This is a genomic window from Vreelandella sp. ssv, assembly GCF_059448525.1.
This window is the reverse complement of the sequence record NZ_CM182545.1, coordinates 2,995,060-3,052,730: the sequence shown is the minus strand read 5'-3', so window position 1 is coordinate 3,052,730 and position 57,671 is coordinate 2,995,060. Positions and strand designations below refer to the sequence as shown.

At 54.7% G+C, this 57,671-nt stretch carries 42 protein-coding genes (2 of these 42 only partly in view); 24 read left to right on the top strand and 18 right to left on the bottom strand.

Annotated features, from left to right (window positions below):
* The 6 genes from AC5TBW_RS13890 to AC5TBW_RS13865 form a co-directional block, all read left to right on the top strand.
* Positions 1–1,530: the 3' portion of a TonB-dependent receptor gene (locus AC5TBW_RS13890; RefSeq protein ID WP_495509128.1), read on the top strand. It extends 618 nt beyond the left edge of the window; 1,530 of the gene's 2,148 nt are visible here — the last part of the coding sequence; its start codon lies off the left edge, out of view; its stop codon occupies positions 1,528–1,530.
* 190 nt (positions 1,531–1,720) lie between these two features.
* Positions 1,721–3,526 (top strand): IucA/IucC family protein, encoded by a 1,806-nt coding sequence (locus AC5TBW_RS13885; protein ID WP_495509127.1) that lies wholly within the window; start codon positions 1,721–1,723, stop codon positions 3,524–3,526.
* On the top strand, positions 3,519–4,781 hold the full coding sequence (locus AC5TBW_RS13880) for a type III PLP-dependent enzyme (RefSeq protein ID WP_495509126.1): 1,263 nt from the start codon (positions 3,519–3,521) through the stop codon (positions 4,779–4,781). The genes AC5TBW_RS13885 and AC5TBW_RS13880 overlap by 8 nt, the downstream gene beginning before the upstream one ends.
* Before the next feature lie 46 nt (positions 4,782–4,827).
* On the top strand, positions 4,828–6,717 hold the full coding sequence (locus AC5TBW_RS13875) for an IucA/IucC family protein (protein WP_495509125.1): 1,890 nt from the start codon (positions 4,828–4,830) through the stop codon (positions 6,715–6,717).
* Entirely contained in the window at positions 6,711–7,484 is a 774-nt protein-coding gene (locus tag AC5TBW_RS13870) for an HpcH/HpaI aldolase family protein (RefSeq protein ID WP_495509124.1), read from the top strand. The genes AC5TBW_RS13875 and AC5TBW_RS13870 overlap by 7 nt, the downstream gene beginning before the upstream one ends.
* Before the next feature lie 36 nt (positions 7,485–7,520).
* Positions 7,521–9,437 (top strand): IucA/IucC family protein, encoded by a 1,917-nt coding sequence (locus AC5TBW_RS13865; protein ID WP_495509123.1) that lies wholly within the window; start codon positions 7,521–7,523, stop codon positions 9,435–9,437.
* Between the two features lie 54 nt (positions 9,438–9,491).
* Here the strand turns inward: AC5TBW_RS13865 and AC5TBW_RS13860 are convergent, their stop codons facing one another.
* The 8 genes from AC5TBW_RS13860 to AC5TBW_RS13825 form a co-directional block, all read right to left on the bottom strand.
* The gene (locus AC5TBW_RS13860; protein WP_495509122.1) at positions 9,492–10,115 is read right to left on the bottom strand and encodes an RraA family protein; all 624 of its coding nucleotides are present in this window, start codon (positions 10,113–10,115) and stop codon (positions 9,492–9,494) included.
* A 63-nt stretch (positions 10,116–10,178) separates the two neighbouring features.
* Positions 10,179–11,213: a FecCD family ABC transporter permease gene (locus tag AC5TBW_RS13855; RefSeq protein WP_495509121.1), complete on the bottom strand. Its 1,035-nt coding sequence runs from the start codon at positions 11,211–11,213 to the stop codon at positions 10,179–10,181.
* On the bottom strand, positions 11,210–12,214 hold the full coding sequence (locus tag AC5TBW_RS13850; protein ID WP_495509120.1) for a FecCD family ABC transporter permease: 1,005 nt from the start codon (positions 12,212–12,214) through the stop codon (positions 11,210–11,212). Before AC5TBW_RS13850 ends, AC5TBW_RS13855 begins: the two co-directional genes overlap by 4 nt.
* A complete protein-coding gene (locus AC5TBW_RS13845) occupies positions 12,208–13,206 on the bottom strand; it encodes an ABC transporter substrate-binding protein (protein WP_495509119.1) in 999 nt (332 codons plus the stop codon). The genes AC5TBW_RS13850 and AC5TBW_RS13845 overlap by 7 nt, the downstream gene beginning before the upstream one ends.
* Positions 13,203–14,684 (bottom strand): DHA2 family efflux MFS transporter permease subunit, encoded by a 1,482-nt coding sequence (locus AC5TBW_RS13840; RefSeq protein ID WP_495509118.1) that lies wholly within the window; start codon positions 14,682–14,684, stop codon positions 13,203–13,205. The genes AC5TBW_RS13845 and AC5TBW_RS13840 overlap by 4 nt, the downstream gene beginning before the upstream one ends.
* Positions 14,685–14,888: 204 nt before the next feature.
* Positions 14,889–15,224: an AzlD domain-containing protein gene (locus tag AC5TBW_RS13835; protein WP_495509117.1), complete on the bottom strand. Its 336-nt coding sequence runs from the start codon at positions 15,222–15,224 to the stop codon at positions 14,889–14,891.
* On the bottom strand, positions 15,221–15,943 hold the full coding sequence (locus AC5TBW_RS13830) for an AzlC family ABC transporter permease (RefSeq protein ID WP_495509116.1): 723 nt from the start codon (positions 15,941–15,943) through the stop codon (positions 15,221–15,223). The genes AC5TBW_RS13835 and AC5TBW_RS13830 overlap by 4 nt, the downstream gene beginning before the upstream one ends.
* Entirely contained in the window at positions 15,940–16,470 is a 531-nt protein-coding gene (locus tag AC5TBW_RS13825) for a helix-turn-helix domain-containing protein (RefSeq protein WP_495509115.1), read from the bottom strand. The genes AC5TBW_RS13830 and AC5TBW_RS13825 overlap by 4 nt, the downstream gene beginning before the upstream one ends.
* 157 nt (positions 16,471–16,627) lie before the next feature.
* On the opposite strand from AC5TBW_RS13825, the gene AC5TBW_RS13820 reads away from it, so the two are divergent.
* Complete coding sequence (locus tag AC5TBW_RS13820; protein ID WP_495509114.1) at positions 16,628–17,932, top strand: MFS transporter; 1,305 nt, start codon at positions 16,628–16,630, stop codon at positions 17,930–17,932.
* 57 nt (positions 17,933–17,989) lie between these two features.
* On the opposite strand, the gene sstT is transcribed toward AC5TBW_RS13820, so the two are convergent.
* Positions 17,990–19,213: a serine/threonine transporter SstT gene (gene sstT, locus AC5TBW_RS13815; protein WP_495509113.1), complete on the bottom strand. Its 1,224-nt coding sequence runs from the start codon at positions 19,211–19,213 to the stop codon at positions 17,990–17,992.
* A gap of 214 nt (positions 19,214–19,427) precedes the next feature.
* On the opposite strand from sstT, the gene AC5TBW_RS13810 reads away from it, so the two are divergent.
* Positions 19,428–19,757 carry a hypothetical protein gene (locus tag AC5TBW_RS13810; RefSeq protein ID WP_495509112.1) on the top strand — a complete coding sequence of 110 codons (330 nt, stop codon included), beginning with the start codon at positions 19,428–19,430 and terminating at the stop codon, positions 19,755–19,757.
* A gap of 74 nt (positions 19,758–19,831) precedes the next feature.
* Here the strand turns inward: AC5TBW_RS13810 and AC5TBW_RS13805 are convergent, their stop codons facing one another.
* The 4 genes from AC5TBW_RS13805 to AC5TBW_RS13790 form a co-directional block, all read right to left on the bottom strand.
* Complete coding sequence (locus AC5TBW_RS13805; RefSeq protein WP_495509111.1) at positions 19,832–20,173, bottom strand: hypothetical protein; 342 nt, start codon at positions 20,171–20,173, stop codon at positions 19,832–19,834.
* 118 nt (positions 20,174–20,291) lie between these two features.
* A complete protein-coding gene (locus AC5TBW_RS13800; protein ID WP_495509110.1) occupies positions 20,292–28,952 on the bottom strand; it encodes a glycoside hydrolase family 94 protein in 8,661 nt (2,886 codons plus the stop codon).
* Between the two features lie 140 nt (positions 28,953–29,092).
* Positions 29,093–29,818, bottom strand: a complete 726-nt coding sequence (locus tag AC5TBW_RS13795; protein ID WP_495509109.1) for a Crp/Fnr family transcriptional regulator — start codon at positions 29,816–29,818, stop codon at positions 29,093–29,095.
* A gap of 52 nt (positions 29,819–29,870) precedes the next feature.
* Positions 29,871–30,494, bottom strand: a complete 624-nt coding sequence (locus tag AC5TBW_RS13790) for a CDP-alcohol phosphatidyltransferase family protein (RefSeq protein WP_495511972.1) — start codon at positions 30,492–30,494, stop codon at positions 29,871–29,873.
* 275 nt (positions 30,495–30,769) lie between these two features.
* On the opposite strand from AC5TBW_RS13790, the gene AC5TBW_RS13785 reads away from it, so the two are divergent.
* The 5 genes from AC5TBW_RS13785 (at position 30,770) to AC5TBW_RS13765 (ending at position 38,101) form a co-directional block, all read left to right on the top strand.
* Positions 30,770–32,419, top strand: coding sequence for a DASS family sodium-coupled anion symporter (locus AC5TBW_RS13785; protein WP_495509108.1), 1,650 nt, complete (start codon positions 30,770–30,772; stop codon positions 32,417–32,419).
* A gap of 108 nt (positions 32,420–32,527) precedes the next feature.
* Positions 32,528–33,673, top strand: coding sequence for an exonuclease SbcCD subunit D (locus tag AC5TBW_RS13780; protein ID WP_495509107.1), 1,146 nt, complete (start codon positions 32,528–32,530; stop codon positions 33,671–33,673).
* Positions 33,670–36,735 (top strand): AAA family ATPase, encoded by a 3,066-nt coding sequence (locus tag AC5TBW_RS13775; protein WP_495509106.1) that lies wholly within the window; start codon positions 33,670–33,672, stop codon positions 36,733–36,735. The genes AC5TBW_RS13780 and AC5TBW_RS13775 overlap by 4 nt, the downstream gene beginning before the upstream one ends.
* A gap of 137 nt (positions 36,736–36,872) precedes the next feature.
* Positions 36,873–37,613, top strand: coding sequence for a tellurite resistance TerB family protein (locus tag AC5TBW_RS13770; protein ID WP_495509105.1), 741 nt, complete (start codon positions 36,873–36,875; stop codon positions 37,611–37,613).
* Positions 37,613–38,101 carry a phosphatidylglycerophosphatase A family protein gene (locus tag AC5TBW_RS13765; RefSeq protein ID WP_495509104.1) on the top strand — a complete coding sequence of 163 codons (489 nt, stop codon included), beginning with the start codon at positions 37,613–37,615 and terminating at the stop codon, positions 38,099–38,101. Before AC5TBW_RS13770 ends, AC5TBW_RS13765 begins: the two co-directional genes overlap by 1 nt.
* 100 nt (positions 38,102–38,201) lie before the next feature.
* Here the strand turns inward: AC5TBW_RS13765 and AC5TBW_RS13760 are convergent, their stop codons facing one another.
* The 3 genes from AC5TBW_RS13760 to AC5TBW_RS13750 all read right to left on the bottom strand — a co-directional run bounded on the left by AC5TBW_RS13760 (position 38,202) and on the right by AC5TBW_RS13750 (position 41,393).
* On the bottom strand, positions 38,202–39,584 hold the full coding sequence (locus AC5TBW_RS13760; RefSeq protein ID WP_495509103.1) for an NAD-dependent succinate-semialdehyde dehydrogenase: 1,383 nt from the start codon (positions 39,582–39,584) through the stop codon (positions 38,202–38,204).
* A 173-nt stretch (positions 39,585–39,757) separates the two neighbouring features.
* Positions 39,758–40,384, bottom strand: coding sequence for a peptide-methionine (S)-S-oxide reductase MsrA (msrA, locus tag AC5TBW_RS13755; RefSeq protein ID WP_495509102.1), 627 nt, complete (start codon positions 40,382–40,384; stop codon positions 39,758–39,760).
* Positions 40,385–40,478: 94 nt separating this feature from the next.
* Positions 40,479–41,393, bottom strand: coding sequence for a LysR family transcriptional regulator (locus AC5TBW_RS13750; RefSeq protein ID WP_495509101.1), 915 nt, complete (start codon positions 41,391–41,393; stop codon positions 40,479–40,481).
* Between the two features lie 152 nt (positions 41,394–41,545).
* Between AC5TBW_RS13750 and AC5TBW_RS13745 the strand changes: the two genes are divergently transcribed.
* The 10 genes from AC5TBW_RS13745 (at position 41,546) to AC5TBW_RS13700 (ending at position 54,506) form a co-directional block, all read left to right on the top strand.
* Entirely contained in the window at positions 41,546–43,057 is a 1,512-nt protein-coding gene (locus AC5TBW_RS13745; protein ID WP_495509100.1) for a CoA-acylating methylmalonate-semialdehyde dehydrogenase, read from the top strand.
* A gap of 20 nt (positions 43,058–43,077) precedes the next feature.
* The gene (locus tag AC5TBW_RS13740; protein WP_495509099.1) at positions 43,078–44,793 is read left to right on the top strand and encodes a GMC family oxidoreductase; all 1,716 of its coding nucleotides are present in this window, start codon (positions 43,078–43,080) and stop codon (positions 44,791–44,793) included.
* Between the two features lie 186 nt (positions 44,794–44,979).
* Positions 44,980–45,183, top strand: a complete 204-nt coding sequence (locus tag AC5TBW_RS13735) for a cold-shock protein (RefSeq protein WP_008958127.1) — start codon at positions 44,980–44,982, stop codon at positions 45,181–45,183.
* Between the two features lie 233 nt (positions 45,184–45,416).
* Positions 45,417–47,186 (top strand): SLC13 family permease, encoded by a 1,770-nt coding sequence (locus AC5TBW_RS13730; protein WP_495509098.1) that lies wholly within the window; start codon positions 45,417–45,419, stop codon positions 47,184–47,186.
* A gap of 110 nt (positions 47,187–47,296) precedes the next feature.
* Positions 47,297–47,962, top strand: a complete 666-nt coding sequence (locus AC5TBW_RS13725) for an alpha/beta hydrolase (protein ID WP_495509097.1) — start codon at positions 47,297–47,299, stop codon at positions 47,960–47,962.
* Between the two features lie 40 nt (positions 47,963–48,002).
* On the top strand, positions 48,003–48,701 hold the full coding sequence (locus AC5TBW_RS13720; RefSeq protein ID WP_495509096.1) for a hydrogenase subunit MbhD domain-containing protein: 699 nt from the start codon (positions 48,003–48,005) through the stop codon (positions 48,699–48,701).
* Entirely contained in the window at positions 48,698–50,188 is a 1,491-nt protein-coding gene (locus tag AC5TBW_RS13715; RefSeq protein ID WP_495509095.1) for a complex I subunit 5 family protein, read from the top strand. Before AC5TBW_RS13720 ends, AC5TBW_RS13715 begins: the two co-directional genes overlap by 4 nt.
* Positions 50,185–51,690: a complex I subunit 5 family protein gene (locus AC5TBW_RS13710; protein ID WP_495509094.1), complete on the top strand. Its 1,506-nt coding sequence runs from the start codon at positions 50,185–50,187 to the stop codon at positions 51,688–51,690. Before AC5TBW_RS13715 ends, AC5TBW_RS13710 begins: the two co-directional genes overlap by 4 nt.
* Complete coding sequence (locus AC5TBW_RS13705; protein WP_495509093.1) at positions 51,687–53,459, top strand: complex I subunit 5 family protein; 1,773 nt, start codon at positions 51,687–51,689, stop codon at positions 53,457–53,459. Before AC5TBW_RS13710 ends, AC5TBW_RS13705 begins: the two co-directional genes overlap by 4 nt.
* A 63-nt stretch (positions 53,460–53,522) precedes the next feature.
* The gene (locus AC5TBW_RS13700; protein ID WP_495509092.1) at positions 53,523–54,506 is read left to right on the top strand and encodes a YihY/virulence factor BrkB family protein; all 984 of its coding nucleotides are present in this window, start codon (positions 53,523–53,525) and stop codon (positions 54,504–54,506) included.
* Positions 54,507–54,582: 76 nt separating this feature from the next.
* Here AC5TBW_RS13700 and AC5TBW_RS13695 read toward each other — a convergent pair whose 3' ends face one another.
* Both AC5TBW_RS13695 and AC5TBW_RS13690 read right to left on the bottom strand, forming a co-directional pair.
* Positions 54,583–55,992, bottom strand: coding sequence for a PhoH family protein (locus AC5TBW_RS13695; RefSeq protein WP_495509091.1), 1,410 nt, complete (start codon positions 55,990–55,992; stop codon positions 54,583–54,585).
* Positions 55,993–56,185: 193 nt separating this feature from the next.
* Positions 56,186–57,055, bottom strand: a complete 870-nt coding sequence (locus AC5TBW_RS13690) for a LysR family transcriptional regulator (protein WP_495509090.1) — start codon at positions 57,053–57,055, stop codon at positions 56,186–56,188.
* Between the two features lie 115 nt (positions 57,056–57,170).
* Here AC5TBW_RS13690 and AC5TBW_RS13685 point away from each other — a divergent pair, with 115 nt between their 5' ends.
* On the top strand, positions 57,171–57,671 hold the 5' portion of the coding sequence (locus AC5TBW_RS13685; RefSeq protein ID WP_495509089.1) for a cation diffusion facilitator family transporter. 366 nt of this gene lie beyond the right edge of the window; the window shows 501 of its 867 coding nt (coding positions 1–501); it begins with the start codon at positions 57,171–57,173; the stop codon falls past the right edge of the window.

Here is a 57,671-nt window from a genome sequence, read left to right as displayed (position 1 = left end):
AGCGGCAATATTGATTATCTATTCTCAATGAGTTTTGAGGATCAAGGCCTTTTCCTGGATGGCAATAGTGACCCTGTGGGCGTTGATAACACCCAAGGTGACCTGATGGATTCACGCTCTTATGATTTTTTGGGCAAGGTGGCTTATTGGCTTGATGATGATCAACGACTTCAATTAACGGTCAATCATTACGATATTGAAAATCATAATAACTATGTCAGCGTAACGGGTGATCGTGCTAATGGTGTGGTGACGACGTCTGAGCGTGGTACACCCGAAGGTGACGCGCCCTATAACCGCGTTTGGACCACTGGGCTAAGCTACGATCATTATGACCTTGCCGGAATGCGTTTAAGTGCTCAGGCGTTTTATCAGGATTATGAGGCGCTGTTTGGCGCTACCAACTCGGCAACGTTCCAAGATCCCACCATTGCGCCAGTGGGAACTTTTTATGACCAAACCATGGCGGCGACCAGTAAGTTTGGCACCAAAGTGTCTCTTACCAAAGATGATCTGTTGGATGATCGGCTTAAACTGACCGCCGGCTTCGATACGCTGTTTGATGAAACAGAGCAGTACTTGTATCAGTCAAATCGGACCTATGTACCTTCCACTGAATATACCGATCTTTCACCTTTCCTCCAGGCAGATTTGCGCCCGATTGATTCGTTGCTGCTTTCCGCAGGCGTGCGTTATGAGTATGCCAAGCTGGATATCGGTGATTATCAGACCGTGGCAGCAAATAATGGCGTTAACGTAGAGGGTGGCGATCCCAGTTTCAATGAAACGCTTTATAACCTGGGGGCTGTGTGGAGTCCCGTCGATCATTGGAGCCTGTTTGCCAATTACTCTGAGGGGTTCTCGATTCCCGATGTGGGCCGTGCATTGAGGGGCATCAGTACCCCTGGGCAGTCGGTCAATAGCATCGAGAATCTAAGCCCTATCGTGACCGATAATGTCGAGACAGGTGTGCGTTTTGAAAACGGGCGCCTAGCCGCTGAGCTTAGCTATTATGAATCGTCTTCTGACTTTGGTAGCCGCTTAACAGAAGTGGATGATGTCTTCTATATGCAGCGCCAGGAGACCGAAATAAAAGGCTTTGAGGCCGCGGTAGATTATCAGTTTACCGATCAACACGCTGGTCGCTTAGCCTACTCACGCATGGAAGGACGCTACGATAGCGACGATAACGGCAGCCTGGATTCTAAACTGTCTGGATTGGATGTATCGCCGGATCGCCTGATAGCCAGTTGGTCGGCTAATTGGACCGATGAGCTCTCAACCTTTGTTCAAGCCAACTACGCCTTCGATGAAACCTTTGATGAAGCGAATCGCGAGTTTGATGGCTATTTATTGATGGACGCGGCAGTGGGCTATCAACTACCTGTCGGTCAGGTCAATGTTGGGGTGGCCAACTTATTAGATGAACAGTACGTCACCTACTACTCGCAAAGTGCCCTGGTGAATGACGAGCGCTACTTCGCCGGGCGGGGCAGAACTCTCACCTTTGGTTATCGATTGGACTTCTAATTCCTGAGGTGAGGACTAAGCACACGTTAAAAGAGAGCTTTCGCCAAATGGGCGTTAGCTCTCATCCCTCAATCCTACCAATAATCTCAACACCCATAATAACTTCGCAAAGTGACTAGCCAGGGACGCGCGAATTCAACTGCCGAAAGGCATTTGGGTTTTTAAAGGACGACTTTATTGCGGAGGCCATATGAGCTACGCACGCTACTCACGTTTACCTTGCGAGATCAGCAAGCATGCATCCATGCATGCGTTGCTGAACTGCATTATCAAGGAAGTGGCAATACCGAATGGCACGCTATCCTATCAATGGCCAGCCTATCAGAAAGGGCTGCCAGAACATCTGCACGGCACACCTCTACTATTAGAGTGGTCATCATCGCTTTCTCTGTTTGTGATGGTTGACCGACGTTCGGCGATAGGAAGTCACTTCTACCTATCGATACTTTACGTTTATGAAACGGATACAGACCGCTGGCAGGCGCCTGAAATAGCCACTTTGATCGCCTCTTTGCTGAAGAACTGCCAGTGGCATGATGGCGCGCTGAACCAAGAATTGTGCGATCAGGTTGTTCAGAGCCACAGCGTTATGACGGCGATCGTCGCCCATGCCGTTGAGCAGCCCAATCTTCAACCACTCACAGACTATCGTTTTAGCGAGCAGGGGCTCTGGTTTGGTCACCCCAATCATCCTACCCCGAAGGCTAGACAGTGGCCGCCACACCTACTGCAGGACAAACCACCTTACGCACCAGAATTTTGCATGACCACCGCCTTGCACCAGTTTTCATTTCCTGCCGATGGGTTAAGCCTCCATGCAAATAGGCTGAATGTAGAGGAGGTGCTGCCCCACGTCGCGGATCAGAGTATGGCGGAAAATTCTGATCGAGTAGTGCTTAGTATGCACCCCGTTCAGGCTGCTCTTTTCCGGCGAGATGCCAGAGTAGCGGAGATGATTCGGGCGGGGGTAATTGCCGACCTGGGAGAGAGTGGTTGGCCTGCAGCTCCGACTGCCTCCATGCGCACCTGGTATATCGAGGGGCATCCCTGGTTCATCAAGGGCTCACTCAACGTACGCATCACCAACTGTGTACGCAAAAATGCATGGTACGAGCAGGAGAGTACGCTGGTCATTGATCGAATCATGTACCAGCTCACTCAGCTAAGAGACCCCGCGCTTGATGTTTTGTGTGTGGCGCAGGAACCCGCCACGGTGCACTGGGCGCCACTGGCAGGAAGCGAAGAGCAGAGACGCTGGTTCCGTGAGCAAACCGGCGTGATCCTGCGGGAAAACTTCTGCCTGCGTTACTCGCCAGAGCGCTGTCTGCTAAGTGCAACGCTCTTTGCACGCGATGCCAACCTAACGCCGATGGTGCTCTGTTTTATAGATGGGGTCACATCTGCCGCTCCACTACCTACGGAACGCCGGGTGCGGCAGTGGTTCCAGGCTTATCTGCGCACACTGGTGGCACCTGTGATGGGACTCTTCTTCAAATACGGTATCGTCATGGAGCCTCACTTGCAGAATTGTGTATTGATCCATGACGAGGGCATGCCGCGACAGATGCTGCTGCGGGATTTCGAAGGGGTCAAGCTAACCAGTGATAAGGGGATTGACTGGCTAGACGAGGAGTCGCTGCACCCCCGTGTTAAAGAGTCGATGATTTATCAACGCGACCAGGGATGGAACCGCATCGCTTACTGTCTCTTCGTCAACCATATCGCTGAGGCCATCCTGGCATTGAGTTGGCAGCGCCCCACGCTGGCCGAGGTGCTTTGGCAAGATACGCGTGAAGAGTTACAAAGGGTTCGGAAAGGGCTGAATTCCACACCAACGCCTGAATTGGATGCGCTGCTGGAGGGTGGTGATCTGCCCTGTAAAACGAACTTCAAGCTTCGCCTGATGGCTTATGCGGATAGCCAAGCCCAATATGTTGCGTTGCCTAACCCTTGGCTTGTTTCCGAGGCGACAGGTGGGGAGATGGCCTATGGCTAAGCATGCTCTTATTCCCGATCATGTTCGGGCAGCCATTGAAGGACATCAACAGCAGTGCAGCGAGCCGATGGCGGCGTTCTTTTACGACCTGCTCTCCCTGACCGCTCATGCCAGCACTATGAAGGCGGCTTTACCCCCTAACGTAGAGCTGTACTACGCCATTAAAGCGAACAGTGAAGGCCCGATCATTGATGCGCTGACACCCATTGTTGATGGGTTGGAGTTGTCGTCAGGTGGAGAAATTAATCGCGCCTGTGCCAGTTCGACGCCGCGCCCATGGGTGCTCTCGGGGCCGGGCAAGCTTGATTCTGATATGCGTGACGCCATGCGTAGAGGGGTCGAAGCCTTTCATATCGAAAGCCTCAATGAAGTCGCTCGCTTGCAATCTATTGCTGCATCGTTGCAACGAGTTCAGCCAGTGCTGGTGCGCATCAATCCGTCTCTACCTGCGGACTTTTCCAGCCGTTTAAGGATGGCTGGCACTGCCACCCCCTTTGGCGTTGATGAAGCTCAGTTGGCGGAAACGGTCCGTGCGGTGGATGACGCCCCCAATCTGGCGCTAATTGGCTTTCATATTCATGCGATGTCGCATCAGAAAAGCGAACAACGACATCAACGACTATTGGCTTTCTACCTTGAGCGCTGGCCTCGCTGGCGAGCCTTGGCAAGATACCCCGAACAGCTTACCCAACTCAACGTGGGGGGCGGTATAGGCGTGAATTATCTCCAACCTTCGGAGCAATTTGACTGGCCTGGGCTATGTAAGGGACTGGGGAAACAGCTGGAAAAGATGCATCAGCCGCCTCTGGTGCGCTTTGAAATCGGGCGTTTTCTCTCCGCCTTCTGTGGCTACTACGTGATTGAAGTGCTCGATACCAAGATCAGTCATGGAGAGGGTTTTCTCATCTGCCGTGGCGGTACGCATCAATTCCGCTTACCTGCCGCCCAGGGGCACGATCACCCGGTCATTCATATGCCCAGCGATCCACCGCGGGCGGGCGAAGCCGTGTCTCAGCCCTGGACGGTGGTAGGTCAGTTATGTACGCCCAAAGATGTGTTAAGCCGCCATCAGGCGTTAGACAGAGTAGCCGTGGGGGATCTACTCGTCCTGCCATTGGCGGGCGCCTATGGCTACAACATCTCCCATGCGGACTTTCTGTGCCACCCGCGCCCTGATCAGGTTTTTATCAGCGCTCCGCCTACTCTCCGAGACACCACCATCAGCGAGCGGAAGCCCGCAAATTTGCCGCGTTGATCGTGGCGCTTTACTGCTCATTTCTACATTTTTTAAAAGGTAAATCATGTCAATACACGTCAGTTCGCTGCCGCCTACGGCGGTAATAAATGGCGCATCAGATGCCATGACACCTACTGTTACGCCTTTCGCGTCCCCACGCAGTTGGCAACACTATGACCGCATCAAACAGCGGGTTATTGGGCAGTTACTGCAGACCCTTCTCTACGAAAACGTGCTTCCCTACGAGGTTATTGAGGCGTCTGACAACGTCACCTCCAGCGTTACTCTCTCCGTCGCGCTAGGGAGTCATTGTTATCGAGTGCGTGGCTGGCTGTGTCACAGCTTTCAGCTTATCCGCCTTGAGCACTCCACGCTGGTGGTCAATAACGAGGGCGGGCCAGAGCCCGTGGACCTACAACGCTTTATCGAAGATCTAGAGGTGGCGCTCGGCGGGGTTGCGATACAGCCCAGTTTCATCAATGAGTTGAAGCAGACGTTAATCAAGGATGTACAGTCGTCTGGCTGGCCAATGCCCTGCCACGGGGAACCGCAGGCTCTGGATGTCGATGCTCTAGAGCAATATTTTACTGATGCGCACAGTTATCACCCCTGTTACAAATCTCGACTCGGCTTCTCGCTTGAAGATAACCAGCGCTATGGGCCGGAGTTCGCTCAGCCACTGCAAGTGTTGTGGCTTGCGCTACCCAAGTACTTAGCGCATCAGAGTGCTATTTCTGGCGTGACCCTCACGGATCGAGTGGCAGAAGAGGCAGGGCCGCGTGTGCTGGCGCACCTAGAGGAGTATCTAGCCCGGCGTCGACTGGACCGAGACGACGTTGTACTGATGCCGGTTCACCCTTGGCAGTGGGAAAATGCGCTTATTCCAGCGCTATATCCAGAGCTAGCAAATGGTGAGGTCACTATGCTGGGCGAGGGTGAGGCGACGTATACCGCCCAGCAATCGATTCGTACTCTCGCTCCAGGGGATACAGGCAAACCCTATCTCAAGCTGGCGATGAGTATCACAAACACCTCCAGCATACGTATTCTGGCTCGCCATACCGTAACCAATGGCCCGATCATCACCCAGTGGCTTCAGCAGCTCATTGCGACAGATGAGAGCGCTCGAGCGGCAGGTTTCGTGATTCTAGGTGAGGTTGCGGGCGTGGCGCTAGATGAGCGCGCATTTCCTGCGGCTCGCTACAACGATGTATATGGCAAGGTTGGCGCCATCTGGCGCCAGAATATTGTCAGCTTCCTTCAGCCAGGCGAGAAAGCGGTGCCTTTTAATGGTTTGAGCCAGTTGGAGAGAAACTGCGATGGTGAACCCACCACGCCTTTTATTGCTCCCTGGGTGGAGCACTATGGACTGGAAGTCTGGACGCGGCAGCTTATTCAGGTAGCTACCTTGCCCATTATCCACATGCTATTTGCCGAAGGCGTGGGGATGGAATCACACGGCCAGAACATTGTGGTTATTCATCGGGATGGCTGGCCAGTCAGGGTTGCGTTGAAGGACTTTCATGATGGCGTGCGCTTCAGCCCAGACCATCTGGCGCGACCTGAATTCGCTCCGTCCCTGGAGCCTGTGCCCGCCCGCCACGCAGCGCTCAATCGTAACTCCTTTATCGTGACTGACGATCTAGCAGCGGTACGTGACTACTCCTGTGATGCTTTCTTCTTCATTGCGTTAGCTGAAATGGCGATTTTCCTGCGCCGCTACTTTGGGCTGGAAGAGAGTCTCTTCTGGTCGATGACCGCAGAGGTAATCAAGGAGTACCAGCGCTCGCATCCTCAACATACCCAGCGTTACGACTACTTCAATGTCTTTGTTCCCCACTGGGAAGTGGAAGCCTTAACCCGGCGCCGACTGTTTGGCGATGAGGTTCCCCAGGTCAAGCAGGTGCCCAATCCCTTGGCGCAATATGCACCCGATCGGGAGGCAGTATGTTAAGGACCAATCGCCTTAAACTGGCGCTTGCAGAGGGGAAGGAGGTGTATGGCGTGATGGCTTCGATGCCCACGGCGGCCTCTATTGAGCTGATCGGAGAAGCCGGCTTTGATTTTGTAGTAATTGATACTGAGCACGTGCTGATCAACCCAGAAACTGTCGAGCATATGATTCGCACTGCCGAAAGCTACCAACTGACACCTCTGGTTTGCGTTGCCGATGCCCATCCTAAAACCTTACTGCGGCTGCTTGACGGCGGCGCTCAGGGCATCGTTCTCCCCAATGTGGAAGACCCTGAAATCTTGGTTCGAGCCGTGGCTGCTTGTAAGTACGCGCCGGAGGGTGAACGAAGCGTTAATGCTGGGCGCCCGGGCGCCTTTGGTAAGGACCCTCTTTCCGAATACGTCTTGAAGGCTAATCGGGAAATCATGGTGGTGGCCATGATTGAGAGTCGCCGCGGTGTCGCACAGATTGATGCGATTTGTGCGGTATCAGGTCTCGATATGGTGCTTGAGGGGGCCGCGGACCTCTCGCAATCCTTGGGGGTGACCTGGCAGACCGAGCACACAGCAGTGGTCGAGGCTCTAGAGGCAGTTCAGAACTGTGCACGGGCACACGCCACCCCTTACTGCGCCTTCTTACGACATTCAGAAGCCAAGGCCAGGTGGCAGGCGCAGGGAGTTAACACCTTCATGTTGGGGGATGAAAGAGGTATTGCTTTTCGTGCCCTTCAAGACAGCCTCATTAGTGCCAAAGCCAGCGCGGAATAACTTAGGGCGCTTTATATATTGTTGGAGTTCACGACTATGAAATCCCCGAATGCACAGTGCCATTCTCAGCAGCAAATTATGCAAGCTCTGGTGGATGGGCTGCTGGTTGAAGAGCTGCTGGAAGATCTCGGCGCCGCTTGGCTGATAGCTGCGCAGTCAAATGAGTGGTTTACCCGCCTGCCTGTGTTCGATACTTACCGTAACGACCCATCATTGCGGCTTTGGCACTGGTATCAGAGCCCGCAACACAGTATTGCTATGTTGTTGCAGCCCGGTATTACCCAACCCTGGGAGAAAGTGCCACGAACACCGGTTGTCGCGCTTAATCACGCGAGCCGGGAGCATGAACCACTGAACCCTGTTGCCTTTGTACGCCACCTCTTTGGAGCAGTCTCAGCCGACGATCTACAAGGGCTAAGCCAGGGGCAGAAGGTTTTCCTTGAGGCGCTCTCTGACAGCCTATGGCAGGCTGAAAGCTCCGAGGGTCATCAGGTCAAAACGCAAGGTCTAAACCAACAGAGTACGGCCGAGCACTTCACGATCATGGAGCAGTGGGCATCGCTACTCGACCGGCCCTACCATCCAACTGCAAAAGCTAAGCAGGGGCTCAGCGAGAGCGAGTACCATCGCTACATGGCCGAATTCAATGCGCCCATTTCACTTCACTGGGTAGCGATGCCAAGACACCACGTAATGACGGGCGCTGGGGTTGGCAAGGAGAGCCCTACGCCGCTGCAGTGGATTGCTAGTGAGGTGGATCGTCAGCGCCTTGAGGAGGAGATGGTGTTGCGGGGGGTGGCAAAAACACATGTCGCTATTCCCGTCCACCCTTGGCAGCAAGCGCACGCGCTTACTCACTGGTTAGAAGAGGCCTTCGTGTCAGGAGAGTGCGTTTCGCTGGCATCTGGCACCGACCCTTGGCTTGCCACCTCCTCACTTCGATCGCTGGCTCCCTCATCGGCAAGCCCCCATTTTCTGAAACTGCCAATGGCCATTCACTCTCTGGGCGCCTCCCGCTATCTGCCGGCGGTCAAGATGTTGAATGGCGATCTTAGCGCCCGCTTGCTACAAAGAGCCAAAGAGCAGGATGCTAGGCTGGCCGAGCGTCTCTACCTTTGCGATGAGGGAAAGTGGTGGGCATACATGCCTCAGGGAGCGACACTCTTCGATGAAGCGCCTCGTCATCTATCAGCCATGGTACGCAGTTACCCCACTGTTTTACTTGATGATCCTAGCGTGCGCTTGGTGCCCATGGCCACGCTGGGAACGCCGCTGCCAGGAGGCGAGCACCATGTATTTGACGATTGGTTAGCACAGCGTAATCTGACGGCCAGCCCAGCCTCACTACATACACTTTTTGGCGAACTATGCGACTGCTTCTTTGAGATCAATCTGCGCATGTTCCGCCTGGGGATGCTGGCAGAAGTGCATGGGCAGAATGCCGTCCTGGTGTTTAAGGATGGTCAGTGCCACGGGCTCCTGTTGCGCGACCATGACTCTCTTCGCATCAACGTCGAGCGCCTGGAGCAGCATGGCATGCAGAATCCCCACTACTGCATCAAGCCCGGCCACTCCAATACCCTCTATCACGAAAGCCTAGACGCCTTGTTGTTCTGGCTGCAAACTCTGGCAATACAGGTCAATCTTCGGGCGATTATTGATAGCTTATCCATTTATTATGGGCTGTCGACCCACAAACTTTGGCAAGAGATGGCGGCACGCATCAGCGCTCTGATCAACTCGATACCCTTCGAAGCGCATGATCGCGCAATGCTCAAAGAGCATCTCTTTGAGCGGCAGGAGTGGCCCTACAAACGGCTCATCGCACCGATTATCGAACGAGCTGGCGGGCCGGGGAGTATGCCGTTTGGCACCAGCTCCACGTGTAACCCCTTTATTCGAGTAGCTAAATCGATCAATGAAGCGGCAGGTGAGATACTGACGGAAAACTGATGGTGGTTATCCGCCTGGCAGGGCGCCAGGCGGTTTCTATGTGTGCTTGACGAATTAGTAGAACCACTCGGGAAACGCTACTTTGAGTGCCTTGCGCTTCTCCTCCTCCTCACGCTGTTTACTTTCAGCAGCATCCGCCAGTGCATCGGCACGATGTTGGGGAACGATAAATAGCCCATCATCATCGCCAATGACCAGATCCCCCGGGTTGATCGTGACGTTATCGATGGCAACGGGGGTATTGATCTCACCTTCCAGCTCGAGCGTCCTTGTCGTCAGTGGGCTGGTTGTGCGTGCGTAAGTAGGCAATTTCAACTGAGAGAGCGTTGCCCAGTCGGTAATAGCGCCATTAGTAACAACCCCAGCGAGCTGTTTGCGCAGCGCTGCATAGGCTCTGAACTCGCCCCAACAGGCGCGGTGATGATCGCCGGAAACGTCGATTACCAGTACATCGCCTGGACAGGCCATCTGCAGGGCCTGGCGGATAATGCTGCCATCTATATGCGGAATCCTGACCGTCAATGCTGTTCCTATTAGCCGCATAGGGCGCTGAATCGGCATGAGGGAGGAGATAGCGCCAAAATCAGTAAAGTGCCCAAGAGTGGAGGTAGAGAGGTGTTCAAAGCGTTTCCGTTGCTGCTCTGTAAACGTGACATGACGGGGTGCAATATGAAACATGTCTATCCCTGATTTTCCGTTGAGCGGGTGGTTATAAAAGAGTTAGGTTATAAAAGAGCTAACTCAGTGGCTGCGATATCGCGCTCTATGCAGTAGATAGACAAAGAAGGGGGCGCCTATTCCTGAAACGAAGATACCCGCAGGCAGGTCTTTAGGTAAAAAAGCCACCCGTCCAAGCAGGTCGGCGTAAAGGACAATCAGAGCCCCTACCAGTGCTGAGGCAGGTATCAGTCTGACAAAGTTACGCCCCACCAGCCTGGCAGCAATGTGAGGTGCAATTAAGCCTACAAAGCTTAAGCCTCCTGCAAACGCCACGGCGACGCCCGCCAGCGCTACGCTGCATGCTAAAAGGACAACTCGGCTGCGCAGTATGGGCACCCCCAACCCTTCGGCGACGCTATCACCCAGAGCCATGACATCAGCATGGCGGGCATAGCTTAAGCTGATCGGGAGAGCCACTATTAGCCAGGGTAAAATGCCTCTAATGTCATCCCACTGTGCCGCATAAAGACTCCCCGTTAGCCATACGTAGGCGGTCATGGCGGCAGAGTCATCGCTGATAACAATGAGCAGGGTGGTGCCAGCGCCCATGGCGGCTGCTAAGCCAATCCCTACCAGTACCATGCGCGAGGGTCTAATGCCTCCTCGCCAGGCCAGGCTAAATACCAGCAGTGCCGAGACCAGTGCTCCCAGCATGGCGGCAAAGGGCAGCCATTCAATGCTAACGCTTGCACTAAGTAGCGCTAAAAACAGCACCGCCGCTAACGCTGCGCCGCTGGTGATGCCAATAACATCGGGTGACGAGAGCGGGTTGCGTACAATGCTTTGCAGAATAGCGCCAGCAACCGCCAGTGCTGAACCTACCAGTATGGCCAAGGCTATGCGGGGTAGTCGTAGTTGCCAAATAATAAAGGCAATATCACTACTCTGCGGCGTCACTAATGCGTGCAGCACCTCCAAGGGAGGGGTTGGGAAGCTACCTAGCGAGAGCGAAAGTCCAGCGCTGGCAAAAATAAGCAGCCCGAGTAGCAGCAGGCTTGGCCATACGCTGGCGCTATCATGATCAGCTGCACGGTTTAAAATGGCGAGTTGTCTCATGGGCCCATCGCTTTTCGTCGCGCTAAATAGATAAAGAAGGGCGTACCGATCAACGCTGTCATCACGCCGACGGGCACCTCTTGAGGTGGCATTAAAAAACGCGAGGCCAGATCTGCTAATAGCAGTAAGCTAGCTCCCAGTAAGGCACAGGCAGGTAGCAGCCAGCGGTGGTCGATACCAAATATGCTACGCGCCATGTGGGGTACGATCAGGCCCACAAAGCCAATCATGCCTGCTAGCGCTACAGAGCTGCCGGCCAAAACAATCACGACAAGTCCCAGCAGTAGCTTTATGGTGATCGCCTGCATACCAAGCCCTGTAACCATGTCATCACCCAGCATTAGCGCATTAGCATGGCGCACAAGCAGTGCACAGAGTAAAAGCGCGCCGCCAAAAAGAGGCAGCAAGGTCATCACCAAGGAAAGGTCGCGCCCTGATACCGAGCCTGCCAGCCAGTAAAGTACGCTCTCAAAACTTTGCTGATCAATAATCAGTAAGCCTTGGCTAAACGACACAAACATCGCCGTGACAGCGACGCCAGCCAACACTACGCGTAATGGGGATATCTCACCGTGGCGACCACGGCTAAGCATTACCACTAGCGTGGCAGCGATAAACGCTCCCAGAAGCGCAGCCCACACATAGTGTGCTGGCGAATGCAGCGGCAGGAGGGAGACAGCGACAACGACAAAAAACATCGCCCCCGCGTTAATCCCTAGAATCCCTGGCGAGGCCAGAGGGTTGCGCGTAATGGTCTGCATCAGCGCACCGGCAATGGCTAGGCTAGCGCCGACTAAGGCAGCCATTACCGCGCGGGGCAGGCGCTCCGTTAGCAGTATAATGTGGGCAACTTTCGTTGGGTCGTAATGGAGAAGTGAAGCGAGCAAGGAGGAGAGCGCGATCTCGGTAGTGCCAAACATCACGCTGGCGAAAAAGGTGAGCAGCGCTGCCAGTGCTCCTATGACGAGCCCAATCCCTTTGGCTTTACTACTGATCAGCATACTGTTGGCCCCTCCTGACCAGTCGATGGCAAATGGCACGCATAGTGTTGCTGTTCCAGCGGTGGAGTAAGCTCATAGTGGGCATAAAGATCATCCAGCATACCGTTGGCGGCTAATATGCCACCACCCATCATCCAGGTAACCGGGTCGACCTCGAAAACACGCTGCTCTTGAACGGCATTAAGCTGTTGCCACAGTGGGTGAGAGGACCAGTGTTGGTAATTATCGGCGATGGCCGAATCATCTGGCTCAAGTAGTACAAACATCACATCGGCCTCTAACACTGGGATGTTCTCAGTGCTGGTTAATTTCATGCCCCATCCCTGGGTTTGCAGCGTATCAGGCTGTTCAAAGCCGAGTTCATCAAGAATCGAACCAGCAAAGCCGCTGGTATAAATACGTACGTGATCGCTCTTAAAGCGAACCACGGCCGCTCTTTGTGGCCAGTGAGTGCCTCCCAGAGAGGCAAGCTGTTGGTGTAAATCGGCCACTCGCGCCTCCCATTGGCGTAGCAGGGCGTTGGCTTCAGCCTCTCGCCCGGTAGCGTCGCCGATCATCTTTAGGGTGGCTTTAAAGTCATAAACGGTATTCGTCGTCACCATTGGCGCAATAGCTGTCAGGAGAGGGGCTATTCGCGCATGGCGAAAAGTTGATGCAATCACCAGCTCAGGATCAAGCCACGCAATTTTTTCCAAGTTTGGCTGGGTTTCCAACCCTACATGCTCCACACCCGAAAGCGCATCACGCAAGTAACGGTACATGGGCTTTTCCAGCCATGAGTCGACCACGCCTATTGGCGTTAGACCAAGAGCAACAGCACTGTCGGTAGCGCCTTGGTAGAGAGTGACAATGCGTTGCGGGGTTGCATTGGCCGCCGTGTCATCAAGCCTTTTAAGGGTGGGACTGTTACTTTCTGCGATAGGGCTAATCACCGTTATGGGCAGTAACAGTAGCGCTAGCCGACAGCATTGGAACAGGGCGTGAGCCTTCATCTCACTCTCCTGACATGTACATGATTAGAAGATTGCTTTGAAAAGTGTGATGCCGAGATGTCGTTACATAACGGGACTGCTTGAGGGCGCATCACCGCTCGGCCAAGTTGCCATGCCAGAGGTAGGCAAAGAGCGGCGATGAGTGCCAGCGCCAAAAAGGCGTAATGCAGGGCTGAAGCACTCGCTTCGGTGTAGGAGGCTCCCAGCTTTAGCGCGTCTTTTACTGCCATATCGTAGTAGACTGAAAGTGCAACGATACCCACTGAAGAGGCTAGGCGACGTGCCATATTATTCATGGCGGAAGCCTGGGCAACGCTGTGCTCGGGAAGATCCTTTATACCCACGGTGGTCGCCGGTAAATAAGCACAGCCAAGACCAACCCCGCGTAAGCCCATCCAAGCACCAATTATCCAGACCGGCGTTGCCGAAGTTAAAGTGGCGAGTCCAATCAGACTACTGATGGTGGTTATCAACCCTAAGCTAATACACCACTGAGGCGGAAAGCGGTCAATCAGCCTGCCCGCAATGGGGGAGCAGATGGCAGCAGCGAGGGCAGTAGCAAGAAATACCAGACCCGTCGTTAACGGGCTGAAACCTAATGCACTCTGCATCCATAGAGGCACGAGAAGCGTGCAGCCAAACAAGATAATTGACTGAAGGCTGGCCAGCATAACGCTGATGCGGTAACCCGTATGGGAAAATAGTGATAGTTCAAGTAAAGGAGAGTGTTTGCGTAGTTCAACGCACACAAACAGTAACAACAACATGAGGCCGAAAATAAGCGGGACAAGGGCTTGGTAGCGCAGTAGGTCAGTCACTGTTTCCATACGACTTAGAGAAATCAGCACCGCGCCCATTGCTACTGTGATCAGGATAAAACCGATCAGATCAAACTGGTGTTGATGGTTGGGTGGCTCTGCCGATAGATAGCGGTAGCCACTAAGTAGCCCAAGTAGAGCAAACGGCATATTCATCAGAAACAGCGCTCGCCAGTGGCTAACTTCAAGCAGTAAGCCACCGATACTTGGGCCGATAGCGGGTGCTATCATGACGGCAAAGCCCCATATTCCACTCACGCGGCCCCTTTGGTCGCTAGGATAGGCAGAGAAAATCATTGATAAAGAAAGCGGAATCATTAAGCCTGCCGCCATGCCCTGTAGTCCGCGCGCGAAGATAATGCCTGAAAGGCTCTGGGCCATGGCACCGAGTCCTGAGCCTGCTAGAAACCATCCAAGCCCCACTAAATAGATACGCTTGCGTCCAAACCGGCTAGCGAGGTAACCGGTTAATGGCATGGTCATCCCCATGCTAATCATAAACAGAGTCACCACCCAGCTCACCTGAGCGGCGCTGGCATTAAACGTTACCATCAGCTCTGCGACAGCAAGGTTTAAAGCACTGTTGTTTAGGCTGACGGTAAAGGTACCCAGCAGCACACTGATCAGCACCTTTCCGCCATGCGCAGTATCATTCGGCATGGATACTCACTTAGCGTGCAGAGTAGAGGCTTGCCTAATCGATAGCCATTGTGAGAGTTAGGAGAGAGAATGATTGCATGGTGCAATAAATAATGCAAATCGTTATCAATTGAGGCGTTTGTCACTCCTCACATCTCACAAGTAACGACGCCCAGGACTCCCCTTAAAGCGCGTATCCGACTAATACTCCCCACCTTAGTGCCTCTACAGCAGCGCCATACCCATCTGCACGGCACCATAAACGGCCACCCCAGCCGCCACCGGCCAGCCCAACGAGCGTACTTTCCACCATACCAATAGTGTCACAGAGAGCCCGATGGCTGTTGCGAACCAGGAGATCGCGCTTGGGTTGACCGGCATAATGGATACGCCTAGTACCGCAGCAATCATCAGCGGGCCGAGAATGCCAAGCCACTGGGGCATGTTATTAATCCCGGTCGTGCTGTTTAAACGGCGTTGCATCCATAGGAAAGGCACTAGGCGCATGAGCAGAGTCCCCAATGCAGAAACCACGACGGCTAGCCAGAGTGCACTGCTCATGGGTGACACCTCCCCGTTTGAAACTTCACCATATAAAAACAGATCGCGCCGCAGGCGGCTGCCAGAGGAATTGCCACGTTGCTCCATCCGTAAAAGGTAAACAATAACGCAGCGATAATGGTGCAGCTCAGCGCCAGCGCCCAGCGCTTGTCGGTAAAGCGTGGCGCGACCATGGTCAGAAACAGTGCAGGCAGGGCGAAGGGCATCACTTCACCGAGTAGCGGCCAGCGGGCGGTTAACGTTTCGCCCGCCGTAGCGCCGACCATGGTGCCGACTATCCATACCCCCCAAGCCAGCAGCGATGCGCCGACAAACCAGCCAAACCGCTCAGGGGCGGTGAGTTGTGGGAGGCGTGTAAGTGCTAAGGCAAATACTTGGTCGGTTAAGCCATGCATTAACCAGGGCCAGTGGCGACTACGCGGTAATAAGGCTGCTAGATTCGGTCCGTAAACTACATGACGTACGTTTATGAGTAGCGTCATCGCGACCACGAGCCAAAGTGGAGAGCCCGCTGCCACCATGCCAACAAATAGAAACTGCGAGGCGCCGGCATATATCAGCGCTGATATAGCGGCGGCTTCCCACATGTTAAATCCTGCCTGGGTGGCGACTAATCCAAACGACAGCGAAACCGGAATATAGCCGCCCAGCAGGGGAATGGCTTCCCGCACGCCTTTGAACGCGTTGCGGACTGGGGAATGGTTGGCAAGTTGATTCATGGCGTTTCCCCTTTTATGCCGTAGGTGATGGTCATCATCAACGTGGCTTCTGTTTCTTGGGTACGATAAAGATGCGGCTGGTCGGCGGCGAAGGTGATCGTATCCCCTGGCCGAAGCTGGGTAGTGGCCCCTTCTGGCCCCGCTTCAAGCCAGCCGCTAATCAACGTCAGCGATTCGCGAGTGCCAACGGTATGGGCTTCGGCATGGCGAAGGGTGTGGGGCGCGCAGCGCATCCAATAGGCATCAACTTGGGGGATATCTTTGCCTTGATCAATTAAGCGCACCTGCACGCCATCTTCGCCTAGCGGTACGGTAATGGGCGCCACCAATGTGCCGAAAGGGACGTTGAGCTGCACCGCTAACCGCCAGATGGTATCCAGCGTTGGATTGCCGTTCCCTTGTTCCAATCGGCACAAATTAGATTTGGCAATGCCCGCGTCATTGGCTAACTGCGAAAGTGACCAACCCCGCGCTAATCGCAGTGACTGTAAATGTTGACCTAAGGTGCTGAGGGAGAGCTGATCCATTGCGTGGTGTCCGGCTGTTCTCTATATAGAACGTTCTATATAAAGAACGTTAGCCTGTCAACGGTTATGGCAGCAGCTTTCAGTGGCACTCTTTATGCATCTACTTTCTGCATGATTTTTTTGATGAACTTTAAGTTGTCTGCTGCGAGGAAACGCAATGCGTTCATTGGCAATGCTCAAACCGGTTAAATCGATACTACAGAGCGTGGCGTTGCTGCTGCTGGGCAACGGCTTATTGAATACGCTGTTAACGCTGCGGGGTACTGATGAGGGCTTCTCCAGTGCGGTGCTTGGAATCATCATGTCCGGCTACTTTGTCGGCTTTATCTGTGGCACCTGGGTGAGCGGACGCTTAATTCGGCGCATGGGGCATATCCGTACCTTTGGCTTCTGTGCCTCTATTTGTGCATCGGTAGCGCTTTTACACCTTATTTTTGTTAACCCTTGGGTATGGCTACCGTTGAGGGTGATCTATGGGCTTTCGTTTATCACCTTAATCACCGTGATTGAGAGCTGGCTGAATAGCCAAGCCGCTAGTCATGAGCGGGGGCGTATTTTCGCGGTTTATATGGTGGTTAACTTGGGGGCTTTAGCCACTGCTCAGCAGTTACTGCGGCTCTCGTCGCCCCAAGGTTTTTTGCTCTTCGTTGTCATCGCCATTTTGATCAGTTGGGCATTGCTACCCATCACTCTGACCCGTCGTGTGCAGCCTAAAATCCCTGAACGCCCTAAAAGCAGCTTAAGGGCGCTGTTGGGGTTTGCGCCGCTGGCCGTCGCTTCTGCGGCATTATCGGGGCTCGCCATGGGGGCTTTTTGGTCGATGACCCCGGTCTATGCGACGCAGCTAGGGTTTGATATTGGCGGCGTTGGGCTGGTGATGAGCGTGGCAATTATTGGCGGTGCATTGCTTCAAATCCCTATTGGGCGTTTCTCTGATAAGCATGACCGCCCACGGGTGATGACCTGGGTGGTGCTCTTGGCGGCGCTGATCGCAGCGGGTATGCCTTTTGCGCCCAGCCATGAAGTGCTGCTGGGACTCTATTTTATCTGGGGTGGCTTGGCATTTTCCCTCTATCCGCTGGCGGTGGCCCAGTTGATCGATCAACTGCACCCGGATGAAATTGTGTCCGGCTCGGCGGATATGCTGGTAATGCACGGTGCTGGCTGTGCAGTGGCACCGATTGCGGCGGGGTCACTAATGACGGCAGTAGGGAGCCACGGCTTGCCGATCTATATCGCCTGTGTGTTTACCCTACTGGGGTTGTATGCCATTTATCGTCGCCGCCACGTGACAGCGCTGATTACTCACACAGCGCATTTTGAGCCGATGGTACAAAGCAGTGCAGGGGCGTTAGAAATGATCTTCGATGACACTCAGCGTGATCTATTCGATGACCCGAGTTTTTATGAAGAGGACGAGCGCGAACGTTTGGCTGGGCTGTTTAAACCGGCAAATAGTTAATGTGGGGGAGTGTATGGGAGTGACTATGATAAAAAAGTCACTCCCGATAGTGAACGTTTAAGAGCGTTTTGCCTCTTGTGACTGGCAGGCGGCCGCGGTGAAGAGTACATCGGTAGAGGAGTTGAGCGCAGTTTCAGTTGAGTCCTGCACTACGCTAATCACAAAGCCAATCGCGACGGCTTGCATGGCCACTTCTGTGGGAATGCCAAACAGGCTGGCGGCCATGGGAATCAGCATCAGTGATCCGCCCGCTACGCCTGAAACGCCACAGGCTGCCAGCGCTGAAACCACGCACAGCAGCAGCGCCGTGGCGAAATCAACATTAATGCCCAGCGTATGAGTCGTGGCCAGGGTGATCACCGTAATCGTAATGGCCGCGCCGCACATATTGATCGTCGCGCCTAACGGAATCGAAATAGAGTAAGTGTCAGGATCTAGCTTCAGGCGACGGCAAAGCTCTAGATTGACTGGAATATTCGCTGCCGAACTGCGGGTGAAAAAGGCGGTTATCGCGCTGCCACGCAGGCATGTGAATACCAGTGGATAAGGGTTTTGCCGGGTGGTGAAATACACCAGTAGCGGGTTGCTCACTAGCGCAACAAACAGCATGCAGCCGACAATCACACCGAGCAATTGTGCGTAGTTGAGCAACGCCTCAACGCCAGATTCTGCCAGCGTGCCTGCCACCAAACCAAGGATGCCCAACGGTGCTAAACGAATGACCAGGGTAACGATGCGGGTAATTGCCGCGGATAAATCGCTCAGTGCCTGGCGGGTGGTGTCGCTGGCTTGGCGCAGCGTTAAACCCAGGCCGATGGCCCAGGCCAAAATAGCGATAAAGTTAGCCTCCATCAATGCACTAACCGGGTTGTCCACGGCGTTCAACAGCAGATCGCGCAGGACACTAAATATATCCCCAGGAGGGGTGCCATCCACTTGACCTGCATTCAATGAGAGTTCGGTGGGGAAAAGAAAGCTGGCCGCCACCGCAATGAAGGCGGCGATCAGCGTGCCAACCACATACAGCACCAGCACAGGGCGCATGTGGGTAGGCTGGCCTTTTTGATGAGCAGAGATGGCTGCTGCCACCAGCACAAACACCAAAATAGGTGCCACTGCCTGTAAAGCGGCAATAAATAGCTGGCCCAGTAAGGACACATCGCTGGCAACGCCCGGTGCAAACAGGGCGAGCAATACCCCGGCAACGATACCGATTAAAATCTGCGGGATAAGGCCCAGCCGTAAGAGCGGCTGGAAAACTGCGTGGGCGGTGGCGAACATTGCGCAACTCTCAGGTAGTGAAAAGGAGGGCATTACGGCGATGGGCCACTAACGCACCTGAAAGGGGCGGTATTCTATCAGTTGCTTGTATGCTGCGGGCGGCTGTGTCAAAGCCTCGCAGGCGATATACTGAAAATGTCGCCGAGTATTCAAACTCAGCGGTGCTTTACTCACCACTTGTTGTTTACTTCAAAAAGTCCAAGGAACTTTTTCAATGCGTATTAGAACGTTGTTGGTTGCGCTTGTGGCGCTAATAGCTTCATCACTGGCGGTAGCAGCAGACTACTATGTAGATATCACTAACCGTACTGGCTATACCATCTACTATATGTACGTGAGTCCGGGGAACTCAAAAAGTTGGGAAGAGGACGTGTTGGGAAGTGATGTGCTGATGAACGGCGATACTCAACGAGTGACGTTAACCGGATATACCAACCCCTATTTCGATATCCGCCTCGTCGATGAGGATGATGACAGCTACACCTTCTGGAACGTAGATGTCTCAACTGAAGACATAATCGTCACGCTGGATCATCTCGATTAGCGCCTATCGGCATCCATCAAAACGCCCCTGTCGAGAAACCGACTAGGGGCATTGGTAAAAGCTAAATCAGCGGGTCAAGCAGCAACAACCTCAGGTTGTGCTGGTGCTGCTTTTGGTGTTTTGCGGATTGGTTCGTCATTCTCTGCGAGCAGTTCACTCCCGGTCATCTCTGACCTCATGACTGCCTTCATTTCTCTGTGACCAAGCTGCGTTAAAGCTAGGACGTCAGGGGAGGTGCCCCATTTGAGCAACATCTCATCCAGCAGTTGTTCGGCTTTTTCAGCTTGGCCCCAGCGGTTAAGCAGTTGGGCAATGGCGTAGTCGCACTCGGGAGTGTCGAACAAATCATCCTTGATATCTTGAATGGCGATTTGAAGGCCAGCCTGGGAAAGGTCAGTTAGGATTTCTCTGTGCATATCACGGCTCCGTGTGAAAGCAATTCCATAGGGTGGTGTGAGGTGATCACCTACCCATGAGTTGTACGCGTCTTGTACGCAAATGAGCATAATATAGCTTTCAGTGAGAAGCAAACACTCAAAAATAATTGGCCAATCCCTCGTTAGGCTCATTCACGTGATGCTGAATATTTATCTTTAACTGATGGTTTTTACCGTCCAATGGGAGTCGGACTTCCCCTTGCTGGAGTGCGAGTATACTGCCATCCAGCTGCGCGCTGAGGGCTTCATCTGTTGCAACAACGTTAACCAAATAGTGGGTAGCGGCAACGGTAAGCGTCGCACTGAAACCTGGCCACTCGCTAGGCAAGCAGGGAGCGATCACCAGCCAGCTCCCTTCCCGGCGGATCCCCAAGATGCCTTCAATACCCGCGCGGTACATCCAACCTGCGGAGCCCGTGTACCATGTCCAACCGCCGCGTCCGGTATGTGGCGCAACAGAGTAAACATCAGCGGCGACCACATAAGGCTCAACATGATAGCGAGCCACTTCTTCAGCCGTGCGGGCATGATTGATGGGATTCAGTAGCGAAAAAAGCGCGTGTGCCTTACCGCCTTCGCCTAATTTGGCAAATGCTAGTATCGCCCACATGGCCGCATGGCTATATTGCCCGCCGTTTTCGCGCATACCCGGTGGATATCCACCGATATAGCCGGGGTCGCGCTGGGGTTGGTCAAAGGGAGGCCAGAACAGGAGCGCAAGTTGCTCATCGTGAAGGATGAGTTCGCGCTCTAGCGAACGCATGGCGAGCGCAGCCCGGTGGGGTTCTGCCGCGCCTGAAAGCACTGCCCATGACTGAGCAATCGAATCTATTCGGCACGCCTCGCTCTCTTTACTGCCCAGCCAATGACCGTCATCGTAGGTTGCCCGCCGATACCATTGGCCATCCCAGCCACTGCTTTCCAGCGCTATACGAAGAGCGGTTGCGTGAGCCCGCCACCGCTCGGTGCGTGTTATTTCCTGTTCCTCCGAAGGGAGCGTAGACCCACTAGGCAACGGTTGTTCACGCTGCTCGGCAAAGGGCAAAAATTGCTCCAGTGTATGTACCAGCAGCCAACCGAGCCAGACACTCTCTCCTTTGCCTGCCTCGCCAACCCGATTCATACCGTCGTTCCAATCGCCGCCACCGATCAATGGCAAACCGTGCTCGCCGGTCAGGGTCAAGCTTTGGTCCAAGCCTCGGGCGCAGTGCTCAAAGAGTGATGCTGTTTCCCCTGCAATCAAGGGCTGAAAAAAGCAGTCGTGCTCATCAGCCGCTAATAACGCGCCTTCAAGAAAGCTGACGGGCTCGTCCAACACCGCCACGTCATGGGAGGTGGCTATATAACGAGCGCAGGCATAGGCGAGCCACACCCGATCATCAGATATGTGCGTACGCACCCCTTGGCCGGAGTGGGGCAGCCACCAGTGCTGGACATCCCCTTCGACAAACTGGCGAGAAGCCGCACGTAGCAAATGTTGACGGGTGGTTTCTGGGCTGGTGAACGTCAACGCCATGCCGTCTTGCAACTGGTCGCGGAAACCATAGGCGCCACTGGCCTGGTAGAACCCGGAGCGCGCCGTGATCCGGCAGGCAATGGTTTGGTAAAGCAACCAGCCGTTAAGCATGATATCCATGGCGCGGTCGGGCGTTGTCACCTGCACGGCATTGAGCTGCGTTTGCCAGTGTGCGTTTATCGTGGCCAGTTCAGCATCAATATCGGCTTCTCTATAGCGGGCAATGAGCGTCTGGGCTTCGGCCATTGAGCTTGCTTGACCCAGTAGGACGATCATCTCAACGCTTTCATCTGCTGCAAGCGTTATGCCGCGCTGTAGTGCTGCACAGGGATCCAATCCCGCACCGTGAGTACCGGAAAGGGGCGTATTGCTGCGTAACCCCAAGGGCGCAGCCAAGCTACCCCCGTGGCCGATGAATTCGCACCGATCGGCTGTCCAATGGGTGGGTTGAGCGCCGATATCCAGAAATGCCACCCGGCCAGGGAAGGCGATGTTCCATGGGTTTTCTACCATTAGCGCGCCGCTTTTAGCGTCTGGGTGCGAGATAAGGAACGGCGCCGAGCCGCTGCGAGAGGTGCCCAATACCCACTCGGCATAGCTCGTAACGGAAAGCTTGCGGGGTCGCCCTGAGTGATTGTGAAGACGTAGCCGCGATATTCTAAGCGGAGCATCTAACGGAACAAAGTGCAGTAGCTCAAGGCCGATACCATCTGACTGATGCTCGAACTGGCTGTAGCCGAAGCCGTGCCGGGCTATATAGCGACCATGATCACGTAGGGGGTGTGCGGTAGCGGTGACGAGTGCTAACGACTCTTCATCACGAACATAAATCACATCGCCACTAGGATCTGCCACCGGGTCGTTAGACCACGGTGTAAGCTGGTTTTCGCGGCTATTATCTGCCCATACATAGCCTGCGCCCTCCGCCGACACTTGAAAGCCGAAGCCCGTGTTGGCTATCACATTGATCCACGGTGCAGGCGTAGTGTTGCCTGCTTCAAGCACCGTCACATACTCGCGGCCTTGCTCAGCAAAGCCTCCTAGCCCATTGAAAAACTCAAGTGCTGGAAGGGGGGGCTGAGCGGTCTCACTGGCTATAGTGGGCATGTGCTTGGGCAGGTGGCGTTTGATGAAAGAGCGTGATGGCAAAGCGCGCTGTTCGGGCAGTGTCAGGGCTAATTGGTTGGCAAGGTTGCCACGGTGTGCCATCAACGCAACGCATGCAATTGACTGCAGCTGTGTCCGCATTTCCAGGCTCATTAGGTCGGCGCGCAGCGAAATAACAGCCCCCTGAGTGTGATCCTTTTTAAACCGCGGTTGGGTTTGGCTGCTGAGAATGGCCGTTTCAATCGCTTGCTGCAGATCCTGAACATATGAGGCGCCACGCTCATTAATAATCACCACATCGACGCCTAGCCGTTTCATGCGCCAGTACTCATGGGCACGCAATAGTTGGCGTACCTGCGCAATGTCATCGAGGGTGTCGATACGCATCAAAATAATCGGTAGATCACCGGAGATGCCGTGTTGCCATAGCCGTGACTGCGGCCCTGCGCCGCGCTCGATGGCATCGGCAGGCGCTCTGAAGCGTGGGTCAGGGTACAGGATGGGCGCGGCTAGGCGCTGAAAATCGGCTGCCTCTTCAGGCTGAATCCCCAAGTGTCGAAGCTGAACCTGCGCCTGTGTCCAGGCGAGTGTTTTGGCACGCTCAAAGGCGCTACGGTCATGGTGCTTATCGATTAGATCCATCAATGCTTCGCGGGTTGAGGCCACCACCGTCCAAAAAGCGATGCGGGTGGCCTTGCCGGGGGCGACCCGCAGTCGGTAGCGCAATGCAAATACGGGATCCAATACGCTTCCCACGCTTCCCGATAAGCGTTGATCTTTGTTCAGTGCTGCAGCGTTTAGCGTGCGGCGTCCGCGGCCTAAGAACCGAGCGCGGTCGGTCTCGAACTGCAAGTCGCCCACGGTTTCGCCTTCCACCACGGCAAAGTGTGCCACCCATACCTGGTCTTCGTCAGGCGAGCGCCGTCGCCTTGTCGCAATCAGCGCGTTGAACGCTTCTAAATACTCGGTCGCCACAAACATTTTGGCAAAGGCGGGGTGCGCATTGTCGGCACTGGGTGTGGTCAAGACTAATTCAGAGTAGGAGGTAATATCGATATCACGGGGATGGCGGCTGCTATTGGTGAGCGAGAGGTGCCGCACTTCACAATCGTCTTCGCCTGAAACCAATACCTCCATGTGGCTGGTGATGTCGTCATGGCGATGCGTATAGCGAGCGTAATCCTCGGCGAATATCACATGGTTGTGGTCATCGTTAGCATCGGCCAAATGTCCGGCAGTTTGGCCTGTTGCTGTCCATACGCCGGGAAGCTGGGTGTCGCGCAGAAAAATCAAGCTTCCCAAATGATCACGGGTGGCGTCGGGCTGCCAGCGACTAATCGCAATATTACGCCATCGGCTGTAGCCACCGCCGGTGGCCGTTAACATCACGGAGTAACAGCCGTTAGAGAGCAAGTGAGTAACGGGCGGGCCACTGGCTACCGTTGATGCACGGCGAATGGTTTGTGCCTCATTAATAATCTGGCTAGCGTTGGACTTCACCTCTTCGGCGCGGGGGTGAACAATCGCCACATTACGCGGTACGCGCTCTTGCAGCAGTAGCTCGCTGGCTTGAATCATCGGTTCACGGTGAAAGCGCGCGCGCATCTGACCCTGGTTCAGGGTGTTAGCGATGCCGACGATCGTCATGCCCTGATGATGGGCCATAAAGCTGCGCACAATGATCACGCTTTCCCCCGCAGGCAGGCGCGAGCGGGTAAAGTCCAACGCTTCATAAAAACCGTAGCGGCCCAGTGCGCCCATCTCCTCTAAACGTTTAAAGTTGCGGCAGGCGCCGTTGGGGTCGACCATCGTGGCTAAACCGGTGGCGTAAGGTGCAATCACCAGATCAGCAGAGAGCCCCCGCTTAAGCCCTAGGCCAGGCACACCAAAATTGGAGTACTGATAGGTGAATTCCATATCACGGGCGTTATAGGCGGATTCGGAGATGCCCCACGGCGCAGAGAGCTGCGCGGCATAGGTCTCTTGACGCTTCACGACGAGCCGGTTGGTTTGTTCAAGCAGGCTTCCGCCCGGGGCGCGCATCACCAGTGATGGCATGAGGTACTCAAACATCGAACCCGACCAGGAGATCAGGGCCGAGCCAAACGTAAGTGGTGTTGCCGCGCGGCCCAACCTAAACCAGTGACGGGTAGGGATGTCGCCTTTGGCAATCGCAAACAAGCTGGCAAGCCGAGCCTCTGACGCCAACAGGTCATAGCAACTGGTATCCAAACAGTTGTCATCCAGCGAATAACCAATCGACAGCAGTTGGCGTTCGCTGTTGAGGAGAAAGGCGAAATCCATGTTCATCGCCAGGCGTCGTGCTGATGCGGCGATCTGCTGCAGACGCAGCGACAATTCAATCGCTGTCCCGCTATCACGTTCATCGCGGTGCTGCGCCACTGAAGAGTGCAATGCTTCTACCCAGAACATTAGATCTTCGCTATGCGTGTCAACCTTTTCATTCAGCGTAGCGCGTACCAAATTCAAGGCTTTATGGGCGTGCAGGACGATATCTGCCAAGCACTCCGATGAAATCAATGCCCCGTTTAACTGCGCGTCAATGGCTTCAAACTGCACCGCCAACTGAACCGTAAACTTTTCCGGTAGCATTGAGGCGTTTTGGAGTGCCTGACGCGCAAGATTCAGCGTGTCAGAAATCCCCACGCGGGGATCTGCTAAACAGCGCTCCGCTTGCCAGCTTTCGCAGGCATTGGCGATAACGATAAGGTGTCCTGCAAGATTGCCGCTATCGACCGTGGAGACATAGCGGGGGTCGAGCGGACGCAAATCTTGAGTGGCGTACCAGTTATAGAAGTGCCCCCGGTAGCGCGGTAGCCCTTGCATGACCTCGAGGGTAGCCTCAAGACGTTCCAGGGCTGTTTGAGTGCCAATCCAACCAAAATCACGCGCGGCTAAGGTCGAAAGCAGATAAAGCCCCATGTTGGTCGGCGAGGTGCGTTGGGCAAGGACAGGTTGAGGGTCTTCCTGAAAATTATCGGGCGGTAAACGGTTGTCTGTGGCGGTCACGAACGTTTCGAAATAGCGCCAGGTTCTCCGTGCAATCAGCCGTAGCTCGCGTGCTTCGTCCACCGAAATAGTCGGCTGGACAACAGCGCTTTTGTTGCTGCTTAACCATGACGCCACGGCCGGTGCGGCCAACCAAAGTAGCGCCATCGGTAGCGCAATGGGCCAAGCGCTACTGGCTGTCCAAAGCGTACCGAGCGTCACCGCTAGGCCCAACGCAGTGCCGGGAGCCATCCACTGGTAGAACCCTAATATGGAAAGGGCAGGGCTTTTCATCGACTGAGCGGCAGACGTCCACTCAAGCAGTCGACGGTGGGTAATCAATACTCGGACCAAGGTTCGGGTAATGGCATCCAGCATGCGCCACGCTTGGTCGGGTAAAAAGATGATCAGCAGTAAAATTTGCACGCTACCGAGCTTCAGCTCATCAATCCATAGGTGATAGTGGTGGCGCAGTTTTGTTGTGGCTCGGAAGGGGATAAACGAGGTCGCTAGCGACAGCAGAACTGGCGCTCCCACCACGGCTAATAGCAGCAGCGTACTGGCGATTGCCATACTGAGCGGGAACTGCCAACTGACCGCAAGGCTTGCGAGTACTAAGGGCGGCAATACTGAGCGGCGTAAGTTGCCGAGCATTTTCATGCGCCCCGTTAGTGGCAGCGCTGGCGCCAGTATCCAGGGCAGCAACTGCCAGTCGCCGCGGGTCCAGCGGTGTTGACGCTTAGCGGCCACGTCATAGCGGGCGGGAAAGTCCTCAATGACTTCGATATCGGAGGCGAGCCCGGCACGGGCAAACACCCCTTCAAATAAGTCGTGGCTGAGCAAGCTGTTGTCAGGCACTCGATCCGCTAACGAGGCTTCAAATTCATCAACGGCATAGATACCTTTACCCGCGAATGAGCCTTCACCGACTAAATCCTGATAAAGGTCTGAAATAGCGGCGGCGTAAGGGTCCAGCCCTCCAGGGGCAGAGAATACCCGCTGATATATAGAGCCTTCCCCTCCGATGGGCAACGACGGTGTGACGCGAGGCTGCAAAATGGCGTAACCCTGCACCACGCGCCGTTGCTGTTCATCCATCAACGGCTGGTTCAGCGGGTGTGCCATCTTGCCCACCAACCGGCTGGCTGCGCCTCTGGGAAGACGCGTATCAGCATCCAGGGTAATGACATAGCGAACATCTGCAGGCAGCGGGGGCGGGTCGATAAAGGTTGTGTCTTGCGCGCCGCGTAGCAGGCGGTTTAGCTCATGCAGCTTGCCACGCTTACGCTCCCAGCCCATCCAGGTATGTTCACAGCGGTTAAATATCCGTCGGCGGTGCAGCAGAAAGAAGCGCTTATCGCTGCCCTGAGCGTGATGGCCGCCAGGGGCTTGTAGACGGTAGCGCTCATTTAAGTGCTCAATAGCGGCGTGTGCGGCAGAGATAAGCGCTGCCTCATGGGGTAATTCCGAATGGGGTGCATCAACGCCGTCAAGGAGAAGCACATAGGAAAGGGCTCCCTCGCCACTCGATAAGTGGTGCACTTCAAGCCGTTCGATCTGCTCCTGTAAGTCATCTTCACTGGTCAGCAGCGTTGGAACGGCAATCAGGGTGCGTAGATGGTTTGGAATCCCTTTAGCGAGATCAAGACTGGGTAGCGGCTGGGCATCGATGCAATAGATGATCAGACGATTAACGATCAGCGTGGCCACTTCAACAATCGGCAGAAAGCCAAATATGCCCAGCAACATTAGCCAAGGTAATGGCGTTGAGCCTATTTCAAGCGGCAATGAAAGCAGTAGTACGGCCGCCAACGTCATTAAGCTAAGCGTCACTACCACCATCATTACGATATAGCTGCGAATGCCGTGGTGAATGAGGGTTCGGCGCAGTCGCTGACGCAAGGTCGGAATAAACCCCAGTTTTTGTTCAAGGGTTGTGCGGCCTGAGCCGATGAGAAAATAGCCAGGGTCGCCCATACGTGCCGCTTCAACAGAATCGCCAGTGGTGGTGGCTGCGTGCCGCGTTAGCGAGAGAGCTGTCTCCACCACCTCAAGCTCGGCGCGCTTGGAGCCCCGGGCGAGTTGTTCTACCGCACTGCGGTACTGATTGCGGGTGGGGAAATCTAACTGTTCAAAATTGCTTTGCTGACTCAAGCGCTCGTCCACCAAACTGACGCCTTCGAACAGCTCGGCCCAGTCGATGCTGGAGACAAATCGCATGCTGGTAATGATGTTGCGAACCGTCACATTGGCGGCGCCTTGGCGCTGCTGGGCGTGTTGGACCATCTCGTCAATGGTTTCACCCTGATGGCTGAGCTGTTCATCAAGCCAGCCGACCAGTGGGCTGCTACGTGGGTCTAAGCCACGTAAGCGCTTTGCCAATTGGGCCGTGAAGGGCTCAGCCAGTGGCCCTTGGTGAAAGTTTAACGTGTTGGCCTCAACGCTAAAGGTATGGCGCTCTAATGCTGATTGCTGATCGGCGGGTTTTAGCCATTTAGCGGCTAAAGCATCCGCTTCGTCTCTAGCCGTTTGCTCACTGATAATTTGGTCAGCAAGGCGCCGAAGGTTCTCAATTAATACAATACGTAGGGTAATAGCAACGGCCCAAAGCTCACCAATAGTGAGTGGCTGAACACGTTGATAAGCCCTGATAAAGGTTTGCAGATTATCCAGGTCGACATGGCTATCGGTATGCGCCACAAAGGCCCAGGTAATCCCCAATACTCTTGGGTAGCCAGCAAAAGGGCCCTTGGCTAATTTGGGTAACTGGCGGTAATAGCCGGGAGGGAGGTCGCTGCGAATCTCACGGATTTGGGCTTCAATCAGGTGGTAGTTGTCGAGCAACCAAGCGGCGGCTGGAACGATATCGCGACCTGCGGCCACTGCGCTGGCACTGGCGCGGTAAACGCTTAGCAGCGTTGTAGCATTATCGTTGAGTCGACGTGTTAATGACACGACCTTGGGAGGCGACGTAGTTACCTCTTGAGCAAGCGCCAAACTGCCGGCATGTTGTTCAAGTCGCTCTGTGCTAAAGAGTTCCTCTCTGACGGGGGTAGTAGAATTCCACGGCGCAACGAACGCATGGTGCGAGCGCACAAAACGGAGAAATTGGTTCACAGATTCCATCCTGGTGAAAGTGCGTTTCTATGACCGCACAAGCGATGCTTCCTTGCCAGAACAATGATCTTGCCGAAGGTGGGCGTCCGTGCGCTAACGCACATTGCATGCATTAATTGCTTGCGGCGAACGAATTTAAGCGTTTTTAGTTAGGTTATATAGTGAGCTTGGTAAGGCATCAAACGGTCACTCTCTTTTTTGACCACGGCGTAACACTCACAGCTGCGTTGTTCTAATAGCGCTCTATTCAAAACACGAATATGGCCTCGTCGATACTCGATGATGCCTAGCTTATGCAGCTTACCAGCGGCTTCTGTCACGCCTTCACGGCGAACCCCTAGCATATTGGCAATCAGCTCTTGAGTCATGATCAGCTCATTGCTGGGCAGCCGGTCGAGCGAAAGCAGTAACCAGCGACACAGCTGTTGTTCGATTGTGTGATGACGGTTGCATACTGCTGTTTGCGCCATTTGGGTAATGAGCGCTTGGGTGTAACGTAGTAGCAGGTGGAGCATAGCCTCATGACGGTTAAACTCTTCACGAAGAAGCGCCGCAGGTAATCGCATGGCGTGCCCAGCACTCTGCACAATAGCGCGATTCGTCGTGCTTTCCCCACCCATAAATAAGGCAATACCCACTAATCCTTCGTTGCCCACAACGGCTATTTCTGCAGAGGCGCCGTTTTCAGTCACATAAAGTAGTGAAACGATGGAATCGATCGGAAAATAAACATGCTGCAACGTGATGCCAGGCTCGTAAATAACGTAGCCCAGTGGCATGTAAAGTGGTTCAAATAAAGGCGTCAGTCGCTGCTTCACGTCATCCGGTAGCGCTGCGAGTAAGTGGTTCTGTGCCGTTACATCACGATCCTTCATATGCCAACGTCCTTGGGAGAGCGCGTCACTCTATACCTCACCATACGCTATATTAGCTGGCTTCATTCCGACGCAGTGTCCAGTAACCTCCCCATAATCTTGTTGCCGTGGTAATGAGACAGGCAATTGCGAACAGTATCGCCAGTGTTGAAAAGTACTCTGGAAACAGGCAAAAAATTACCAGTGCGATGATGGTTTCGGTGCCTTCAGTCAACCCTTCTAAATAGTAGAACGCTTTATTGGGAAAGTGAGGGCGCTCTATTGACTGATGTTTTGCGGCAATAGCAAACGCTAAAAATGAAGTGCCAGTACCGATAAAAGCAAATAACAGCAAGGCAGCCGAAAGAGCATTCTGAGTGGGGTTTGCCAGCGCGAAACCAAGCACCACGGCAGCGTAAAAAACAAAATCTAGCCCAATATCAAGAAATCCACCGGCGTTGCTAGTGCGACCACTCAGGCGTGCCAAGGCGCCGTCAACCCCATCCCCCACCCGGTTAAGCACAATGGCCACCAGGGCTAAGCTATACTGCTCGAATGCCAACAGTGGAAGGGCCATCATGCCAATCGAAAAAGCGCTTAACGTTATCTGATCTGGGGTGATGCATTTTCTATGCAAGGGTTGTGCGATTAGTTTCAAAGGTCCATGCGTTAGCGGCATTGTCCAGCGGTCAAGCACTCGATTCTCCTTAATCACGAAGCATCATTAATTATTGAATAGTAATGCCAACTTACGTAAACAATACGACCATGTCATTGTTAGTAATTGCTAATAATAAAACTAAAGTTGTTAGACTTTGGTGGTAGCTATGGGTAAATCACTGGACTAATTGCCTATTGCAGTTAATAAATGGCGCCAATGGAGGCCTAGCATGTACCCCCTAGGGCGGCAATTTGCCGATATCCTGATACTCGACTTCGTTTTTAACTTTGACCGCAAGTGGCGCTAATTGTATGTATAAAACTGCCCTGATGACGGTATGGGACCAGCTATGGCACTCCCACTACCAAGCCAAAAAATTATTGATGTGCGCACTGCCCACTGGTGGGGCCGCCAGTGCAGCGGCTTCCAGTGCCAAGCGCGAGCCTTCACATCAACCTAAACCACCCGCTTACACGACGCCACAGAAGATCGGTTTGCTGCTTGGCCCACTGCTGTTTGCTTTTGTCGTGATGTTTTTTCATCCCGAAGATCTGAGTTTTGAAGGCCGCATGGTGTTAGCCACCACGCTTTGGGTAGCCGTATGGTGGATCACTGAAGCTATCCCAATTCCTGCGACCTCGCTACTTCCCATCGTGCTGCTGCCGATTACCGGCGCGTTGGATGGAAATACGGTCACTGCGGCTTACGGCAACCCTATTATTTTCCTGTTTCTGGGCGGTTTTATGATTGCCTTGGCGATGGAGAAATGGGATTTACACAAGCGTATCGCCCTGTCGATTATTGCTGTGTTGGGTACCAGCATTAACAGTATTGTGTTCGGCTTTATGGCCGCGACCGGCTTTTTGTCGATGTGGGTATCCAATACGGCGGCGGTGATGATGATGTTGCCCATCGGTACGGCGATTGTTTACCAAGTCAGTCAGGAGCTTGCAAAAAGTGATGGCGACCACAGTGGCGAAATCGATAAATTCACCAAAGCGCTCATTTTTGGGATCGGCTACGGCGGTACCATTGGTGGCTTGGGGACGCTGATTGGCACTCCTCCCAATATTATTCTGGCCGCAATCGTCAATGAGCTGTTCGGCATTGAAATTTCATTTGCTGGCTGGCTAATGTTTGCCTTTCCAGTGGTCATCGTGCTTCTGTTTAGTACTTGGTTGCTGCTAACGCGGGTGTTTTTCCCGATTAAATTCAGCCATTTGCCGGGTGGTCGAGCGCTAATTAATAAAGAAAAAGAGGCCTTGGGCAACACCAGCTTTGAAGAGAAAGCGGTCCTGGCTGTTTTTCTATTTGCCGCCTTTATGTGGATCACTCGCTCGTTCCTGTGGCAGGGCCAAATCATCAACATCCCCGGTATCAATGACACCATGATCGCGATTTTTGCGGCCATACTGCTGTTTTTGATTCCTTCCAAAAATAAGGGCGGCTGCCTGCTGGGTTGGGATGTAGCGAAAGATGTACCATGGGGCATTCTGCTGTTGTTCGGCGGTGGTTTGGCGATTGCGGCAGGCTTCGGCTCTTCTGGCTTGGCGGAGTGGATCGGCGGACAAATGAGCGTACTGGAAGGCGTTAACTTCCTGCTGGTGATTCTGATGGCAACCGGCATGGTACTGTTCTTAACCGAAATCACCTCAAATACCGCCACGGCTACGATGATTCTGCCTGTGTTGGCGTCATTGGCGCTTGCGCTGGATATTCACCCCTTTGTACTCATGGTGCCCGCCGCCATGGCCGCTAACTGCGCCTTTATGCTGCCTGTGGGCACGCCGCCAAACGCGATTATCTTCGCCACCGGCAAGCTCAAAATTATTGAGATGGTGCGTACCGGTTTTTGGATCAACATCATTGCCATGTTGCTAATAGTGGCAGCTGTTTATTTCCTATTGCCAGTGCTATGGAACGTGGATTTAACCAATTACCCTGATGCTTTCCGTCGCTAGGTCAGCGTTTTAGCATTGAATAGCCCCGCCAGCGTGCGGGGCTTTTTTATGAGTAGAGGACGAGCTGGGTTGTTATGATGACGTTACACAATTTTTGCTGAGCTTGTTATGCGTTTACTCCACACTGCGGATTGGCACCTGGGTCGGCTATTTCATAATCTTTCATTGCTGGAAGATCAGCGTCAGGTGCTCAATCAACTCATCGAGATCATTGACCGGGAAAAGATCGATGCGGTGTTGATTGCGGGCGACATTTACGATCGCTCCGTGCCCCCTTCGGCGGCGGTAACATTGCTTGATGAGGTGCTCCATGCGCTCTGCGAGGTGCGCAAGCTGCCGGTCATCATGATTTCGGGCAACCACGATGGCGCCGAGCGTTTGCGCTTTGGCGCGCGCCACCTACGCCAAGCGGGGCTGCATATTCTCTCCGATTTAGCTGAGTTCGCCACGCCTGTCACACTCAATCTTGATGGCGTTGAATTAGATGTATTCGGTATCCCTTATGCCGATCCTGAACATGTACGCAGCCAACTGAACGTTGATGTACGGGACTTTGATGGCGCCCATCGCTATTTGGTCGAGCGCATTGGTGAACAGCGCCACCCAACACGCCCCTGCATACTGATGAGCCACTGTTTTGTAGATGGCGGCAGCGCTTCCGACTCCGAGCGTCCGCTAACGTTAGGCGGTGCCGAAAGCGTGGCTTGGGAGCCTATGCAGGGGTTCGATTATGTGGCGCTTGGCCACCTGCATGGCCCACAGTATCGCGGCGGGGAGCATATTCGCTACAGTGGCTCGCTGCTCAAATACAGCTTCTCAGAAGCCAGCCAGCGTAAGGGTGTAACGCTGGTAGAGCTAGACGCGAACGGCGTCACCAAAATTGAACAGATCCCACTGATACCCAGCCGTGAAGTGCGTGTGTTGGAGGGCGACATTGATGCGTTGATCGCCCAGGGAAGAACCGACAAGAACGCAGACGATTACCTGTTGGTAAGATTGACCGATCGGCACGCCATCCTCGATCCCATGGGCAAGCTGCGCGAGGTGTACCCGAATGTGCTGCATCTGGAGAAGCCGGGCATGCTGGAGGCGCGCGGCACTCAGCAGCTCGACCGGGAGCGGCTGCGCTTTGATGCCCTGGATATGTTTAGCGACTTCTTTAAGCAAACCAGCGGAGAGGCCATGAGCGATCGTCAGGCCAGCGCCATGGCAGAGTTGATTAACCAGCTGCAGCGCGATGAGGCCCAAGAATGACGCCGTTAACGCTTACCATTCAGGCCTTTGGCCCTTTCGCGGGTACGGAAACTATTGATTTCACCGCGCTTGGTAGAAGCCCGCTATTTTTGATTAACGGGCCCACCGGGGCAGGCAAGAGCTCGATTCTCGATGCGCTTTGTTTCGCACTTTACGGGCAGACCACGGGCAATGAACGCGACCCGACGCAGATGCGCTGTGACCAAGCGGATGCCGCGCTGTTAACGGAAGTGACTCTCGATTTTCGCCTTCGCGGCTTTGATTACCGGGTGCGGCGTGTTCCTCAGCAAGAGCGCCCCAAAGCCCGTGGCGAAGGCACCACCACACATAATGCTGAAGCGCAGTTTTGGCGATTGAAGGCGAATAGCGAGGTAGACAGCTGCCTGGTGGCGCGCAAGGTTAACGATGCCACCGCAGAGTTGCAAACCCTGATTGGCCTGGATGCCAACCAGTTTCGCCAAGTTATGGTTCTGCCTCAGGGCAAGTTCCGTGAGTTGCTGATAGCCGATTCAAAAGAGCGCGAAAAAATCTTTTCGCAACTGTTTCAAACGCAGATTTTTCAGCGCATCGAAGAGCACCTGCGCAACCAGGCCAACCAAATCGCACGGCAGGTGGACGATCATCGTCAGCATATCAGCGGCATTCTGGCCGGTGGTGAGCTGGAGAGCGAAGCCGCATTGGATCAGGAGCTGGAGGTGCTAACGCCGCAGGTGGAAGACGCGCGACAACAGTTCGAAACCGCGCAGCAGCAGCGCCGTAAAGCTGAAATCCAGCGCGACGAGGCGCTGGCACTACAGCGACAATTTGAAGCCCGCGATAAGCTAGCGTCGGATAAAGCCCATCACCTCGGGGAGCACGCTCAGATTGAAAGCAGTAAGGAATGGTTAGCGCAAAGCACCCATGCGCAGGCGCTGCATGCGCCGAAGGTCGCCTTAGACCAAGCGCAGCAAGTATTAACGACCACTCAAGCCGAACAGCAACAGGCAGAAGCCGCATTAATCACCCAGCGAACTAGTGCCCAGCAGGCCCAGCAGGCGTTAGAGACGACACGAAAGCGTCAGTCCGAGCTGCCTGCGCTGCGCGAGCGCCATCGTCAGTTGGGCGAATTTATTCAAAAAGGGCAGCAGCTAAGCGAGCTGCAAGCGCATTTTCAAACGGCGCAGGCCGCGTGGCAGCAAGCGGACAGCTCGCTCAAGCGCGACGAGGCCCAACTAGACACTATTCGCCAGCAAGGCGAAGCGATAGGCGTCAATCTCGAGCGTTTACAGACCGAGCTCCAGCAACTGGCCAGCGCGCCTGCTGAGCTAAACCGCCACAATAACCTGCTTACCCAACGCCAAGAGCTTGATGAACACGCCCGGCAAGGGCGTGAGTTAACGGCTCAACAGCAGCAGGCAACGGACACACTAAGCCGCCGTCATAGCGAAGCAGTGCAGGCAGAACGCAGCGCCAATGAGCGGGAAATGCGCTGGCATCAGGGTCAAGCCGCGCTGTTAGCACTGACGCTTGAGCAGGACGCTCCATGCCCGGTATGCGGCAGCTTGGCGCATCCAGCTCCGGCGGTTAATAACGCCGATGTCGTCACTCAGGCGCAGGTGGAAGAAGCCAGGTCGGCTCAAGAGCAGGCCCGCCAAGCTCTTCAGGTTGCTGAACGTCATCACCAGCAGCTTACGCAGCAGATTAACTACAACACAGAGCAAGTGCAGCGACTCAATCAGCAGTTAGGTGAGTGGGCTAACCAACCGCTGAATGCACTACAAAAATCCTGCGATGAGTTGTATCGCCAGGTCACCCGGCAGACAAGCGTTGAGCGAGAGATTCACCAGCAAATCGCTGCCCGTGATGCGCTACGGCAACAGTGGGGCGCACTGGATAAACAGCTTAAAGCCCAGCGGCCCGCGGTTGAAAAAGCCAAAGAGGACGCGTTACGGCTAGAAAGTCAGCGCGATCAGTTGAGTCAGTCGCTGCCTGAAAATGCCCGTGACCCCGTCGCCCTGCGCCAAACGCTCACTGAGCTTGAACATCAGATTAGCCAAATTGAACAAGCCTGGGAAAGCGCTCAGCAAGCGCTGTCGAACAGTCAAGCCCAACTGGCGCGAGCAGAAGAGCAACGACGCGGAGCGAACGAACGCATCGCACGCAGCGAGCAGTCGTTACAGCAGGCGCGAACAGAGTGGCAGGCCGCGCTGCAGGCCAGCCCCTTTAGTGATGACGCGGCGTTTCAGGCGGCACAGTTGGATGACACCCAGCGGCAAGCGCTGACTCACCAAGTAGAGGCGTATCAGCGCCGCTTAGCCGAACTTGAAGGCGCGCTGCAGAATTACCAAACCCAGCTTGCAGACAAAACACCACCGGATCTTACCGCGCTCACTACCTTAACTGAGAACGCCCAAGCGGAAGAACACACCCAGTTAGAGGCTTGGCGTAACCTGGATGGTCGTTTAACGACGCTGCACGGTATTCGCCAAAAACTGGCCTCTGCTCACGCGGCCCAGGCGGAACTTGAAGCGCAATATCAGCTGTGGGGCACGCTAAGCGAGGTCGCTAATGGTCGCACCGGGCATAGAATCAGCTTGCAACGCTTCGTGCTCGGCGTGCTGCTGGATGACGTTCTGATTCAGGCTTCTGAACGACTGGTACGTATGAGCCGAGGGCGCTACCAGCTAGTGCGTCGAGAAGACCCTTCAAAAGGCAACAAAGCGTCAGGCCTTGAGCTGGATGTGGCGGACACTTATACCGGCAAGAACCGTTCGGTAGCCACGCTTTCCGGCGGGGAGTCTTTCATGGCTGCGCTGTCGTTAGCGCTGGGCCTTTCGGATGTGGTGCAGGCATACGCTGGCGGCATTCAGTTGGATACGCTATTTATCGATGAGGGCTTTGGCAGTCTCGATCAGGATGCTCTGGATCAAGCCATTAACATGCTGAGCGAACTGCAAATGGGTGGACGCATGATTGGCGTGATTTCCCATGTCAGCGAACTCAAAGAGCAAATGCCCGTCCGTATAGACGTGCGTGCCAGCCGCCATGGGAGCTCGGTGGAAGTAAAGGGCGCACTTCTTTAATGGCTAGGACATTGAAAAGCTGAAGAACAGAAAGACAAAGGCAGCGTTAGTTCATGCTGCGTTCATACAGAATGTTTTATAAAGAGAATGAATCGACTCAATCGCTCTAAAGGCAATACCGACTTAGGAGTACAAGGATGAACGCGAGCAAAATTTTACAGCAGCTTATGCAGCAAGCTGGCGGTAGCCAGAAGGGTAGCAGTAGCAATGGTGTCGACGTTAAAGGCATGCTGAGCGGTCTGTCTAAGCAATTAGGCGGCGGTAGCAGTGGCCAGGGGAGTGGCTCTTCTAGCGGCTTCGATGTTAAAAGCCTGCTCGGTGGCGGCGCCATGGGGATGTTAGTAGGCTCTAAGCGCGGCCGCAGCATGGGTGGCAAAGCGCTAAAATATGGCGCCATTGCCGGGGTAGGCATGCTGGCGTGGAAGGCTTGGCAAAGCTCCCAGGCGGCAAAAAAAGACAGTGGGCAGCAAAATACCCAACATGCGTCAGAGGGCGAACGGGTTGACGTCCTTAGCGGTGAGATCCAAGAGCGTCGTAGCCTGGAGCTGCTGCAGGCAATGATTATGGCGGCACGTGCCGACGGCCACATTGATGAGCAGGAGCAGGCGTTGATCACCGAGCAGATCGATGCCTTAGGAGCCGATCAAGAGATGCACAACTGGGTAGAGCAGCAGCTAAAAGCACCGCTGGATGCTCAGGCCCTGGCACGTGAAGCAGACTCTCCCCAGGCAGCACGCGAGATGTACCTGATCAGTGTGGCCGTGACCGATGACCAAAATCCTATGGAACGTGCCTGGCTGGATCAGTTGGCTAGTGCGCTGAATCTACCTAAAGAGATGACCACTGAGCTTGAGCGCCAAGCAGAGCAGGCGGGTTAATGCTGGATACGTTTAACTTTTGGCTGGCTACCGGCTTTGGATTGGGGCTAGCGCCGATGGCGCCGGGTACCGTTGGCTCGCTGCTGGGCATCCCATTGGCGTGGTGGTTGTTAAGCCGCCCGCTAAGTCAGCAGGGCATCCTCATTGCTGTTTTGTTGGTGTTGGCGGTGCCGGTTTGCCACATCGCTGCGTGGCACTACGACGGGTTGGACCATGGTAGTATCGTCGCCGATGAGTATGTGGCGTTCCCGCTGGCGGTCATCGGGTTACAGGCAGCGCGCCAGCCGCTGATCATGGCGCTGGCATTTGTCGTTTATCGTTTTTTCGATGCATTAAAGCCCCCGCCGATTCATTTGGCCGAGTATGTGAATGGTGGTTTGGGCATTGTCTTGGATGATGTTATCGCAGCGCTGGTGACCTGGGTGGTGATAGCGATAGGGTTAAAGCTATGGCAGCGCCGATCATCTGAACAACATTTAAGCCCGTGACTATACGCGCAAAAAAAAACGCCGCAGGCCTGATAAAAGCCTGCGGCGCTAGTTTTTACAACTCACAACTCAATGAAGGTTGTTGCAGTTGCTCGCCGTATTACTCTTGAACGACGATGACTGATTTGGCATTTACGAATTCAAGCATGCCAAAGCCGCCGTGTTCACGGCCGTAACCGGAGTTTTTAACACCACCGAAGGGCATTTCCGGTGTGGCGACACCAAAGCCGTTGATAAACACCATGCCAGTATCGAAGTACTTGCTGGCGAGCTCGGTAGCGCGCTTGACGTCTTTAGAGATGATGCCGCCGCCCAGGCCGTAACGGCTGTCGTTGGCGATACGCATTGCATCTTCATCATCTTTGGCGCGAATCAGCGCGGCAACCGGACCAAACAGCTCGTCGTCGTATGCTGGCTGACCGGGGGTCACGTTATCAAGCACAGTGACCGGGTAAAATGCGCCTTTACCGGATGGCTTTTCACCACCGCAGAGAATCTTCGCGCCTTTGCGAACGCTCTCTTCCACTTGGTCATGAAGGCCGTCTCGCAGGTCAACGCGAGCCATGGGGCCAAGGTCGCTACCCTCTTGGGTCGGATCACCCGCCTTTAGTGACTGCATGCGTGCAACGTAACGCTCTTTGAACGCTTCATAATTTTTCTCGGTCACTACAAAGCGTTTGGCTGCTACACAGGTCTGACCACCGTTGTAGACACGCCCTTGAACGCAGGTGTCAATCGCCACATCCATGTCGGCATCATCAAGCACCAGATAGGCATCGTTAGAGCCCAGCTCAAGCACGGTCTTTTTGAGGTGCTCAGCGGCTTTGGTGGCCACTTTGCGACCCGCGCCGTCGCTGCCTGTCAGGGTGACGCCACGCACCGCAGAGTGAGCAATGACTTCATCGGAAATATCATGAGAGATCACGAGCGTGCGGAAAACGTTCTCGGGAAGTCCTGCTTCACGATAGATTTTTTCCAACAGCAGGCCGCTACCCGTTACGTTTTCAGCGTGCTTCAGCAGGACGCCGTTACCGGCCATGATATTGGCGATAGAGTAGCGAACTACTTGGTAAGCGGGGAAATTCCAAGGTTGAATGCCGTAAATGACGCCCATGGGTGAATAGGTCACAAAGCCACGCTCACCGTTGCCGGGCTGGCGCTCTTCATCGGCTAGCTTCTTAGGACCATGTTCAGCGGTGTAGTCACAAATAGCGGTACACAGATCAACTTCCTGGCGCGCTTGTTCAGGTAGTTTGCCCATTTCTTTGACCATCAGGTCAGCAAGCTCTTCTTTGTGCGCTTGCATTGCTTGGCCAATCGCCTTCACCGTTTTGGCGCGGCTTTCTAGTGACTCGAGCCGCCAATCGAGAAATGCATCGTAGCAGGCATCGATTACCTGCTTGGCTTCAGCACTACTCATGAGTGCGTAAGTATCGAGTGTTTCGCCGTTAGTCGGGTTAATCGTCGTGATGCTGTTGCTCATAAGATCTCCTATCTATAGATCAACGTGTTGGTCATGACGTCCAGCTCCTGGGCGTCTAATCGACCGGTCTATTTCTAATTCAGTAACACTCTAGTACAAATTGAGCGCCTCTGCATAATAGAGGTACTCAGTTTCAGGCATTGATTCAATCAATCAGTTCAACATTAATGGTTTTATTCAAATGTAGGCCCACCCGCTTCTTCGCCCCACACCTCTTCTAAGCGACCGTCGCGACCACAGCTATAGCGGTAAAACTTATAGCGTACGGGATTCTTTTGATAATAGTCCTGGTGATACTCTTCGGCAGGCCAGAAGGTAGTCGCCGATACTATTTGGGTGGCGATTTCCCGGTCAAAGCGTTCTTCCATTTCCGCCTTGGAGGCTTCGGCGAGTTCACGTTGGCTTTCGTCGTGATAGAAGATTGCCGAGCGGTACTGATCGCCCACGTCGCAAAACTGACGATCTACCGCAAAGGGGTCGATGTTGCGCCAGAAAATTTCCAACAATTGCTCGTAGCTGATCTGCGCCGAGTCATATGCAATTTGCACGGCCTCAGCATGACCCGTGCCGCCCCGGGAGACGTCCTCATAAGAGGGGTTCTCGAGTTCGCCACCGATATAGCCGGAGATGGTGGCGCTAACACCGGGCTGGTTGTCGTAAGGGGGTTCCATACACCAAAAGCAGCCGCCTGCAAACGTGGCCTCCGCTTGAGTGGCCTGAGCTTGAAGCGAAGTGCTGGCGATGCCAGCGGTAGCCAGCACGCAAAGCGTAAGTGGACGAAGAAGGGGCAATCGAGTCATTGCAAGCACTCCAGTGGCGGTGGCGAGTTATCGCTGAATGTTGATTCGATTAGTGGCTTGGCGTTCCCTTTCCTTACAACTCTTTTCTTCCAGCCTAGCCCAAGCGATGTGGCCATACTTCGTCCAGCGTGTTGAGTGCGGCGTTCACGGTCGGTTCGGCGGTGCTATCGTGTCGCCATACAAAGCTTAATGCGCAAGGCAGGCGGATGTTGTCTACGACTGCCAGGCCACTTTCTTGGCGCTCAGTCATTGCCAAAGCGTCGCGGGCCAGGCTTAAGCCAACGCCTGCGCGGACCAAATCCAACATGCAAGCTTCTTGGTCAACCTGGGCTACTCGGTTAGGCACTGCGCCGCTCTTGGCGAGCGCTTGCTTTAGCAGCCGGTGGTGGGCGGAATCCTGTGGCGTAACAATCCAGGGCAGCGTAGCTAAGTGCTCCCAACGGGTATCAGTGAGTCGGTTTTCCCAGCCTGCAGGGGCAATCACATGATAATCAAAGTGCGTCAGCTCGCGCCAAGCCAGTGCCTCATGTCCCTGGTTCAATCCAGGGCCTTCGCCTGGTGGTGCCAGATAAAAGCCGACATCCAGGTCACCCTGTGCGATGCGGTTAAGAACGCTGCCACTCATTCCGTGCTGAAGCTCGGTTTCTAATTGGGGGGCTCGTGCCATCAGGCGGCTTAAAAAAGCGCCTAAACGAAGAAACTCCGGGTCAACGATGGTGCCGATGGAGAGCTTGCCGCGTAGCGTGCTGTGCAGCGTTCCAGCGGTTTGCTCGAACGCCTGGGCGCTGGCCAGGGCTTTTTCAGCGGCGGGAAGCAGGGCGTGGCCGTCGGGTGTTAGCGCGAGGCCTTGGGGACGACGACTAAACAGCGTGAGACCTAAATTGGCCTGTAAGTGCTTCAATTTTAGGCTGATGGCAGGTTGCGTCAAATGTAGCTGTTCAGCGGCGCGTGACACGCTGCCCGTTCTTGCAACGGCCACGAAGGCGCGGAGTGTAGCGTAGTCTTGCATGATGGGCCTCAACGCATGCCAGTGATATGAGCAAAGCTTATAACTGGCTTTTAAATAACTCAATTGATCTGTTCCCAGCGCCCAGTAGGCTAGGCTAAACGCAGGCTCTTTTTTGTAAGCACTTACCCTACGCTCTTAAAACAGGTACTCCCATGACAACAACAGCGATTCAGCACTTTATTAATGGCCAGGTCACCGCTGGCGAGTCTTCAAACTCTCAGGACGTTTTTAATCCCGCCAGCGGCCGTGTTACCGGCCGTGTATCCCTCGCTTCATCAAAAGATGTGAACACCGCCGTCGAAGCGGCGCAAGCTGCCTTTCCGGCCTGGGCCGATACGCCGCCCATTCGCCGTGCCCGGGTGATGTTCAAATTTCTAGAGCTGTTAAACGTTCACAAAGACGAGCTAGCCGAAGCGATTACCAAAGAGCACGGCAAAGTGTTTACCGATGCCCAGGGGGAAGTCGCACGTGGTATTGATATTGTTGAATTCGCTTGCGGTATCCCGCAATTGCTCAAGGGTGACTATACCGAGCAGGTAAGTACTGGCATCGATAACTGGACGATGCGCCAGCCGTTGGGCGTGGTCGCTGGTATAACGCCATTTAATTTCCCGGCCATGGTGCCGATGTGGATGTTCCCGCTAGCCATTGCGGCGGGTAATACGTTTATTTTGAAGCCAAGCCCGCTTGACCCTAGCGCCTCATTGTTGATGGCTGATCTGCTAAAACAGGCGGGTCTGCCCGACGGCGTTTTCAACGTCGTACAGGGCGACAAGGATTCGGTGGAAGCGCTGCTCGACCATCCGCACGTTAAGGCGCTGTCGTTTGTGGGTTCTACGCCGATTGCCAATTTGATCTACGAGCGCGGTGCGCGGAACGGCAAGCGTATACAAGCACTCGGTGGGGCTAAAAATCACATGGTGGTGATGCCGGATGCCCACCTTGATAAAGCAGTTGATGCACTCATCGGTGCCGCCTACGGCTCTGCCGGTGAGCGTTGCATGGCGATTAGCGTGGCGGTGTTAGTAGGCGACGTAGCGGATAAAGTCGTGCCCGCATTGGCTGAGAGGGCTAAAGCGCTAAAAGTAAAAGACGGTATGCACCTTGATGCGGAAATGGGCCCCATTGTGACCCGCCAAGCCCACCAGCGGATTACCGGCTATATCGAAAAAGGCGTGGCTGAAGGCGCTGAACTGGTCGTCGATGGCCGCAACTTTGAGGCCTCAGCGGCGGGTGAGAACTGCGCCGAAGGCTTCTGGATGGGTGGCACGCTGTTCGACAACGTCACCCCCGAGATGACGATCTATAAAGAGGAGATTTTTGGCCCGGTGCTGGTCTGTGTGCGGGTGCCGGATATTGCCACTGCAATTCAACTGATTAACGATCACGAGTTTGGCAATGGCGTCAGTTGCTTTACCGAAAGCGGTACGGTGGCACGTGAGTTTGGCCGCCGTATTCAGGTCGGCATGGTGGGGATCAATGTGCCTATTCCGGTGCCAATGGCGTGGCACGGCTTTGGCGGCTGGAAGCGCTCCTTGTTTGGCGATACCCATGCCTACGGTGAAGAGGGGGTGCGTTTTTACACCAAGCAGAAATCAATTATGCAGCGCTGGTCGGACTCAATTGATGCCGGTGCTGAGTTCGTCATGCCGACCGCGAAGTAGACCCAGCGGAGATAACAATAATGGCTCAACAACAATCACAAGCGGCGCCGAATGCTGGTTTAGAGTTTGACTATATCGTGGTGGGAGCAGGCACCGCCGGGTGCCTGCTAGCGAATCGGCTGAGCGCCAACCCCAACCACCGTGTACTGCTGATAGAGGCGGGCGGGCGTGATAATTATCACTGGATTCATATTCCGGTGGGGTATCTGTACTGCATTAATAACCCACGTACCGACTGGCTGTTTCGCACCGAGCCGGACAAAGGGCTTAATGGCCGCTCGTTGATCTATCCGCGGGGTAAGATTCTGGGGGGATGCTCCAGTATCAACGGCATGATTTATATGCGTGGTCAGGCCCGGGATTACGATCACTGGGCCGATGTGGCGGGCGACGATGCCTGGAAGTGGGAAAACTGCTTACCCGACTTTATGAAACACGAAGATCATTACCGCCTCGATGACGGCGGCGATGCCGATGAAAAACATCGAGATTTCCACGGCCACGGCGGCGAATGGCGGATCGAAAAGCAGCGCCTCAAATGGCAGGTGCTGGATGATTTTGCCGAGGCTGCCGCTCAGGCTGGCATTCCGCGTACTGAGGACTTTAACCGCGGCTCTAACGAGGGCGTGGCCTACTTTGAGGTCAACCAGCGCTCGGGCTGGCGCTGGAATACCGCCAAGGCGTTTTTGCGACCCGCGCTGAAGCGCGACAACTTAACGCTCTGGCACTCCACTCAGGTCAATCGACTGCTGTTTGACAAGCGTGGGGAGACGCTGCGCTGCGCAGGTGTGGAAGTAGAGCGGGGTGGTCAGGTGCAGCGCGCCATGGTGAGTGGCGAGGTGGTGCTTTGCGCGGGTGCTATCGGTTCGCCGCATCTACTTCAGCTTTCCGGCGTGGGGCCGGGTGAACTGCTACGCGAGCATGGCATCGAAGTCGTGCATGAATTGCCCGGAGTGGGTGAGAACCTGCAGGATCATCTACAGATTCGCTCGATATATAAAATCACCAACGGCAAAACCCTGAATGCCATGGCCAGTACACTGTTAGGTAAAGCGGGGATTGGCTTGGAGTATCTGCTTAAACGCTCTGGGCCGATGAGTATGGCGCCTTCGCAGTTGGGGGCCTTTACCCGCAGCTCTGAGGAGCATACCCACCCCAATATTCAATACCATGTGCAACCATTAAGCCTGGAGGCCTTTGGCCAGCCACTCCACCCCTACCCGGCAATTACCGCCAGCGTGTGTAATTTGAATCCCACCAGCCGAGGCACGGTGCGGCTTAAAAGCAGCGACCCACGACAGGCACCGGCTATTTTCCCTAACTACCTGAGCACGCCAGAGGATCGCAAGGTGGCGGCGGATTCTCTGCGTGTCACCCGGCGGATCGCCGAGCAGCCCGCGTTTGCCAAGTACGCGCCGGAAGAGGTCAAACCCGGCGTCGAGTACCAAAGCGACGATGAGCTAGCCCGGCTGGCCGGTGATATCGGCACGACGATTTTCCACCCCGTTGGCACTGCCAAAATGGGCCGTTCGGATGATGCCATGGCGGTCGTTGACGGGCGTCTGCGAGTGCGCGGCGTTATAGGATTGCGGGTGGCTGATGCGAGCATTATGCCGACCATCACCAGCGGCAACACTAACTCACCCACGCTGATGATTGCGGAGAAGGCCGCCGGATGGCTATTGGCTGAACGCAGCCATGCGTCAGAAACGGCTCCGGTACGCGAGCCTGTGTAGCGGTGTTTTATTGTGTGTTGACGTAGCTACTGGTTAGGCGCAGAATAAACGCAGTTGGTTAGCAAGTTGAACGTTGTCAGCAGCATAGAAGCGCCTCAAGCGTTAAATCTGGTGAAAGTTTCTTGTTTTACCCACTGCACTTCGGGTATTTCCCGGTTTTAATTAGCTACATCGAGGATTTCGATCATGGCAACTGGCACAGTTAAGTGGTTTAACGACACTAAAGGTTTCGGCTTCATTTCTCCTGACGACAATGGCGACGACCTGTTCGCGCATTTCTCTGAAATTCAGTCTGAAGGTTTCAAATCTCTGCAAGACGGCCAGAAGGTTTCCTTCGACGTCACCCAGGGTAAAAAAGGCCTTCAGGCTTCTAACATCAAAGTTGTCTAAGTTAATTCTTAAACATTGAGATGTTAGCAATCATCGCCTAGCGTTGATTGACCAAAGAACCCCGCCAAGTGCGGGGTTTTTTGTATCTATACGATTTAGTGCAACGACACCTACCTCACTGCTTATATGCGTATATTCCATTTTGATCTTTAAATGTTTCTAAAAATAACTTTTTAGAATATAGGGCTGGCCTCACAATACACCCATGCTTATTTATGAAGGATGTTGTGGTGATGTCGGTTGATGCTTGGATTGCAGTCGCGGTGGTGCTGACAATTTTTCCGCTAATGGCGTTCTCACGTCTAGGGCCGGATATTATCCTGCTGGGCGCGGTTATTATATTGATGACGCTTGGCGTGATTGACCCCCAGCAGGCGCTGGGAGGCTTTTCCAACAGCGGGCTGTTTACCGTTGCCTTTATGTATGTACTGGTAGCCAGCATTCGTGAAACCGGCGGTATCGATCTGATCATCCGCTATGTGCTTGGGCGCCCTGATAAAGAAAGGGGGGCGCTCATTCGTCTACTGTTACCCGTAGCGGCACTTAGCGCCTTTGTTAATAATACGCCCGTGGTCGCCACCTACATTCCTGCCGTAATGAGCTGGAGTCGCAGGCTGCGTTTATCTCCCCAGCGACTCCTGATGCCGCTTAGTTTTGCGTCCATTCTAGGCGGTACTATCACACTGTTTGGTACCAGCACTAATTTAGTGGTGCATGGGCTGCTGCTAGAGCGCTACCCCGAACTGGGGATGGGGCTGCTGGATTTGGCTTGGGTAGGCATTCCCGTCGCGGTGGTAGGCCTTGCTTACTTGATTTTGCTGGGGCCACGCTTACTGCCTGCCCGGGAGGGGGTGGCCAATGCGTTTGCCAACCCACGTGAGTTCACCATCGAAATGGAAGTCGACCCTGCCGGCGTGCTGGTTGACCGTAGCGTTGAAGAAGCGGGACTGCGCCACTTACAAGAGCTGTTTCTAGTTGAAATTGAGCGCGCGGGTAACGTGGTTAGTGTCGTTGGCCCTGGTGAACAGTTAAAAGGCGGTGATCGCCTGGTGTTTGCGGGGACCTCTGACGCCGCAGTGGAGTTGCAGCAAATTCGTGGTTTGATTCCTTCTCGGGATGATACGTCGAGTCTGGAGAAAGAGTTTAAGGAGCGTCGCCTGGTCGAGGCGGTGGTGTCTAATCAGTGCCAGTTTATCGGTCAGCGTATTCGCGATGGCCACTTCAGAACCTTGTATGGGGCGGCAGTGCTGGCAATTTGCCGGGGAGGCGAGCGCGTGAAAGGCAACCTGGGCCAAGTGCGTTTACAGCCCGCTGACGTTCTGCTGCTGGAAGCACGACCACCGTTTATTGAGCGTCATCGTCAGTCACGCGACTTTTTATTGATTAGCGAGCTGAATGGGGCCGCCCGTCCAATACATGAAAAAGCACCGCTAGCATGGGGCCTGCTGTTAGGTGCCGTGCTACTCGCTGCCTTAGGCGTACTGAGCATGCTCAACGCCGCCATGTTAGGAGCGGCATTAGCGCTATTAACGGGATGTTGTTCGGTGGGGGCAGCCAAGCGTGGCTTGGATACTCAGGTGCTACTCACGATTGCCGCTTCCTTTGGGGTGGGGGCCGCGCTGCAGAGTTCCGGCGCCGCTGAGGTGATGGCGGGTGGGGTCCTCACTTTTGTGGCGGGGAATCCTCTGCTGCTGCTGATCGGCACCTACTGCGTGGTCGCGCTTCTCACGGAGCTGGTGACCAATAACGCAGCGGCGGTGATTATTTTCCCAGTGGTAATGAGCGCCGCAGAAAGCTTGGGCGCTAGCCCGATGCCCTATGTGGTGGCGGTCATGTTTGCCGCTTCGGCGAGCTTTTTAACCCCCATCGGCTATCAAACCAATCTGATGGTGTATGGCCCCGGCGGCTATCGGGTCAGCGATTTTCTTCGCCTGGGGAGTGGTTTGAATATACTGACCGGCGCGATAGCGCTACTCTTGATTCCCCTGGTGTGGCCCTTTTAAATAAAGCGTGCCTTTTTTAAGAGTACCAGGGTCTTTTTAAGTGTGCTGCCGCTCGCGGTTAACGCTGGTTTGCGCTAGGGTGGCGCTTTTTAGATAAGGAATATGATTTCATGACTGCTCCTGGCGAACTGATTATTGAGCCGACAGATGGTCAACCCGCCGATGCGTGTGTGTTTATTATTCACGGCTTAGGTGCGGACGGTCACGATTTTGAACCGCTGGTGCCAGCGCTAGGGTTGCCCAAGTCGGCTCACGTGCGCTTTATCATGCCTCATGCGCCACGCCTACCGGTGACGATTAATGGCGGCATGGTGATGCCCGCTTGGTACGATATTCTTGCCATGGATTTGGGGCGCAGGGTAGACGAGAGCCAGCTTAAGAAATCTGCTGAACGAATCCAGGCGCTGATCCAAGAGCAAATCGACCAGGGTATCGACAGCCAGCGCATTATCGTGGCGGGCTTTTCACAAGGGGGCGCTGTTGCCTATCACGCAGCGCTTACTTTTCCCGCGCCGCTGGGCGGACTTTTGGCTATGTCGACCTACTTTGCGACAGCAGACAATATCGATCTCGCGGAAGCCAACCGTCAGATTCCGGTGGAAGTGCAGCACGGTAATTTTGATCCGATTGTGCCCGAGAGCCTGGGTCGCAGCGGCGCCGATCGCCTAAAAGCGATGGGTTATGCAGTCAATTATCGCCAATACCCCATGGCGCACGCGCTCTGCCCTCAGCAGGTGAATGATATCGGCAAATGGCTGATTGCGCGCCTGAGCTAAGCGCCTATTCGTGCCCGATGCAAGGACGTAGCGAAAACGAATGATAGCTTTCTCAGATGCGATCGTATCTTTTGATGTAATAGAAGTGCTGCTGGCGCTGTGCTTAACAGGGTCGGCACTAGTGTGCCTGTTTGATCGCCACTTAGTGCGCGCCTGCTGTTTCTTCGTTGGGTTTTCTGTTGCCATGACGCTGGCCTGGTGGCAACTTGAGGCGCCCTTACTGGCGGCGGCCGAGCTGTTGCTTGGAGTAATGCTGTCTGGACCCTGCTTTTTCTATGCGCTGGGGCATCTTTCCCCTGGCGCTTCATCGCCTCTTAAACACGATAAATTCAACGAGCCTTGGTCGCGAGTGGCCATGCGCGTTGTATTGGCGCTGGCTTGGTTTGTCATGGTCGGCGCGGCTATTCGCTATATTATCGCCGACATGGCGTATTCCCCTTCGGAGCATCCGCTGCTTTTAGCGGGGGTATTGATCGCTGCCAGTGCCTTGGGGGCGTTTGCATTGCATCGCCATTTGCTGCGCCGTTTGCTGGCGTTCAATATTCTCGGTTCTGCGGTGTTTATGCTGCTAGCTGGCGTGGCGGGCACTTCCCCGGCTGCTCAGGCCCTGATCAGCGTGGGGCTTCTAGTTGCCTGGCTGGGGTCGATGCTTGGCGCACTGCTGATAAGGCAGCTTTTACATCTGGAAGGGGTCGAAGCCTTAGGTCGTGACGGCGCACTCAAGGAGCGCTCCACATGATCTGGCGGTTTGGCCTCTTCGATAGCACTTTTGAGCCTCTTTTGAGCACCCACTGGGCGCTGATAGTCGCGTTGGGTTTGCCGCTGATTTTAGGTCTGTTAGCCGCACTGTTTCCCCCTAAGCGTACCTTTCCCGTTATGCTGGCTAGCCTTCCGGTATTGGCGTCTGGGGTGCTGCTGCTGGCTGCCTTTGAACAAGCGGGATTGCTGCGTTGGCAGTGGGAATTCGCCGGTATTCAGCTGTCGCTTCGCTTAAACGGGCTGAGTGTGCTGTTGCTATTAACGACACAATTGATCGGTGTTGCAGCAGCGCTTTATACCCCCGGCTATTTGCGACTGAGCGAAACCGGGCCGCTGGCACGCTGGCTGTGGCCTTTGATGGGCGTTTTGCTAAGTGCGCTTTCGTTAATTTGGTTAGCCACCGACTTGCTCACCCTGTATTTTGCCCTGGAGTTAATGGGGCTGGCAGCGGTGGGCATGCTGATGCTTTCAGGGAAAGTACCAGCCCTTGTGGCGGGGATGCGCTATTTACTCTTGGCACTGGTAGGGTCGCTAACCTATCTGCTTGGGGTGGCGCTGATTTTAGGCCACTGGGGTCGGTTGGATTTACAGGGCTTAGCCGAGGTAATAGAGCCAGGCCCCGTCGCTTGGTTCGCCGCCGCGCTAATAGGCGCCGGACTGGCCTTAAAGGCCGCACTATTTCCCTTACATGCGTGGCTGAGCCCCGTGCACGAGAATGCCTGGACTCCGGTGAGCTCGCTGCATGCCGCTCTGGTGATCAAGGCATCTCTGTTCATGCTTCTGCAGCTGTGGAGCATCCTGCTGCCGGATACGTTTTTTGCACCGCGTGTGATCGCCTGGCTGGGCATGTTCGCGATTGTCTGGGGGGGGCTGTTGGCCTGGCGTACAGACTCGCTGAAAACCTTGGTCGCTTCCTCAACCGTCGCGCAGTTGGGCTACCTGATGGTGGCTTTTCCTCTGTTACTGGGGCCGGATATCGCGCCGTTACCGCGTGCCTTGGCTTGGGAAGGGTTTTGGCTGCAATTGATGGGTCACGCCTTTGCCAAAGCGGCTATGTTCATGGCCGCTGGTAACCTGATATTGGCCACTGGCGAGAGCACGCTTAAAGGGTTGGCCGGCACTAGTCGCCGTTTGCCACTTTCACTATTAGTGTTTGGCATTGCCTCAATCACCCTGATGGGCCTGCCGCCGAGCTCTGGCTTCACGGCTAAGTGGATGCTGCTTCAAGCGATGATTATCACTCAGCAGTGGTGGGCGGTGGCAGCGCTATTAACCGGTACGCTGCTGACCGCGGCCTATATTTTTCGCATGTTTCGCTACTCCTTTGATGAGACGGCGCCCCGCCATCGTTATCAGCCGTTGGCGCCAGGTATGGACTTCATTGCTTTGACTCTCGCATTAACTGCTTTCGCGCTTGGGCTATTAGCGCATTTCCCGCTGGAATTGATGCATGGAGGAAGCCCATGAACGCCGCCTGGTTACCGTTAACCGCTTTGGCTACTTCGTTACTGGTCGCCGTGGCTATTTTCACACTGCCTGAAGAGGCTAGGCGGCTGCGTACGACCATTAACCTCGTGGCAGCGGTGTTTAAGATTATTCTAGTCACCCTGATGGTCAGACGGGTGGCCGCAGGGCATGAAGATATTTTTAGCTTTCAAGTCATTGGTGGCCTCGATTTTGTTCTGCGTACCGATGCGCTAGGAGTGATGTTTGCCGGGCTGTCATCGCTGCTGTGGCTATGCACTACCATTTACGCCATTGGTTACTTGGAAGGTTCTGCTAATCGGAAGCGTTTCTTTGGCTTCTTTAGCCTCTGCGTCGCCAGCACGATCGGTATTGCACTGGCCGATAACCTGTTTACCTTTCTGGTTTTCTACGAAATGTTAACGCTCTCCACCTACCCGCTGGTGGTTCACAACGGTACGCAGCAAGCCCTCAATGCCGGACGCGTTTATTTGCGCTACACGCTAAGCGCGGGCGTGGTACTGCTGCTGGCTGCGGTGCTGCTGTATACCCTGACAGGGGACCAATCGTTCTCTTCTGAAGAGGGATTGGGCGACTATTTAAACGATCATCGTGGCCTGCTAACGCTGATATTTGCTCTGTTAGTGGGTGGGTTTGCGGTGAAGGCGGCTATGGTGCCTCTGCATGGCTGGCTACCGAGAGCGATGGTGGCGCCGGCGCCAGTAAGTGCGTTGTTGCATGCGGTGGCGGTGGTTAAGGCGGGGGCTTTCGGTATTCTACGGGTTGTTTATGACCTATACGGTATTGAGCTGAGCGTAGAGCTGGGTGTGATTACCGTATTGGCAGTAGCAGCGTCCATCACGATTATTTATGGCTCGTTAAGGGCGATTGCCCAGGAGGAGCTGAAACCGCGTCTGGCGTTTTCCACCGTCAGCCAAGTCTCCTACATCATTCTTGGGATAGGTCTGTTTGGCCCTTTTGGTACTGTCGGTGCGCTCGCACACTTGCTGCACCAGGGTTTAATGAAGGTCACGCTGTTCTTCTGTGCCGGTAACTACGCCGAAGAGCTGGGGATCCATCGCATTGACGAAATGGATGGCGCCGGTAAGCGCATGCCGTTGACCAGCATCGCGTTTACCATTGGCGCGTTAGGCATGATTGGCCTTCCTCCCGTGGCGGGGTTTATTACCAAGTGGTATCTCGGCATGGGAGCGATTCAGGCCGAGATGTATTGGGTCGTCGCCGTATTGGTAGCGAGCAGCACGCTCAACGCCATCTACTTTTTGCCGATTGTACATCGCTTGTGGTTTCGCCTGGGCCCAGCCCATGGCAAAGGCAGTTGGCCCAAAGAGCAGCGTTTAGGCCGTTTAGAAACCCATGGCTGGCTGCTTTGGCCCATGGTGTTTACCGCCATGGCCAGCTTGGGCGCTGGGTTATTTGCCGGACTTCCCTTTAGCCCCTTGGATTGGGCCGCTCGCGTGGCATCCGGGGAGTATCTGCCATGATGACATTGCTGCTGGCGCTGGCACTGATCTGGCCGCTCGGCGTTGCGGGTGTCGCGGTATGGAACGCTTACCGTCCCCCCGCTGCACAGCAGGGCTATTTTTCAGTGTTGTGGCTAAGCGCCGCTTGGCCAGCGCTATTGTTGGCCTATGGCGGGGAGGTGCACTGGACGATCGATGTCTGGATGCTGGGCGGCGAATGGGAGCTTAACTCGCTAAGCCGACCGTGGCTTGCGTTTACGGCGCTGCTTTGGAGCATCGCTGCCATTCATGCCAGAGGCTATTTTGCGGCGGAGCAAGAGAAGGCCAAGGCGGGGGATCAAGACACACAGCGACGTTTGCTGCGGCTGTCGGTGCTGTGGCCATTAACCCTGCTGGGCAATGTACTGTTGGTCATTGCTCAGGATATCGCCAGTTTCTATTCAGGCTTTGCGCTGATGACCTTCGCCGCTTACGCCTTGGTGGTGCATAGCGGTTCAGACGAGGCCAAGCTGGGCGCCAAGGTGTATTTGATATTAGCCGTCGTCGGTGAAGGACTCATATTAGGTGGGTTTTTATGGGCGGCAGGAGAGGCCGACACACTTTTGCTACAGGGTGTGCGTGAAGGCATCCTTGTCGCTGAGCATGGCGCCTGGATGGCCGCCTTGCTGTGCTTGGGGTTTGGCGTAAAAGCAGGCGTCATCGGTTTGCATGTATGGCTGCCGTTGGCGCACCCGGTAGCGCCTGCGCCAGCCAGTGCCGTGCTGAGCGGGGCGATGATTAAGGCCGGGCTGCTAGGCTGGATTAGTGTACTGCCATTAGGTAGTGACCAGGTGTCAGCACCGCTAGCCCAGTTTGGCAACGGAATGTTGATCGTGGGCTTGGCGGCAGCGTTTGGCGCCGCGCTATATGGCGTTTTTCAGCGCCATCCGAAAGCTGTATTGGCTTACTCCAGTATCAGCCAGATGGGCATGATGACCGCCGTGGTGGCGATGGGATTGATCGCGCCAGACGTATGGCCGCTGCTGTGGCCAGGTTTAGTACTGTTTGCTGCCCATCACGCGCTGGCTAAAGGCTCGCTGTTTATGGGCACCAGTATCAGCGAGCATTTGCCGCGCTGGCCGCTGCCATTGGTATGGGCACTGCTAGCGCTGCCCGGCATATCGCTGTCGGGCGCTATCGGCGCGGGCATGGTCAGCAAGTGGGGGGTGAAAAGTCCGCTCTATGAAATGCACCATGAATCGCTGGTCAAACTGCTCAGTTGGGCCGCTGTGGGCACCGCGGCGCTGGTGAGCGTTGCCCTCTGGCGCCAGTGGCAGCAACGTCATAAAGGGGGCAGCAACCCAGAGCAGTGGGGCGCCTGGTTAGTGGCCATTATCGCCGCGCTGTTGACACCGCTTTGGCTTCCCCTGCCTGCTGGCAGCATCGAGATGCCGCCACTGAAAGAGTGGCTGGGGATTATTTGGCCATTTCCGGTAGGCGTACTGTTCGCGGTGGTGGGGTGGTTACTAACGCGTCCGTTGAAGGGCAAAACGCTTCCTGCGGGCGATCTATGGTGGTTCTATACTTTTGTCATTGGCGCGGTGTTGGTCCCTATCCGAGCTTTTGGGCACGGCTGCGGTCGGCTGAAATCGGCAAGTGTGGTAACCGCTCAAAAAGCGGAAGAGACGTTGATGGGCCATTTAACTCGGCTATTGTCGGGGGAGTCCTGGTTGCGTCACCATACTAGCGGTTTAATGATGATGCTTGCCGTACTACTTGCGGCGCTACTGATGTGGGAAGGCCAGCGATGATACGTCTGTTGGAAAAACGGTTGTCTGGAACGTACTTAAGCGGGCGTTTGTTAGGAGCGCTCTGTGGGTAAGCTTGCGCGAGGTCGTCGTGCCCAGGTGCCCGGCGATATCCCGCAACGTGGCTGGCACGATATTGCCTGGCGGGTGGTGCGAGCCGCTCGCCGCAACCGTATTACCATGTTGGCCGCAGGCGTGGCTTTCTATGCGTTGCTGGCGCTATTTCCCACTATCGCCGCGGTGATTTCACTCTGGGGTCTGCTGTTTGACCCTTATGAAGCAGGCCAGCAGTTGTATGAAATTAGTCGTTTTATGCCCCCCGATGCCGCTAAATTGATTGATCAACAGGCTCAGCAGGTGGTTGAAAGTGCGGAGTCAGGTAACTTTTTGGGTGCCCTCGCCGGGCTGTTGATTGCAATGTTTATTGCCTCGAAGGGGGTGGCGGTTTTGGTGATCGGCCTTAACGTGGTGTATGGCGAAGCCGAGAAGCGCAGTCTGTTACACCGCGGTACGGTATTGGTATCCCTGACCTTTGGCTTGATTATTATGACGCTAATCTCGCTGGGGTTTATTGCCATCGTGCCGGTGGTGGTTAACTCCCTGGCGATTGATCCACCGTTGGATAAGATCCTACAGTGGCTGCGCTGGCCAGCGTTGCTGTTTATGATGAGCATGCTGATCGCGCTGCTTTATCGCTATGCGCCTTATCGGCGATCGGCGCAGTGGAACTGGTTAAGTTATGGCACGCTGCTGGCAACGGTGATGTGGCTATTGGGTTCCGGTGGTCTTTCGCTTTATGTGCGTTATTTCTCCACCTTCAGCGAGCTTTATGGATCGTTAGGTGCCGTCGTGGCACTCATGATCTGGTTTTGGTTGTCTGCTTTTGTGGTGCTGTTTGGGGCAGAAGTTAATTGTGAAATGGAGCGCCAAACCTTTAATGACACCACAATTGGGGAGGCGCGCCCGATAGGCGAGCGTGAAGCGTTTGCCGCGGATACGATTGGAGCCCCCCGGACGGGGGTGGGGTCGGGCGATGATTCAGAGAGTTAGTCGCTCAGCAGCGGGACAGGGTCAAAACCCTCCTACCCCTGAGGTAGGAGGGGGAACGATCTTCAATTCACCTACTTTATAACAACTCCTCCGCTGCCAGTGCCAAGCGTGAGCGTTCAACGCTTTTCAGTGTGATGTGTCCTGCGTGGGGCCAGTCACGGAAGCGCTCCACCACCGCCGCCATACCGCAGGTGTTAGCCGTGAGATACGGCGTATCGATTTGCCCAACGTTGCCCAAACAGACAATTTTAGTATTCCGCCCCGCCCGGGTGACCAGTGACTTGAGCTGTTTGGGAGTGAAGTTTTGCGCCTCATCGATGATTAAGAAAGTGTCGTTTAAGGTGCGGCCGCGCATAAAGCTCGGTGAACGTATTTGAACCCGCGAGCCAATTAGTTGCCGCGTGGCACCATTGTCCCAGCTTGATTCCCCCTCCTCATTGCGTAATAGGTTGTCCATATTGTCGTGGAAGGCCCCCATCCACGGCGACATCTTCTCCTCCTCCGTACCGGGTAGAAAGCCAATGTCTTCGCCCATGGGGATCGGCGCGCGGGTAAACACAATGCGTTCAAACAGCTTGGCATCCAGCGTCTGCTGAAAGGCGGCGGCCAGGGTCATAAAGGTTTTACCCGTACCGGCATTACCCGCAATGGTTACTAGATCAATATCGGGGTCCATCAGAAGGTTTAAGGTGAAATTCTGCCGGCTGTCATGAGCGTGTACGCCCCAGACACCTGCATGGTGGCGGTAGTTAGTCAGTAGTTGCAGACGAGCCGATGAAGGCCCCAGTTCACGAATGATCGCCTCAAACTCGGCGCCGTTTTCGCTATCCGAGACCAGCATGCCCACGTGCCATTGGCGGGGCATATTGCCAGTGAGTTGATAGAACGTGTGGTGGCCAACGCGTTCAACGGTCACATCAACATTCAAGGTTTCCCAGAGTGACGCACCATCATGGCCTGCTGAGGCGTAAACCTGTGCGCCTTCGATCATGGCGTCGCTGTCGGAGAAAGCACGGTCGTTAAGGTAATCTTCAACAGGCACTTTCAATGCGGCAGCTTTAACCCGCAGGTTGATATCCTTGGTGATTAGGATAACTGAGGCGTCGGGGCGTTCTTCACGCAGGCGGCAGGTCTCCGCCAGTATGCGGTTGTCAGGGCTATCGTCGAGAGCGTCAAAAAGTTTTAAGTCGTTATAGCATAAGAAGTGCAGGCGTCCTGTTTCGCCACTGATACGGGGAATCGGAATGCCGCGTTGGATCTCATCAAAGGTGACTTGGCTAGTAAGGTCAGAGAGCGTACGGCTGATTTGGCGAGCCGTGCGAGCGATTTCACGAACACCGTTTTTGTGCTTATCAAGCTCCTCCAGCACAGTCATGGGGATAACAACATCGTGCTCATCAAAGTGATAAAGCGCGGCGGGGTCATGAATGAGGACATTGGTGTCCAACACATACAGCCGAGTGGCTTTCTTATCGAGTCGTACCATCGTTGGAATCACTCCTTGGTTGACGGCAACTTCGACACTGGCAGGTGCGTATTACGCCCAGATGACACTTGCCTGTGTCCCTCACGTGGCGTGTCCTGGCGTCTCCTTATTTAGCACTTTTTAATAGCGTGGAAGGCTTTGGTGTTTTTCGCCACAAAAAAGATTTCAACGATGTGTCAGCCCGTTCTGTGCATCAGTTCTGGGAGGCTAAGAAGTGTGCCACCTTGGTTAATAAGGCGGTGGCAACCACGCCGCGGTTATCGCTCTCAACGTAGCGGTAGTAGTGACTCTCTAACGCAAGGTCGTGGTTGAGCGTGCACAGTGTGCCCGCCTCCAGGGCACCTTTAACCAGCGGGTGAGGCAGTAGCGCCCAGCCGGTTGCGTTGATAACGGCGTCGCGAATCACCTCAAACATCGTTAGCCCAAGATAATTGCCTGAAAACAGTGCTTCGCTGATCAGCTTGTCATCCTGCACGTGGGTCAAACACACTTGGGTGTACTGGGCTAAGTCATCGCGGTTTACGCTAGGCAGGCGACTCAGCGGGTGTTTAGGCGCTGCCACTAAACGCATGCTGACCGGAGCAAGGTTGGCAGCGTTGGCGTCGATGCCTTCAGCGGTATACAGGCCGAAGGCAATATCCACCGTTTGACGCTGCACAAACTGGGTATGTTCTTGGGGAGGTACCAAATAAACCGAAATCGCGGTGAGCGGAAACTGCTGTTTTAGGTCATGCATCACCTGGCGCCAAAACACTTCAGGCAAAGCGTCATCGCGGGCAATGCAGAGTTGGCTTTCGACGCCCTGCAAATGTTGGTGGCAGTGCTTTTTGATCCGGCTGGCGCTGGTGAGTAACCGGTAGCAATCGGGCAGTACGCTATCGCCTACGGCGGTGAGCGTTAGACTATTCCCAGAGCGCTCAAATAACGCCACGCCCAGACTGTCCTCTAACGCATTCACTGCTGCACTTAACGTGCTCCGCTTGAGGCCGGTATGCCGCGCCGCGGCGGCAAATGAGCCATGTTCGGTAACATCAATAAAGGCCTGAACCTGTTCCGCACGCATAATTGTTCCGCTGGATTCATTGAGCGCCACTTAACTTGGCGCTGAGCGATTCGTGATTATCATCACTCCCTTCTATTATGGCGCACAATTAGACTAATGCTATGGAGTTATCCGCGTGACCCCCTTTGTTGCCGAGCGCCGTGCGCTAAAATTTTCAGCCATTTCAGCCAGCCTGTTCGCGTTTACCGGGCTTGCGTTAGGGCTTACCAGCGGTTCGATCACTATTCTGTTTGATAGTGGCTATTCGCTATTAAGCTTAGTGTTGGCATCGTTGTCGCTGTATGCCCTCAAGCAGGCGCGTAAACCGGCGGATGATCACTACCCCTTTGGGCGGCTGACAGTGGAGCCGCTTGCGGTGCTGCTCAAAGGCGTAGTGATCGCTATGGTGTGTGTGGTGTCGCTGGTGTCCGCCCTGTGGAGCCTGCTTAATGGTGGCCGCCTGGTGACGCTGGATTTGGCGCTGATGTTTGGCGTGGTCAACGTAACCGGCTGTTTATTAACCTGGTGGTGGCTGGCACGCTACGCTCGAGTAGCGCGCTCATCGCTGTTAGCCGCCGAGCTACGCCAGTGGCAGATGGATACCTGGCTGAGTGCCGCTGTCATGCTTGGGTTTGGG

What these genes read in the sequence shown, in the direction of transcription:
- AC5TBW_RS13705 (WP_495509093.1), top strand. Translation starts at nt 51,687, where the DNA reads ATGATGACATTGCTGCTGGCGCTGGCACTGATCTGGCCGCTCGGCGTT.
- AC5TBW_RS13730 (WP_495509098.1), top strand. Translation starts at nt 45,417, where the DNA reads ATGTCGGTTGATGCTTGGATTGCAGTCGCGGTGGTGCTGACAATTTTT.
- AC5TBW_RS13715 (WP_495509095.1), top strand. Translation starts at nt 48,698, where the DNA reads ATGATCTGGCGGTTTGGCCTCTTCGATAGCACTTTTGAGCCTCTTTTG.
- AC5TBW_RS13870 (WP_495509124.1), top strand. Translation starts at nt 6,711, where the DNA reads ATGTTAAGGACCAATCGCCTTAAACTGGCGCTTGCAGAGGGGAAGGAG.
- AC5TBW_RS13775 (WP_495509106.1), top strand. Translation starts at nt 33,670, where the DNA reads ATGACGCCGTTAACGCTTACCATTCAGGCCTTTGGCCCTTTCGCGGGT.
- AC5TBW_RS13855 (WP_495509121.1), bottom strand. Translation starts at nt 11,213, where the DNA reads ATGAGACAACTCGCCATTTTAAACCGTGCAGCTGATCATGATAGCGCC.
- AC5TBW_RS13825 (WP_495509115.1), bottom strand. Translation starts at nt 16,470, where the DNA reads ATGGATCAGCTCTCCCTCAGCACCTTAGGTCAACATTTACAGTCACTG.
- AC5TBW_RS13725 (WP_495509097.1), top strand. Translation starts at nt 47,297, where the DNA reads ATGACTGCTCCTGGCGAACTGATTATTGAGCCGACAGATGGTCAACCC.
- AC5TBW_RS13865 (WP_495509123.1), top strand. Translation starts at nt 7,521, where the DNA reads ATGAAATCCCCGAATGCACAGTGCCATTCTCAGCAGCAAATTATGCAA.
- AC5TBW_RS13785 (WP_495509108.1), top strand. Translation starts at nt 30,770, where the DNA reads ATGTATAAAACTGCCCTGATGACGGTATGGGACCAGCTATGGCACTCC.
- sstT (WP_495509113.1), bottom strand. Translation starts at nt 19,213, where the DNA reads ATGTTCGCCACCGCCCACGCAGTTTTCCAGCCGCTCTTACGGCTGGGC.
- AC5TBW_RS13745 (WP_495509100.1), top strand. Translation starts at nt 41,546, where the DNA reads ATGACAACAACAGCGATTCAGCACTTTATTAATGGCCAGGTCACCGCT.
- AC5TBW_RS13885 (WP_495509127.1), top strand. Translation starts at nt 1,721, where the DNA reads ATGAGCTACGCACGCTACTCACGTTTACCTTGCGAGATCAGCAAGCAT.
- AC5TBW_RS13780 (WP_495509107.1), top strand. Translation starts at nt 32,528, where the DNA reads ATGCGTTTACTCCACACTGCGGATTGGCACCTGGGTCGGCTATTTCAT.
- AC5TBW_RS13765 (WP_495509104.1), top strand. Translation starts at nt 37,613, where the DNA reads ATGCTGGATACGTTTAACTTTTGGCTGGCTACCGGCTTTGGATTGGGG.
- AC5TBW_RS13835 (WP_495509117.1), bottom strand. Translation starts at nt 15,224, where the DNA reads ATGAGCAGTGCACTCTGGCTAGCCGTCGTGGTTTCTGCATTGGGGACT.
- AC5TBW_RS13830 (WP_495509116.1), bottom strand. Translation starts at nt 15,943, where the DNA reads ATGAATCAACTTGCCAACCATTCCCCAGTCCGCAACGCGTTCAAAGGC.
- AC5TBW_RS13770 (WP_495509105.1), top strand. Translation starts at nt 36,873, where the DNA reads ATGAACGCGAGCAAAATTTTACAGCAGCTTATGCAGCAAGCTGGCGGT.
- AC5TBW_RS13710 (WP_495509094.1), top strand. Translation starts at nt 50,185, where the DNA reads ATGAACGCCGCCTGGTTACCGTTAACCGCTTTGGCTACTTCGTTACTG.
- AC5TBW_RS13840 (WP_495509118.1), bottom strand. Translation starts at nt 14,684, where the DNA reads ATGCCGAATGATACTGCGCATGGCGGAAAGGTGCTGATCAGTGTGCTG.
- AC5TBW_RS13690 (WP_495509090.1), bottom strand. Translation starts at nt 57,055, where the DNA reads ATGCGTGCGGAACAGGTTCAGGCCTTTATTGATGTTACCGAACATGGC.
- AC5TBW_RS13860 (WP_495509122.1), bottom strand. Translation starts at nt 10,115, where the DNA reads ATGTTTCATATTGCACCCCGTCATGTCACGTTTACAGAGCAGCAACGG.
- AC5TBW_RS13695 (WP_495509091.1), bottom strand. Translation starts at nt 55,992, where the DNA reads ATGGTACGACTCGATAAGAAAGCCACTCGGCTGTATGTGTTGGACACC.
- AC5TBW_RS13850 (WP_495509120.1), bottom strand. Translation starts at nt 12,214, where the DNA reads ATGCTGATCAGTAGTAAAGCCAAAGGGATTGGGCTCGTCATAGGAGCA.
- AC5TBW_RS13800 (WP_495509110.1), bottom strand. Translation starts at nt 28,952, where the DNA reads ATGGAATCTGTGAACCAATTTCTCCGTTTTGTGCGCTCGCACCATGCG.
- AC5TBW_RS13805 (WP_495509111.1), bottom strand. Translation starts at nt 20,173, where the DNA reads ATGCACAGAGAAATCCTAACTGACCTTTCCCAGGCTGGCCTTCAAATC.
- AC5TBW_RS13750 (WP_495509101.1), bottom strand. Translation starts at nt 41,393, where the DNA reads ATGCAAGACTACGCTACACTCCGCGCCTTCGTGGCCGTTGCAAGAACG.
- AC5TBW_RS13820 (WP_495509114.1), top strand. Translation starts at nt 16,628, where the DNA reads ATGCGTTCATTGGCAATGCTCAAACCGGTTAAATCGATACTACAGAGC.
- AC5TBW_RS13795 (WP_495509109.1), bottom strand. Translation starts at nt 29,818, where the DNA reads ATGAAGGATCGTGATGTAACGGCACAGAACCACTTACTCGCAGCGCTA.
- AC5TBW_RS13810 (WP_495509112.1), top strand. Translation starts at nt 19,428, where the DNA reads ATGCGTATTAGAACGTTGTTGGTTGCGCTTGTGGCGCTAATAGCTTCA.
- AC5TBW_RS13760 (WP_495509103.1), bottom strand. Translation starts at nt 39,584, where the DNA reads ATGAGCAACAGCATCACGACGATTAACCCGACTAACGGCGAAACACTC.
- msrA (WP_495509102.1), bottom strand. Translation starts at nt 40,384, where the DNA reads ATGACTCGATTGCCCCTTCTTCGTCCACTTACGCTTTGCGTGCTGGCT.
- AC5TBW_RS13740 (WP_495509099.1), top strand. Translation starts at nt 43,078, where the DNA reads ATGGCTCAACAACAATCACAAGCGGCGCCGAATGCTGGTTTAGAGTTT.
- AC5TBW_RS13880 (WP_495509126.1), top strand. Translation starts at nt 3,519, where the DNA reads ATGGCTAAGCATGCTCTTATTCCCGATCATGTTCGGGCAGCCATTGAA.
- AC5TBW_RS13845 (WP_495509119.1), bottom strand. Translation starts at nt 13,206, where the DNA reads ATGAAGGCTCACGCCCTGTTCCAATGCTGTCGGCTAGCGCTACTGTTA.
- AC5TBW_RS13875 (WP_495509125.1), top strand. Translation starts at nt 4,828, where the DNA reads ATGTCAATACACGTCAGTTCGCTGCCGCCTACGGCGGTAATAAATGGC.
- AC5TBW_RS13735 (WP_008958127.1), top strand. Translation starts at nt 44,980, where the DNA reads ATGGCAACTGGCACAGTTAAGTGGTTTAACGACACTAAAGGTTTCGGC.
- AC5TBW_RS13720 (WP_495509096.1), top strand. Translation starts at nt 48,003, where the DNA reads ATGATAGCTTTCTCAGATGCGATCGTATCTTTTGATGTAATAGAAGTG.